The 54,449-nt window shown below is 66.8% G+C and carries 65 protein-coding genes (1 of these 65 running past the window's edge); 32 read left to right on the plus strand and 33 right to left on the minus strand.

The genetic code is table 11. The annotated features are described in order from the left end of the window. The first annotated feature begins 193 nt into the window (after window positions 1–193). The 5 genes from EPN51_RS07660 (at window position 194) to EPN51_RS28980 (ending at window position 2,653) form a co-directional block, all read left to right on the plus strand. Window positions 194–1,396 (plus strand): hypothetical protein, encoded by a 1,203-nt coding sequence (locus EPN51_RS07660; protein WP_293039842.1) that lies wholly within the window; start codon window positions 194–196, stop codon window positions 1,394–1,396. 115 nt (window positions 1,397–1,511) lie between these two features. Further along, window positions 1,512–1,850 (plus strand): hypothetical protein, encoded by a 339-nt coding sequence (locus EPN51_RS07665; RefSeq protein WP_293039845.1) that lies wholly within the window; start codon window positions 1,512–1,514, stop codon window positions 1,848–1,850. Then, window positions 1,847–2,083 (plus strand): hypothetical protein, encoded by a 237-nt coding sequence (locus EPN51_RS07670; RefSeq protein ID WP_293039848.1) that lies wholly within the window; start codon window positions 1,847–1,849, stop codon window positions 2,081–2,083. Before EPN51_RS07665 ends, EPN51_RS07670 begins: the two co-directional genes overlap by 4 nt. Beyond that, a complete protein-coding gene (locus tag EPN51_RS07675) occupies window positions 2,076–2,237 on the plus strand; it encodes a hypothetical protein (protein WP_293039851.1) in 162 nt (53 codons plus the stop codon). Before EPN51_RS07670 ends, EPN51_RS07675 begins: the two co-directional genes overlap by 8 nt. A gap of 101 nt (window positions 2,238–2,338) precedes the next feature. Next, on the plus strand, window positions 2,339–2,653 hold the full coding sequence (locus EPN51_RS28980) for a hypothetical protein (RefSeq protein ID WP_366509404.1): 315 nt from the start codon (window positions 2,339–2,341) through the stop codon (window positions 2,651–2,653). Between the two features lie 66 nt (window positions 2,654–2,719). Here EPN51_RS28980 and EPN51_RS07685 read toward each other — a convergent pair whose 3' ends face one another. The 5 genes from EPN51_RS07685 to EPN51_RS07705 form a co-directional block, all read right to left on the minus strand. Next, complete coding sequence (locus tag EPN51_RS07685) at window positions 2,720–2,863, minus strand: hypothetical protein (RefSeq protein WP_293039857.1); 144 nt, start codon at window positions 2,861–2,863, stop codon at window positions 2,720–2,722. Between the two features lie 236 nt (window positions 2,864–3,099). Further along, window positions 3,100–4,368 carry an amidohydrolase family protein gene (locus EPN51_RS07690; protein ID WP_293039860.1) on the minus strand — a complete coding sequence of 423 codons (1,269 nt, stop codon included), beginning with the start codon at window positions 4,366–4,368 and terminating at the stop codon, window positions 3,100–3,102. Between the two features lie 13 nt (window positions 4,369–4,381). Next, complete coding sequence (locus EPN51_RS07695; protein WP_293039862.1) at window positions 4,382–5,596, minus strand: amidohydrolase family protein; 1,215 nt, start codon at window positions 5,594–5,596, stop codon at window positions 4,382–4,384. Between the two features lie 3 nt (window positions 5,597–5,599). Continuing rightward, window positions 5,600–6,403: an acetoacetate decarboxylase family protein gene (locus EPN51_RS07700; RefSeq protein WP_293039865.1), complete on the minus strand. Its 804-nt coding sequence runs from the start codon at window positions 6,401–6,403 to the stop codon at window positions 5,600–5,602. Then, on the minus strand, window positions 6,400–7,338 hold the full coding sequence (locus EPN51_RS07705; RefSeq protein WP_293040106.1) for an SDR family NAD(P)-dependent oxidoreductase: 939 nt from the start codon (window positions 7,336–7,338) through the stop codon (window positions 6,400–6,402). Before EPN51_RS07705 ends, EPN51_RS07700 begins: the two co-directional genes overlap by 4 nt. Before the next feature lie 65 nt (window positions 7,339–7,403). Here EPN51_RS07705 and EPN51_RS07710 point away from each other — a divergent pair, with 65 nt between their 5' ends. After that, window positions 7,404–8,291: a helix-turn-helix domain-containing protein gene (locus tag EPN51_RS07710; RefSeq protein WP_293039868.1), complete on the plus strand. Its 888-nt coding sequence runs from the start codon at window positions 7,404–7,406 to the stop codon at window positions 8,289–8,291. On the opposite strand, the gene EPN51_RS07715 is transcribed toward EPN51_RS07710, so the two are convergent. From EPN51_RS07715 to EPN51_RS07750, 8 genes are all read right to left on the minus strand, one after another. Continuing rightward, on the minus strand, window positions 8,288–9,562 hold the full coding sequence (locus EPN51_RS07715; RefSeq protein ID WP_293039871.1) for an amidohydrolase family protein: 1,275 nt from the start codon (window positions 9,560–9,562) through the stop codon (window positions 8,288–8,290). The two genes, EPN51_RS07710 and EPN51_RS07715, sit on opposite strands and share 4 nt — an antisense overlap. Before the next feature lie 130 nt (window positions 9,563–9,692). Beyond that, on the minus strand, window positions 9,693–10,556 hold the full coding sequence (locus tag EPN51_RS07720; RefSeq protein WP_293039873.1) for an SDR family NAD(P)-dependent oxidoreductase: 864 nt from the start codon (window positions 10,554–10,556) through the stop codon (window positions 9,693–9,695). 34 nt (window positions 10,557–10,590) lie between these two features. Beyond that, the gene (locus tag EPN51_RS07725) at window positions 10,591–11,952 is read right to left on the minus strand and encodes a cytochrome P450 (RefSeq protein ID WP_293039876.1); all 1,362 of its coding nucleotides are present in this window, start codon (window positions 11,950–11,952) and stop codon (window positions 10,591–10,593) included. Then, window positions 11,952–12,185 carry a ferredoxin gene (locus EPN51_RS07730; RefSeq protein ID WP_293039879.1) on the minus strand — a complete coding sequence of 78 codons (234 nt, stop codon included), beginning with the start codon at window positions 12,183–12,185 and terminating at the stop codon, window positions 11,952–11,954. The genes EPN51_RS07725 and EPN51_RS07730 overlap by 1 nt, the downstream gene beginning before the upstream one ends. A gap of 51 nt (window positions 12,186–12,236) precedes the next feature. Next, a complete protein-coding gene (locus EPN51_RS07735) occupies window positions 12,237–12,989 on the minus strand; it encodes an SDR family NAD(P)-dependent oxidoreductase (RefSeq protein WP_293039882.1) in 753 nt (250 codons plus the stop codon). Window positions 12,990–13,077: 88 nt separating this feature from the next. After that, a complete protein-coding gene (locus EPN51_RS07740) occupies window positions 13,078–13,914 on the minus strand; it encodes a TauD/TfdA family dioxygenase (RefSeq protein ID WP_293039885.1) in 837 nt (278 codons plus the stop codon). A gap of 94 nt (window positions 13,915–14,008) precedes the next feature. Further along, complete coding sequence (locus EPN51_RS07745; protein ID WP_293039888.1) at window positions 14,009–14,599, minus strand: TetR family transcriptional regulator; 591 nt, start codon at window positions 14,597–14,599, stop codon at window positions 14,009–14,011. Window positions 14,600–14,602: 3 nt separating this feature from the next. Next, complete coding sequence (locus EPN51_RS07750) at window positions 14,603–15,238, minus strand: TetR/AcrR family transcriptional regulator (protein WP_293039891.1); 636 nt, start codon at window positions 15,236–15,238, stop codon at window positions 14,603–14,605. Window positions 15,239–15,357: 119 nt separating this feature from the next. Here EPN51_RS07750 and EPN51_RS07755 point away from each other — a divergent pair, with 119 nt between their 5' ends. Next, the gene (locus EPN51_RS07755) at window positions 15,358–15,921 is read left to right on the plus strand and encodes a nuclear transport factor 2 family protein (RefSeq protein WP_293040108.1); all 564 of its coding nucleotides are present in this window, start codon (window positions 15,358–15,360) and stop codon (window positions 15,919–15,921) included. Window positions 15,922–15,947: 26 nt separating this feature from the next. Here the strand turns inward: EPN51_RS07755 and EPN51_RS07760 are convergent, their stop codons facing one another. After that, entirely contained in the window at window positions 15,948–16,724 is a 777-nt protein-coding gene (locus EPN51_RS07760) for an SDR family oxidoreductase (protein ID WP_293039894.1), read from the minus strand. A gap of 78 nt (window positions 16,725–16,802) precedes the next feature. On the opposite strand from EPN51_RS07760, the gene EPN51_RS07765 reads away from it, so the two are divergent. From EPN51_RS07765 to EPN51_RS07780, 4 genes are all read left to right on the plus strand, one after another. Then, window positions 16,803–17,996, plus strand: a complete 1,194-nt coding sequence (locus EPN51_RS07765; protein ID WP_293039897.1) for a cytochrome P450 — start codon at window positions 16,803–16,805, stop codon at window positions 17,994–17,996. Between the two features lie 37 nt (window positions 17,997–18,033). Continuing rightward, the gene (locus tag EPN51_RS07770) at window positions 18,034–18,252 is read left to right on the plus strand and encodes a hypothetical protein (RefSeq protein ID WP_293039900.1); all 219 of its coding nucleotides are present in this window, start codon (window positions 18,034–18,036) and stop codon (window positions 18,250–18,252) included. A gap of 83 nt (window positions 18,253–18,335) precedes the next feature. Next, window positions 18,336–18,710 carry a DUF4189 domain-containing protein gene (locus tag EPN51_RS07775; RefSeq protein WP_293039902.1) on the plus strand — a complete coding sequence of 125 codons (375 nt, stop codon included), beginning with the start codon at window positions 18,336–18,338 and terminating at the stop codon, window positions 18,708–18,710. Window positions 18,711–18,812: 102 nt separating this feature from the next. Next, window positions 18,813–19,187, plus strand: coding sequence for a DUF732 domain-containing protein (locus EPN51_RS07780; RefSeq protein ID WP_293040110.1), 375 nt, complete (start codon window positions 18,813–18,815; stop codon window positions 19,185–19,187). 16 nt (window positions 19,188–19,203) lie between these two features. Here EPN51_RS07780 and EPN51_RS07785 read toward each other — a convergent pair whose 3' ends face one another. Next, the gene (locus tag EPN51_RS07785; RefSeq protein WP_293040112.1) at window positions 19,204–19,797 is read right to left on the minus strand and encodes a TetR family transcriptional regulator; all 594 of its coding nucleotides are present in this window, start codon (window positions 19,795–19,797) and stop codon (window positions 19,204–19,206) included. A 121-nt stretch (window positions 19,798–19,918) separates the two neighbouring features. Here EPN51_RS07785 and EPN51_RS07790 point away from each other — a divergent pair, with 121 nt between their 5' ends. From EPN51_RS07790 to EPN51_RS07810, 5 genes are all read left to right on the plus strand, one after another. Next, window positions 19,919–20,749, plus strand: a complete 831-nt coding sequence (locus tag EPN51_RS07790) for a mycofactocin-coupled SDR family oxidoreductase (RefSeq protein ID WP_293039905.1) — start codon at window positions 19,919–19,921, stop codon at window positions 20,747–20,749. A 7-nt stretch (window positions 20,750–20,756) separates the two neighbouring features. Beyond that, window positions 20,757–21,578 carry a mycofactocin-coupled SDR family oxidoreductase gene (locus EPN51_RS07795; RefSeq protein WP_293039908.1) on the plus strand — a complete coding sequence of 274 codons (822 nt, stop codon included), beginning with the start codon at window positions 20,757–20,759 and terminating at the stop codon, window positions 21,576–21,578. Continuing rightward, window positions 21,562–22,392, plus strand: coding sequence for a carboxymuconolactone decarboxylase family protein (locus EPN51_RS07800; RefSeq protein WP_293039911.1), 831 nt, complete (start codon window positions 21,562–21,564; stop codon window positions 22,390–22,392). Before EPN51_RS07795 ends, EPN51_RS07800 begins: the two co-directional genes overlap by 17 nt. A gap of 23 nt (window positions 22,393–22,415) precedes the next feature. After that, complete coding sequence (locus EPN51_RS07805) at window positions 22,416–23,879, plus strand: aldehyde dehydrogenase family protein (protein ID WP_293039914.1); 1,464 nt, start codon at window positions 22,416–22,418, stop codon at window positions 23,877–23,879. Window positions 23,880–23,966: 87 nt separating this feature from the next. Then, on the plus strand, window positions 23,967–24,179 hold the full coding sequence (locus tag EPN51_RS07810; RefSeq protein WP_293039917.1) for a hypothetical protein: 213 nt from the start codon (window positions 23,967–23,969) through the stop codon (window positions 24,177–24,179). Window positions 24,180–24,243: 64 nt separating this feature from the next. On the opposite strand, the gene EPN51_RS07815 is transcribed toward EPN51_RS07810, so the two are convergent. Genes EPN51_RS07815 through EPN51_RS07825 form a run of 3 tightly spaced genes read right to left on the minus strand, consistent with a single transcriptional unit; the run spans window position 24,244 to window position 25,941 of the window. Further along, window positions 24,244–25,197, minus strand: a complete 954-nt coding sequence (locus EPN51_RS07815) for a cytochrome c oxidase assembly protein (protein WP_293039920.1) — start codon at window positions 25,195–25,197, stop codon at window positions 24,244–24,246. A gap of 31 nt (window positions 25,198–25,228) precedes the next feature. Continuing rightward, window positions 25,229–25,573: a DUF732 domain-containing protein gene (locus EPN51_RS07820; protein ID WP_293039923.1), complete on the minus strand. Its 345-nt coding sequence runs from the start codon at window positions 25,571–25,573 to the stop codon at window positions 25,229–25,231. Window positions 25,574–25,623: 50 nt separating this feature from the next. Further along, a complete protein-coding gene (locus EPN51_RS07825) occupies window positions 25,624–25,941 on the minus strand; it encodes a DUF732 domain-containing protein (RefSeq protein ID WP_293039926.1) in 318 nt (105 codons plus the stop codon). Between the two features lie 102 nt (window positions 25,942–26,043). Here EPN51_RS07825 and EPN51_RS07830 point away from each other — a divergent pair, with 102 nt between their 5' ends. The 3 genes from EPN51_RS07830 (at window position 26,044) to EPN51_RS07840 (ending at window position 27,928) form a co-directional block, all read left to right on the plus strand. Beyond that, window positions 26,044–26,814 carry a Clp protease N-terminal domain-containing protein gene (locus tag EPN51_RS07830; protein WP_293039929.1) on the plus strand — a complete coding sequence of 257 codons (771 nt, stop codon included), beginning with the start codon at window positions 26,044–26,046 and terminating at the stop codon, window positions 26,812–26,814. Window positions 26,815–26,906: 92 nt separating this feature from the next. Next, on the plus strand, window positions 26,907–27,425 hold the full coding sequence (locus tag EPN51_RS07835) for a hypothetical protein (RefSeq protein WP_293040114.1): 519 nt from the start codon (window positions 26,907–26,909) through the stop codon (window positions 27,423–27,425). Beyond that, entirely contained in the window at window positions 27,413–27,928 is a 516-nt protein-coding gene (locus EPN51_RS07840; RefSeq protein ID WP_293039933.1) for a GNAT family N-acetyltransferase, read from the plus strand. The genes EPN51_RS07835 and EPN51_RS07840 overlap by 13 nt, the downstream gene beginning before the upstream one ends. Here EPN51_RS07840 and zapE read toward each other — a convergent pair. After that, entirely contained in the window at window positions 27,906–29,039 is a 1,134-nt protein-coding gene (gene zapE / locus EPN51_RS07845) for a cell division protein ZapE (RefSeq protein WP_293039936.1), read from the minus strand. The genes EPN51_RS07840 and zapE overlap by 23 nt on opposite strands. Between zapE and EPN51_RS07850 the strand changes: the two genes are divergently transcribed. From EPN51_RS07850 to msrB, 4 genes are read left to right on the plus strand one after another with little or no spacing between them, the layout of a single operon-like run. Next, the gene (locus tag EPN51_RS07850) at window positions 29,038–29,793 is read left to right on the plus strand and encodes a pyrimidine reductase family protein (protein WP_293039939.1); all 756 of its coding nucleotides are present in this window, start codon (window positions 29,038–29,040) and stop codon (window positions 29,791–29,793) included. The two genes, zapE and EPN51_RS07850, sit on opposite strands and share 2 nt — an antisense overlap. 14 nt (window positions 29,794–29,807) lie before the next feature. Then, the gene (locus EPN51_RS07855; RefSeq protein WP_293039942.1) at window positions 29,808–31,367 is read left to right on the plus strand and encodes an alpha/beta hydrolase; all 1,560 of its coding nucleotides are present in this window, start codon (window positions 29,808–29,810) and stop codon (window positions 31,365–31,367) included. 39 nt (window positions 31,368–31,406) lie between these two features. Further along, window positions 31,407–32,717 carry an arabinofuranan 3-O-arabinosyltransferase gene (gene aftC, locus EPN51_RS07860; protein ID WP_293039945.1) on the plus strand — a complete coding sequence of 437 codons (1,311 nt, stop codon included), beginning with the start codon at window positions 31,407–31,409 and terminating at the stop codon, window positions 32,715–32,717. Beyond that, entirely contained in the window at window positions 32,714–33,121 is a 408-nt protein-coding gene (gene msrB / locus EPN51_RS07865; protein ID WP_293039948.1) for a peptide-methionine (R)-S-oxide reductase MsrB, read from the plus strand. Before aftC ends, msrB begins: the two co-directional genes overlap by 4 nt. A 74-nt stretch (window positions 33,122–33,195) precedes the next feature. Here the strand turns inward: msrB and EPN51_RS07870 are convergent, their stop codons facing one another. From EPN51_RS07870 to hemE, 4 genes are read right to left on the minus strand one after another with little or no spacing between them, the layout of a single operon-like run. Continuing rightward, window positions 33,196–33,948 carry a class I SAM-dependent methyltransferase gene (locus tag EPN51_RS07870; protein WP_293039951.1) on the minus strand — a complete coding sequence of 251 codons (753 nt, stop codon included), beginning with the start codon at window positions 33,946–33,948 and terminating at the stop codon, window positions 33,196–33,198. Next, window positions 33,945–34,640, minus strand: a complete 696-nt coding sequence (gene hemQ, locus EPN51_RS07875; protein WP_293039954.1) for a hydrogen peroxide-dependent heme synthase — start codon at window positions 34,638–34,640, stop codon at window positions 33,945–33,947. The genes EPN51_RS07870 and hemQ overlap by 4 nt, the downstream gene beginning before the upstream one ends. Window positions 34,641–34,666: 26 nt before the next feature. Beyond that, window positions 34,667–36,022 carry a protoporphyrinogen oxidase gene (locus tag EPN51_RS07880; protein WP_293039957.1) on the minus strand — a complete coding sequence of 452 codons (1,356 nt, stop codon included), beginning with the start codon at window positions 36,020–36,022 and terminating at the stop codon, window positions 34,667–34,669. Further along, window positions 36,019–37,092 carry a uroporphyrinogen decarboxylase gene (gene hemE, locus EPN51_RS07885; protein WP_293039960.1) on the minus strand — a complete coding sequence of 358 codons (1,074 nt, stop codon included), beginning with the start codon at window positions 37,090–37,092 and terminating at the stop codon, window positions 36,019–36,021. The genes EPN51_RS07880 and hemE overlap by 4 nt, the downstream gene beginning before the upstream one ends. Window positions 37,093–37,177: 85 nt before the next feature. Between hemE and EPN51_RS07890 the strand changes: the two genes are divergently transcribed. The 3 genes from EPN51_RS07890 to EPN51_RS07900 all read left to right on the plus strand — a co-directional run bounded on the left by EPN51_RS07890 (window position 37,178) and on the right by EPN51_RS07900 (window position 40,034). Then, window positions 37,178–37,987 (plus strand): enoyl-CoA hydratase/isomerase family protein, encoded by an 810-nt coding sequence (locus EPN51_RS07890; protein WP_293039963.1) that lies wholly within the window; start codon window positions 37,178–37,180, stop codon window positions 37,985–37,987. A gap of 120 nt (window positions 37,988–38,107) precedes the next feature. Continuing rightward, window positions 38,108–38,743 (plus strand): DUF3000 domain-containing protein, encoded by a 636-nt coding sequence (locus EPN51_RS07895; protein ID WP_293039966.1) that lies wholly within the window; start codon window positions 38,108–38,110, stop codon window positions 38,741–38,743. 1 nt (window position 38,744) lies between these two features. Further along, a complete protein-coding gene (locus EPN51_RS07900) occupies window positions 38,745–40,034 on the plus strand; it encodes a ribonuclease D (protein WP_293039969.1) in 1,290 nt (429 codons plus the stop codon). 120 nt (window positions 40,035–40,154) lie between these two features. On the opposite strand, the gene dxs is transcribed toward EPN51_RS07900, so the two are convergent. Further along, window positions 40,155–42,080, minus strand: coding sequence for a 1-deoxy-D-xylulose-5-phosphate synthase (gene dxs, locus EPN51_RS07905; protein ID WP_293039972.1), 1,926 nt, complete (start codon window positions 42,078–42,080; stop codon window positions 40,155–40,157). Window positions 42,081–42,234: 154 nt separating this feature from the next. On the opposite strand from dxs, the gene EPN51_RS07910 reads away from it, so the two are divergent. Next, a complete protein-coding gene (locus EPN51_RS07910; protein WP_293039975.1) occupies window positions 42,235–42,678 on the plus strand; it encodes a CBS domain-containing protein in 444 nt (147 codons plus the stop codon). A 17-nt stretch (window positions 42,679–42,695) separates the two neighbouring features. Then, window positions 42,696–43,985, plus strand: coding sequence for an ArsB/NhaD family transporter (locus EPN51_RS07915; protein ID WP_293039978.1), 1,290 nt, complete (start codon window positions 42,696–42,698; stop codon window positions 43,983–43,985). Between the two features lie 5 nt (window positions 43,986–43,990). Here EPN51_RS07915 and EPN51_RS07920 read toward each other — a convergent pair whose 3' ends face one another. Genes EPN51_RS07920 through EPN51_RS07930 form a run of 3 tightly spaced genes read right to left on the minus strand, consistent with a single transcriptional unit; the run spans window position 43,991 to window position 46,340 of the window. Beyond that, on the minus strand, window positions 43,991–44,728 hold the full coding sequence (locus EPN51_RS07920; RefSeq protein WP_293039981.1) for an ABC transporter permease: 738 nt from the start codon (window positions 44,726–44,728) through the stop codon (window positions 43,991–43,993). Continuing rightward, window positions 44,728–45,438 (minus strand): ABC transporter permease, encoded by a 711-nt coding sequence (locus EPN51_RS07925; RefSeq protein WP_293039985.1) that lies wholly within the window; start codon window positions 45,436–45,438, stop codon window positions 44,728–44,730. The genes EPN51_RS07920 and EPN51_RS07925 overlap by 1 nt, the downstream gene beginning before the upstream one ends. Beyond that, window positions 45,435–46,340, minus strand: coding sequence for an ABC transporter ATP-binding protein (locus EPN51_RS07930; protein ID WP_293039988.1), 906 nt, complete (start codon window positions 46,338–46,340; stop codon window positions 45,435–45,437). The genes EPN51_RS07925 and EPN51_RS07930 overlap by 4 nt, the downstream gene beginning before the upstream one ends. A gap of 122 nt (window positions 46,341–46,462) precedes the next feature. Here EPN51_RS07930 and EPN51_RS07935 point away from each other — a divergent pair, with 122 nt between their 5' ends. After that, window positions 46,463–46,924: a MarR family transcriptional regulator gene (locus EPN51_RS07935; RefSeq protein ID WP_293039991.1), complete on the plus strand. Its 462-nt coding sequence runs from the start codon at window positions 46,463–46,465 to the stop codon at window positions 46,922–46,924. Here the strand turns inward: EPN51_RS07935 and EPN51_RS07940 are convergent. Together EPN51_RS07940 and EPN51_RS07945 are read right to left on the minus strand one after the other, a co-directional pair. Further along, on the minus strand, window positions 46,921–48,096 hold the full coding sequence (locus EPN51_RS07940; protein WP_293040116.1) for a TRAM domain-containing protein: 1,176 nt from the start codon (window positions 48,094–48,096) through the stop codon (window positions 46,921–46,923). The genes EPN51_RS07935 and EPN51_RS07940 overlap by 4 nt on opposite strands. Window positions 48,097–48,146: 50 nt before the next feature. Continuing rightward, entirely contained in the window at window positions 48,147–50,141 is a 1,995-nt protein-coding gene (locus EPN51_RS07945; RefSeq protein ID WP_293039994.1) for an APC family permease, read from the minus strand. Window positions 50,142–50,268: 127 nt separating this feature from the next. On the opposite strand from EPN51_RS07945, the gene EPN51_RS07950 reads away from it, so the two are divergent. Together EPN51_RS07950 and EPN51_RS07955 are read left to right on the plus strand one after the other, a co-directional pair. Continuing rightward, the gene (locus EPN51_RS07950; protein WP_293039997.1) at window positions 50,269–50,934 is read left to right on the plus strand and encodes a TrkA family potassium uptake protein; all 666 of its coding nucleotides are present in this window, start codon (window positions 50,269–50,271) and stop codon (window positions 50,932–50,934) included. Between the two features lie 37 nt (window positions 50,935–50,971). Beyond that, on the plus strand, window positions 50,972–51,628 hold the full coding sequence (locus tag EPN51_RS07955) for a TrkA family potassium uptake protein (protein ID WP_293040000.1): 657 nt from the start codon (window positions 50,972–50,974) through the stop codon (window positions 51,626–51,628). A 52-nt stretch (window positions 51,629–51,680) separates the two neighbouring features. On the opposite strand, the gene EPN51_RS07960 is transcribed toward EPN51_RS07955, so the two are convergent. Continuing rightward, window positions 51,681–52,376: a DUF3159 domain-containing protein gene (locus EPN51_RS07960; protein WP_293040118.1), complete on the minus strand. Its 696-nt coding sequence runs from the start codon at window positions 52,374–52,376 to the stop codon at window positions 51,681–51,683. A 14-nt stretch (window positions 52,377–52,390) separates the two neighbouring features. Then, window positions 52,391–52,759 carry an OB-fold nucleic acid binding domain-containing protein gene (locus EPN51_RS07965; RefSeq protein ID WP_293040002.1) on the minus strand — a complete coding sequence of 123 codons (369 nt, stop codon included), beginning with the start codon at window positions 52,757–52,759 and terminating at the stop codon, window positions 52,391–52,393. Between the two features lie 137 nt (window positions 52,760–52,896). Between EPN51_RS07965 and EPN51_RS07970 the strand changes: the two genes are divergently transcribed. Continuing rightward, window positions 52,897–53,598, plus strand: coding sequence for an alpha/beta hydrolase (locus tag EPN51_RS07970; RefSeq protein ID WP_293040005.1), 702 nt, complete (start codon window positions 52,897–52,899; stop codon window positions 53,596–53,598). A 16-nt stretch (window positions 53,599–53,614) separates the two neighbouring features. Here EPN51_RS07970 and EPN51_RS07975 read toward each other — a convergent pair whose 3' ends face one another. Both EPN51_RS07975 and dut read right to left on the minus strand, forming a co-directional pair. Continuing rightward, complete coding sequence (locus EPN51_RS07975) at window positions 53,615–54,379, minus strand: DUF3710 domain-containing protein (RefSeq protein WP_293040008.1); 765 nt, start codon at window positions 54,377–54,379, stop codon at window positions 53,615–53,617. 47 nt (window positions 54,380–54,426) lie between these two features. Then, a protein-coding gene (gene dut / locus EPN51_RS07980; protein WP_293040011.1) for a dUTP diphosphatase crosses the window boundary here: on the minus strand, window positions 54,427–54,449 show its end. 442 nt of this gene lie beyond the right edge of the window; only the last 23 of its 465 coding nucleotides appear in the window; the start codon falls outside the window, past its right edge — the gene reads right to left on this strand; the stop codon is at window positions 54,427–54,429.

Consider the following 54,449-nt stretch of genomic DNA (forward strand, 5'->3'; position numbering starts at 1 on the left):
TCTCCGACCGATACAGCCGACGAATCTCCGCCCAATCCTCCACAGTGATCACTCTCCAATCAGAAGGGTGCTCACTTTTCGACCGGAACTACCTGCTCACTTTTCAACCGGAGCCGACACAGCCGCCTACGGCAGTCAGGAGGTTATCTCGGCCGGCGAAATGGCTGACGTGACAAGGGTGACCGTGGTGTAGATGGCCGCCACCCTTTCACAAATCCGAGCGTGGAGCACCGAGCACCTGACCGATGCGGCCAGTCATTGGAATAGGACCGCCGACCAGTGGGAGGACGCGTTCCTTCAGATGCGCAACCAATCCCACGCCATCGCGTGGAAAGGCGCTGGCGGGGATGCGTTGCGGCAACGCGTCGCCGCCGATCTATCCACCGTCAGCGGTAAAGCCGCACAATTACGCCGAGCAGCCGGGATAGCACGCGATGGCGCCAGTGACATCAGCGCAGCCCAGCGACGAGTCCTGAATGCCGTCGCGGACGCCCAGAATGCGGGATTCGATGTCGGAGAAGACCTGTCGGTCTCTTACACCGAAAATGGCGGTACCGCCGCAGAGCAGGCCGCTCGCCAAGCACAAGCAGAAACAATGGCCAGTGAAATCTGGTCTCGCGCCGGACAACTCGACGGAACAGAAGTCAAGGTCGCGGGCCAGCTCACCGCCGTGACGACCGGTCTGGGCAACGCCACCTTTGCACACAACGGCAAAGGCAGTGGTGTCCAACTCGTGGACAACACCCAAGGTGGCGACAACTCGAACGATGGAATTCCGCAACTGCCGCGTCACGATCCGCCGATCGGCAGATGGGACGGACCGCCGCCACCCGACTGGCACGCCGGCACCGGCTACTGGGCGCTGGACCCAGACCATCCGTCAGACAGTCCTAACGGGTTGCCAGACCCGTCGCTGTACCAATCAGACCCACCCTGCGTGCGACCCGATCTGCTGACCGGCCCATCGACCGGCGTGACTTCAATCGGCGGCGGATCTGACAATCCTCAAAAAGCGAGGGCCTGGGGAATAGATCTACAAGGCACCTCGCGGGTGCGGATTAGCGGTACTGAATTCAACGGCATAACTAAAGCAGTACAGGTCAACGGCCGCTGGTATCAGGCGCAATGGCAGGAGTACCAATACCAGCTCAACACCATTCCGGTCTGGCAAACCAATGGGCCCATCAATTTGACACTTCCAGACATGAGCCAAGCCCACACGTGGCAACCGGTTACGCTCGGGCAACTCATGCAAACGTCTACGGTTTATCCAGAAGCCACCATCCACCTACCCGATCTCAATGGCGGCAGCATCGACATCAAAGGCGGCTGGTGGGCCGGGGGGCCATCGTCGACGGGTATCCCCGCACCTCCGGTGATGACTCGTGGCCACTAGGCGCACGGTGGCCGCCGCGGCCGCCGCTGCGGCAGTGGTCCTAGTCGCTATCGGCGTGTCGGCGTGGTTGTACTTCAGGCCATCCTCACGGTCAGATTGCGCGATCGTCAACGACATGATCAAGTACTCAAAATCCGAGAATGAGCGAATGCGCGATCTCATCCCGGCCAGCATCGATGACCCCCAGAAGCTCGTGGATGCGTACCAAACTCGCGAAACCCGCCTGCGGCAGTACGCTGACCAGATCCGGGACACGGGTTTGCGTGAAAAGGCCGACGCTGTAGTCGATCTCGATGACAAGATGCTCGACGCGTGGCGCCAGACGATCCCGGGTCAGCCGCAGCACGGGTCGAACGGCAGTCCAGCGAGTCAGGATTTCCAGCGTGCCTACACCGACTACGCCGCACAGAGCCAGAAAGCCGGCCAGGCACTGCAAGCGGCGTGCCCAGCATGATGACCGCGATTCTGGGATTGGCCGCGATGGTGGCTTTGATGGCTCTTTTCACCATCTTCTTTTACTTGTATTGCCGCTGGATCCGAGACGGCCGAATCAACCTGTACACGGACCCAGAATGGACTTCGATCACCGGACCGGCGTCACCGCACTCCTTGGTTGATCCCAACGCCAGCGTGGGGAACCACCCCGAATACGACGACGACCACGTCCACCACCGGCCGGATGAGTGAACGCGCATTTAGCACAGTCATTCACCGGCCGGGCGCGGGCATGGGCATGGGCGGCATGCCCATCCCTGGCGGTATCTTCATGTCCTTCATCATGGACGCACAACAATCCATCAATTGGGCCGCCGGCATCCGCGAACTCCTCTCCAAGCGGTAGCCGATTTCCTCCGATCCCCCAAGGTTCCTCGCGCGCTTTCAAACCGCCACTCGGTGTCAGGCGCTGGGGTTACGATCTGCGCACGGAGCTACAGATTCGAGCTGGCCATGCATCGCACCCGAGGTCTCGTCACCGCATTCATCGCGGCCATCGCGCCGATGATCGTCGTCGCCACAGTCGCCACAGTCGCCGCGTCGCCCCCTGCATCGGCCGACCCGATATGCGGAACGCCGGGAACGCCGCCCTGCGCGGGGCCCAGCCCGTTGTCCCCTGAGCAGCAGTGCGCGTTCATCGCGTGGCGATCGATGATGCCGTGCAATTGGCTCGGTATGCAGGTCCCGGCCGGCACGCCGGGGAGTTGGGACAACCCGCCGGCGCCGCCACCGGAGCCAGCGGCACCACCGCCGCCGCCATAAGCCGGCTCCCGCCGACCGGCGTCTCGACTTCGCCAAATCCGCACGCGGCGTAGGCTTCCCGTCGGCCTACCAACCCCAGTCGTCATCAGCCAGGACATCCACGGTGAGATCGTTGTCGGCGGGGGCTTTGGTCCCGTAGGTAAAGGTGAGCAGGGTGCGGTCGTCGGCGAGGGATTCCGTCGCTACGACGGTGGCGTGCCCGACCTTCATGCGAATCCTGTCTCCGGGCATCAATTCGTCAACGCGTTTCAGGGGCACACTCAACCCATCAGCAAGATAATCCTGCGGATACGACGGTCATCACCGCCATTCTTTCACGGCCCGTACGGAATCGAGGGGCCTTGAAAGCGCATTCGCGGAGGTAATTATCGTGGGCGATTAGATAGCGTGCCGCAATCGATTACGACTAGAAGAGCGGAAACCTTCTGGGGCCAACGGGATTCGATTCAGCTCTCCACGAGGTCGGGGATGGGCTCCGCGTCGGTCAGCCAGTGCCGCCCGACTTGACGGGCCGCCTCCCACTTGGGGATGCTCACCGCATCGTCTTGGCCCAGGTCCTCGGGGGACGGGCCGATGCGCTCGGCCAGCGGGGCGAGCGCACCCAGATCGAAGTTGTACAGCTCGGCCGCCGCCAGGCCCAGCATCCGCCGGGTCTCCTCGACGGGAATGTCCCAGAAGGAGCGGCGCAGCCAATCGCGGGTGTGCGGCCAGGTCCCCTCCGGATGGGGGAAGTCATTGCCCCACAAGAGGTTCGATACGCCGATCTCGTAGCGCCGCGCCAGCTCCCGGCGCTCCGTGGTGGTGGCCCCGATGAAGCAATTCCGGTCGAAGTAGGCCGAGGGCGGCATCGTCAGATCGCCCTCCATCAGATGGCTCATCTTTTTGGCGGAGTGCTCACGCAGATACCGCGTGTCCATCAGCCAGAGCAGATCGTTGGCCCAAAACGCCCCGCACTCGGTGACCCCCCAGCGCAGGCCCGGGAAGCGCTCGAACACGCCCGACCACAACGCGAACCACAGGGGCCGGGCGCCCCACCAGCGCACCTCGGTCACATAGATGCCCAGGTGCCCTCCGTACTCCTCCTGCGGGGCGGGACCGGAGTGGGTGTGGACCGGCATCTGCAGGTCCTGGCAGGCGGCCCAGACCTTGTCGTAGCGGCGGTCGTGGTAGGGCGGGTAGCCGACCCAGCGCGCCGGGATCAGGATCCCGCCCCGCAGTCCGGACTCCGCCGCGCGGGTGATTTCGGCTACCGCCGCGTCGACGTCCGCCAGTATCGGCACGACCGCGACCCCGGCCCGCCGCTCTGGGCTGTGGCCGCACAGTTCGGCCAGCCAGCGGTTGTGGGCCCGCGCCCCGGCCATGGCGCGCCCCGGGTCCAGGTCGCCCGACTGGCCCAGGCCGGCCCCGAACGGTGCCCCGGCGACCCCGGTCACGGCGTCGGCGTCGGGGAAGATGACCTCGCCGACCACCCCGTCGCCGTCGAGTTCCTTGTCCCGCAGGGCGACATCCCATCCCCCGGCGATGCCCTCTCCGTGCTCGGAGAACCACTCCTGCGCGAACTCCTCGTCGATGAATCCGCCGGCCTGCGCCGCGGCGGTCTTCTCGGCCAGGTAGGCCTCGAAGTCCTCCCGGTATTCGGGGTCGACGTATTCGCGGTACCGCTCGGTCGGCAGTTCGGCGTGGGTGTCCGCGGAGATGATGATGTAGGGGTTCACGGTGATCCTTTCGCTACCAGGCGCGGATGGGGTCGGGCTCAAAGACGGTGCTGCGCGCGTCGGCGGGCACGGCGGCCAGCGGCTCGGCGACCTCGGCCACGGTCGGGCCGATTCGTTCGGTCAACGGCGCGAGGGCCTCGAGGTCGAAGCCGTAGACGGCCGCGGCATTGCGGCCCACCATGGCCGCCACCTCGTCGGTCGGGACGCAGGAGAAGGTGTGGCGCAGCGCCTCCCGGGTGTAGGGGGCGGTCCCCTCGTAGTGCGGGTAGTCGCTTCCCCACATGATTCGGTCGACGCCGATCCCGTGCCGCTCGGCGCACTCGACGGGACGCATGAAACTCGCGCCGACGTAACACTGACGGGACCAGTACTCGCTGGGCCGCAGCCTCAGCGAGCCGGCGGTGGGCCCGGCGAACCGGGCGATCGCCGAGTTCGCCCGCCCGTAACGGGCCGCCGCGACGTCGAGCGAATCCAGCGTCGCCGGTATCCACCCGGCGCCCTGCTCGGTGAAGACCACGGTGAGGTCCGGATGCCGGTCCAGCGCGCCACTGAAGATCAAGTGCCACAACGCCCGATGCGCCCACCAGTGGGTCTCGTACACCCACACCGCGAACGAGCTGCCCCACCCGTCCGTCGGGCTCGGTCCGGCGTTGCCGCCGTGGTGGTTGACCACCAGGCCCGCCTCCGCGCACGCCGCCCAGAGCGGCTCCCAATGCTCGGCGTAGAGCGCGGGAATGCCGGTGCCGGGGGCGATCCCGGGCAGCAGCACACCGCCGCGCAGCCCCAGCTTGGCGATCTGCGTCACCTCGGCGATGGCTTCGTCGAGGTCCGGAAGCAGGATCTGGCCCACCCCGGCGCGCCGCTCTGGCGACAAGGAGCAGAAGTCGGCCAGCCAGCGATTGTGCGCGCGCAGGCCGGCCCAGCGCAGCTCAAGCTCCCGGGCGGTCTCCGGCGGAGGGGCGGCCAGGCTCGCCTGAGGAAAGAACGGCGGCACGGTATTCGGGAAGATGACCTCCCCCGCGATGCCTTCGGAATCCAGATCACGATTGCGCCGATCGCTGTTCCAGTTGCGCTCAGCCTCGGGCTCGGTGAGATCACCGAACGGGTTGACGTATGTCTTTGCCCAGCCGTCGAATTCGTCCCGATACCGCGAATCGAGGTACTCACGGTAGCCGAGCAGGTCGGCGCCCGCGTGGCAGTCGGCCGAAATGACGGTGTAGCGGTCCATGTGTTATGTCCGGGCCGGCTCGGGCCTGGGGGCCGCGAGCAGGGCCACGTCGTCGTAGCGCTGGTGCACGTACGGCAGCAGCCATTCCTGCGGCACCCGCGCCGCGATCCGCCCCACCTGAATGGTGCGCCGGCGACACCAGGTGATCGACCTGATCTGGCGAATGACGATGTCGGCCACCGGATCCAACGGTGACTCCCCCAACTCGAGGGTGCCGTCGATGTCTTCCAGCAGTTCGTAGTGCCGGTGGTATTCGCCGTAAACCAAGTGGGGGTCGGTGATGCCGCTGCCGTCGGGGGCGCGCAGAAACTTGAAGTAGAACTCGGTGTTCACCTGGTCGGGCGGCAACTCCGCCGGGCCGGTGATCTGGCCGTTGACTCTGATGAGCGGATAGCCCAGCCGGTCGACGGCCGCGGTGACACGATCGCCATCGCGCTCCACCTCGATCTGGGCCAGTTTCTTTGGCTCACCGAAGGTTTCGCGCCCGCCCGTGACCGACTGCTCGGTGGACTGGGGCATGAAGAGCGGGTAGTCGCCCTCGAGGTCGCCGTGGCGGGCGGTCACCGAAAACACCGCCGACCCGAAGGGCGCCATGGCCTCGATCCGGACCCGCTGCAGCTGGACGCGCACCAGCGGTTCGGCCGCCGGCTCGAGCGGCCTGGGCAGCACGGCCGTGACGATCTCCGGATCGGTCAGGTAGGTGACGGTCACCGCCTCGGTGGCGATGGGCGCCTTGGTGGCATCGATCTCGTGGTCGACCTGCGCCTCGGGTGGGCGAGGGCCATAGCGAATTACGTTGGTGCTCAACGTTTTCCTCCTTCGGTTTCCGAGTCGCTCTCGGCATGCCGGCCCAGGACGTCCACGAGATAGTCGGGAGCCCCACGATTCAGGATCGACGCCGCCTTGCTGCTCACCACCTGATCGGCCGGGGTGGGCGGGCCCATCATCCAGAAGCGGTCCGCGGCAATCCCGTCCACCACCTGGTCGGCGACCGTCTCGAGCGGGGTGAACTCGACATGCGCGCCGGCGGCCTCGAAGCGGGCCACGACCTTTGCCAGTGTCGGCTCGGGGGTGCGACGTTCCTGGGTTGCCGCGTAGCGCTGCGGGCGGTTGCGCCACGATTCCCAGATGCCGGTGTTCAAAAAGCCGCCGGGGAAAAGCACATGCGCCCGTACCCGCGTCCCGGTCATCTCCAGGTGCGTGTAGAGGCTCTCGGTCAGGCAGAGCACCGCCGCCTTGGTCATCGGGTAGACCGCCGTCGCCGGTCCGCCCATGGCCCCCCGGGCGATCGGCGCGAACCCGCCGTTGCCCGAGCAGGTGTTGACCACGTGTCCCTCGCCCTGCTCGAGCAGGATCGGCACGAAAGCCTTGATGCCATGGATGACACCGAGCACGTTGACGTCGATCCCCCAGCGCCAGTCGGCCAGGTCGTGCTCCCACATGTATCCCTCGGAGACCCCGCCGGTGCCGGCGTTGTTGCACACCACGTGCACCGCGCCGAAGCGGGAGAGCACCTCCTTGGCGAGCGACTCGACCGAGGAATAGTCGGTGACGTCGGTGAGGACCCCGGCGGCCTCGATGCCCTCGTCCGCCAGTGCCCGGGTCGCCTCGTCCAGCGGTTCGGCGAGGACATCGGCCAGCACCACCTTCATGCCCGCTTGGCCAAAACGTCTGCCGATGGCCTGGCCGATGCCCCCGGCTCCGCCGGTTACGACCGCCACCTTGCCGCGAAGGTCCTTCATTGTGGTCATCGTCACATGGTCGCGTATATCACCGCAAGAAGTCGCACTATGCGACTATTACGCCCATGGCGCCGCGTCCCTCCCCGCAGACCGAACGGGTGGTGAACCTGTTCGAGCAGCTGGCGGGCGACGGGAGCGGCGGGATGACGCTGGCCGAGGTGTCGCGCCACCTGAGCGTTCACAAGGCCAGCTGCCACTCGATGCTGTCCGAATTGCTCCGCGCCGGCTGGCTGCTGCGCGATCCGGTTCGCAAGACCTACCACCTCGGTCCCGCTCTGGTCCGTCTCGGCCGCGAGGCGGCCGGCCGCTACCCGGCCCTGGTGCTGGCCCGCTCCGCGATGGTCGAGCTGTCGGCCGCGACGGGCGCGCACTGCGTTGCCTTCTCGGTGAGCGAGGACTACTCCACCGTCGTCGATCAGGTCCGAAGCCGGCACGGCGGCGGTCACCCGATGCCCATCGGCACCCAGTTCCCCCGCCGCCCGCCGTATGGGGCGTCGACCGTTGCCTGGGCCGGGGCGGAGGCCTGCGAGCGCTGGCTGGCCGCCCTCCCGGAAGACGTGCGCGATCGCTACCGCGAGGCCATCACCACCGCCCGGCAGCGTGGCTACGCGGTCGGTCTGCACCTCCTGCCCGATCTGCGCCTGCAGGAACTGGCCCTGATCGTGCGCAGCGCCGAGGTGCGTTCCACCCGGCTGAGCCAGCTGGCGCTGGCGTTGACCGACGAACTGATCCACCAGGAAGAGTGGTTCCCCATCACTCTGGCCCCCGACCGCACCTACGAGGTGAGCCACATCGACTCCCCGATACTGGGACCGGGTTCCCGCATCGCCCTGATGCTCAGCCTGGTCCCCAGCGCCGAGCCGATGAGCGGCGCGGCGGTCACCCGGCTGGGGGCGCAACTCTCTTCTGCCACAAGGCGACTGAGCGCAGCCTTAACCGACGAATCCGGTTAGCGTCGTTGCGGAGCCAGCCGCTTGAGGGCCAAACCCCCCTCGAACGGCCGGTAGCCGAATGCGGCCGGTGAGCGATAGCCCGTGTCCTCCAAGGGAGTACGCACCTCGGCGACCGTCGGCCCGATCTTGGTCGCCACCGGCACCAACGCGTCGAGGTCGAAACGGTATAGGCGACCGGCGTTGCCGCCCAGGATCTTTCGGCACGCGTCCGGTGGCCTGTCGTGCAGCGCCCAACGAATCGCCAACTTGGAGTGGGGCGCGAAGCCCTCCTCGTGGGGATAGTCACTGCCCCACATGATGTGCTCGGGCCCCATGAAGTCGATCATCGCGCCGTCGTAGGGCATCAGCTCGGTGGCGAAATAGCAGTTCCGCTGGACGTATTCGCTCGGCGTCAGGGTGAGCTCGTCGACCGACGATCCGCCGAACATTCCGTAGGTTCTGTTGCCGGCGTCGGACTTCATGGTGGGCACCATGGCGTCGAGGACGCCGAGTTGCCCGGGCACCCAGAGCGTGCCCTGCTCGGTCGGCACGAATCGCAGCGTCGGGTAGCGCTCGAACACCCCGGCCAGGATCAGATGGCCGAGGGTCCGCTGGGCCCAGAGCGCCATTTCGGTGATCAACACCGCGTTCGAGGCCGGTTGGTCCATCGGCATCTCGGGGCTGCCGGCACCCGCATGCTGCACCACCGTGAGGTCCAGTTCTGTGCAGAGCGCCCAGAGCGGTTCATAGCGGGTGTGAAAAAGCGGGGCCACCTGCGAGTCGCCGGGCGAGACCGGGGGAATGAGCACGCCGCCAAAGCAGTCCTGCTCCACACCCCAGCGGATTTCTTCCAGCGCCAGCTCGACGTCGTTGGGAAAGACCTGAATCAGCCCGCGCCGTCGGGCCGGCGCCAGCGAACAGAAATCAACCTGCCACCGGTTGTGGGCCTGCACACCGGCCCAACGCTTCTCGAATTCCGCACGGGTGCGGGGCAAGCTGATGGTGATGTTCGGGGTGGTAGGGAAGAACGGCGGGACAGTGTTGGGCAGCAGCACCTCGGCCGCCACCCCGTCGGCGTCCATCTCGGTGATCCGAAGCTCGTGGTCCCAATTCCGGTTGGCGGTCGCGATGATCAGATCGTCGAATGGGCTGGCGTAGGCCTTGGCCCAGGCATCGAACTCATCGTGAAGGCGTGCCGGCAGATACGGTTTGTAGTCGTAAAGATCCGCCCCGGCGTGGGTGTCCGTCGAAATGACGACATAGCGATCCAGCGTGTCCCAGGTTGAAGCCATCGCGCCCTCCTTGAGTAGGTCGAGTATAGGAGAAACGGATCGGCTCGCGAAGGGCGAATATGCTCACCGGGGCGGTCCAGAACCAGCCGGCACGCAGGTTGCGTATCGGCCGATCCACCATGATCAGCAGTTAGCCCATGACGTACGGAAACTGAGGTCGCGGGTAAACGCCATGCAGATCGCGGTACGACGGCGGCTGGCGTCCTCCCTCGTCCTTGATCCCGTATTTGACTGCCAACTCCGCACCGATGAGCGTTTGGCCGTTGAGCTCTTCCAAATCCGGGTCTTCGTAAAGCCCCGAAATGACATGGCCGGTCAGCTCGGGAGTCTCGGCGGTGTCGAGGATATGGCCGAACTTTTCGGGATTCCGCGCGACGATGTCCCGCACCCGCTGAGTCAACAACGAGCCCATCCAGATCGAAACCGCCGCAAGACCAGTATCTTTGAAGTCCACACCCATGTCGGCAGCCATCTTGTCGACGCCGGCCTTGGGGACGCCGTAAGCCGGACCGAACGCATAGTGCGCCGCCCCCGACGACGACGTGAATACCACGAGACCTTTGCGCTGCGGCAACATCAGCGGCACCGCGAATACCGTGGCCACATAGCTGCTGCGTAGTCCGACGGCCAGCGTGTCCATGACGCTCACGGGTTCTGCCCAGAACTTGGTACGCCCCATCATCTCATCACGGATGATCGCTGCATTGTTGACCAGCACGTCGATCCTGCCGGCTCCGCGGCCGACCTGCTCGAATAAGTCCTTGACCTGCTCGTCGTCGCCATGGTCGACGCGTACGGCTATCCCCTTGCCGCCCAGAGCATTTACGTGCTCTGCCGTCTCCTCGATGGTACCCAGACCGGAGGAGTCACCGACCTTTTGCGTGCGACCGGTGACGTACACGGTGTACCCGCGGCTTCCCAGGGCGCGGGCGATACCCGCTCCTGCCCCTCGACTCGCGCCGGTCACCACGGCAATCCGGTCTTGCTCCGGCATCAGATGTTCTCCTTGCTTCGGACCATGTCGATTCTCAATCGGTGATGACGGCGGCGTTTTTGCACTCAGTGATGGGCCGCGCCAGCTGTTGCTCGTCACATATCCTCTGCAGCTTGTCGACCGTCTCGTCAAGGCCGGCTCCGAGCCTGCTGCCCGGTGTGAAGGCGGCGGCAAGGTGCCGCATGCCCTGGATGACGCCGATGGTGTCGTAGTGCTGGGTGGAGGAAGGGTCGCATCGGTAGTCCGGCATCCGGTCCAGGACCGCCGTCACCATGGATTTGAAGACCGTACGCGCGACGTTGGACCCGATACAGCGGTGTATTCCAAGCCCGAAGCTAAAGTGCCGATTAGCTTTTCGGTCAAGGGCGACTCGATCTGGATCGTCGAAGATGGATGGATCCCGATTGGCCATGGCCCACGATAGCCACAGCCGTTCGCCTTCCCGCAGCGTCGTGCCGCCAACGTTCATCTCCGCCGAAACTGTGCGCGCGTCGCCGGGCGCGGGTGTGAAGTAGCGCAGGAACTCCTCGGTCGCGGGGTTGAGCAGTGTCGCGCGCTCGCGGCTAAGCGTTTCGCGCTGGTCGGGATGTTCGGCGAGCCATTCGAGCGCATGGGCCGTAAGAGCTGTGGTCGTGTCAAATCCGCCGCCGATCAAGAGGTTCAGCATGCCGATCAACTCGATGTCGGGTGGCGGCCGGCCTTCGATACGCAGTTTGGCGAGCGCGTCGATGATGCCGGGGCGTGGATGCTCGCGAATCTCGCTCAGGTTGGCGAACAGATCCATTCCCATCGCCATGTACAGCTCGCGCACCCGAAAGGCATCCGGGGAATCCGGCGGTGTGTACACCGAGGCGTGCGCGGGTTCGTTGTACATCTGCCACTTCGACAGCGGGACACCAAGCATCGCCAATGTCAGCACCGCCGGAACGACATTGGCCAGGTGGTCGACGAAATCGATGGTGCCGGTTTCGATGCGCTCGTCCAAGCAGGCTCGTACTATCTCGTCGACGAACGGCTCCCAGCGCTTGACGGCAGCGGGGGACAGGTAGGGATTCAGCGCGGAGCGGTAGTAGCGGTGTTCGGGGTCGTCCATCTCGAGCATTCCACCGCGGAAATCCGAAGCTTCGATCATCGTGGGAATCGAAATCCCCTTGTAGCCGCGGCGTTCACCGCGCACATCGTGATCGTTCGACACGTGGGGGCACCGAGCCAGTTCGAACACCTCGCGGCTACCTGCCGCCACCCAATGCCCGTCGTACGTGTCCGTCCAAACGATCGGGCACTTGTGTTGCAGTTCGTGGGTGATGGTCAGAAATTGGTCGCGATACTCCGCGGTGTGCCGATCGAAATGGTAGACGGGGCGAGCGCCCGCAGCATCGTCTGATTGCGCACTCATCAATCATCCTCGGCGGCCGGGACGTTCCCGTCGAACATGTCGGCCAGCATCGTGATGGCTTGCTCAGGGCACGTGCGGACGGCTTCACGCACCTTGTCCTGAAGTTCCTCGGGCACATCTTCGTCCGGCGCGGAGGCATGACCGTCGACATCGTCGAGGGTGAACCATCCCGGTGCGATCATCGAGCACAACGTATGCCCTTGGCACCGATCGGGTTCGACGCGTACTCGCATCGGATCTCCTTTCGCGAATCAGTGTGCGACCATGGCGATCTCATCGCCCGGCTACAGAACAGCACCGCCGTTGACGCCGATGACTTGGCCGGTAACGTAGCCCGACGCGTCAGAGCAGAGGAACGCACACAGCGCGGCGACATCGTCACCGGTTCCGATTCGTCCTGCTGGAATGGCCTTGGCGAGGACCTCCGCCGGTGGGAGTTTCTTGGCGCGTTGCTGCTCCCGCAGCATGGGCGAATCGATGACAAACGGCGGAATCGTATTGATGGCGATCCCCCGTGACGCATACTCCTGCGCCACCGCCTTGGTGAGCGCGATAACGCCACCTTTGGAAGCCGAGTAGTGTCCTTGTCCGACCGCGCCTTTTTGGCCCGCGGCCGAGGAAATGGTCACGATTCGACCCCATTTCGATGCAGCCATGTCGGGCAAGGCCGCCTGCAAGCAGAGGAACGTGCCGGTCAGGTTGACCGCAAGGTAGCGGTTCCACTCCTCGAAGCTGATCTGGTCGAAGCGGGTAAAGCCCGCAACGGCGGCACTCGTCACAAGAATCTCTATCGGGCCCAAGGTGTCTCGTACCGCGGTGAAGGCGCGGGTCACGGCATCGGGATCGGACACGTCGGCCTGGATGCCGAGCGCGTTGGCACCGTCGGCCCGCAACTGGCTTGTCACTTTGTCTGCGGCGTCAGCATTGAGATCGATCACGGCGACCTGACGCCCGTCCCGGGCCAGGTGGACTGCGATCGCCTGTCCGAGACCGGATCCGCCGCCGGTCACCACTGCTACTCGATCGGAGCTATCCACGGACCCTCCTGCTATACGTTCGTACTACACTGAGTCTGTACGACTGTATAGCACACGGCATGGCGCGGCCGGCCTTTCACCACACCACTCAGGCCACCGGCTCGTCGCCGGCCAGTGTGGTGCGGTGTAGCAGCCGCACCGATGACGGCTCGAAATGCAATGCTCGGTGCAACATTCCGGTGTTATCCCAGATCACCAGGTCTCCCCTGCGCCACTGCTGTCGCAACGTGAACCGGGGTTGGGTGGACCATGCCAGGAGTTTGTCCAGCAGTGACCGCCCCTCGCCGATCGGCCGGCCCACGATCTGTTGGGCGGTGGCGCCGAGAAGCAGTGATTGGCGACCAGATCGACGTGTCCACACAAGCGGGTGGACACGCGACGGCACCCGCTCCCACGATTGGCGCTCGGATTCAGTCGCATCGGGGTTGGCCAGCGATTGGGCGTGAGCGAAGCTGTGCACCACCTGCAACCCGTCGAGCTCTCGACGTTCGCCATCGCTGAGCGCGTCGAATGCCGCATAGGTGCTGGCGAATTCCGTATCGCCGCCCGCAGGGTCTACTTCGCGCGCGGTCAGCAGCGTGGCTTTCTGAGGGATGACTTCGGTCGCACCGTCGATGTGCCAGTGGAAGTTCCCCTGTCGATACGACGCGAGCAGCGCGTTGGTCTTATTGGGATCCATTGTGATGGTTTGTATTTCGGGATGCTCATGCTCACCCGTCGGCTGGATTACTGCGGTGCCGAGCAAACGGCTGATGGCCAGCAGGTGCTCGTCGCCGACGTGCAGTTCCCGGTAGATGACGACACCGTGGCGGTCCAGCAGCTTACGAGTTTCCGCTGTCCCGTCGGAGGTAAGTAGCTCTGCGGGACGGCACCCGACGACTTCTACGCCGACGGTTTCGGTAAGGGGATGAGCGGTGCCGACCATGTTGCCTCCGAATTTGCGACTTTGGTGATTTGTACAAAGTTGACTATACATCCGTACAGCAACAATTGGTCAAGGCGATGACCGGTACGAGAGATTACGGCTCTAGTGGCTCGACGTCGTCGAGGAAACGTTCAACCAGCCCGATCGTCTCGGGGTGGCCGGTGAGTGTCCCCAGAGCCTCCTCGAGGAACACCATGCGTGGAATCCACGCCAGAAGGAACAGTGCGGCGGCCGCCGGCACCCCGTCGTGATCACGACCGTCAGCCTCCCACCGTGCCGTCACCGCCTCCAAGAGCGCCCGCCGAACCCGTTCTCCGCCTTCGCCAAGGATGCCCCGCACCTGGGGGCGGTGGTTGGCGAGAGCGAGAAACTCCATGAGCAGGGCCGAGCCCCGACGATCACTTGCGTAGGCCCATACGGCCCGCAGTGGGCGCTCGGACCGGGCGGCAGCGGCGAGTTCGGCGATCAGGCGATCGGTGGAATGACGAAGTACGGCACCGAACAAATCATCGACCGCCGGGAAGTAGTACTGCACCAGGCCGGGTGCGACGTCAGCCGCCGTAGCCACACTGCGAAAGGTCACCGCAGCGTAGCCCTCTTCCAACATCAATCGCTCCGTGGCATCCAGGATCGCCTGAAGCTTTTGGGTGCGGCGAGACCCGGCACCGCCCGGGGGAGAATCCACCGGTTACCGGTGCGGCCGCGATGGCCGCCGCTTGCGGCGCTTGGACCGAGTCTCAATCGAGTCGAGATACTTCTCGATCGCCTTGATCACTTCGTCATGGGCAGCGTTGACTCCCACGCCTTCTTCGAGATTGAGAAACTTTGGAATACCGGTAATCAGCAGCGCAACGGCACCCAACGACAGATCACCGTCAAGGCGCGCGCCCTTGCCGAACTTGCGTGCCAACGCCTCCACCTCTATCCGCCGCACCTGGTTCGTAACGTCGGCGATGGCGGACTGAATCGACTTGCGATGGTTGCCCAGCGCCATGAACTCGGTAATCAAGGCGCCGGTCGCCTCATCCCAGCTGAAGTCCCACAGCGCATGCAATGGGTCGTCAGAACGGGCGTCAAGCGCCTCGGCCAATACTGCGAGGTTGCGTTCGGAGTAGCGCTGGATCGCTGCGAGGAAGATGTTGTCCAGAGACGGAAAGTAATACTGGACAAGGCTTGGCGTCACGCCCGCCTTGGCCGCCAGCGCCCGGTAAGTCACGCTGGCATAGCCCTCCTCGAGCATCATCTTCTCGACGCAATCAAGGAGCGCATCGCGGGTCTTGGACGTTTCCGTACCGACGCGGCGGGACGCTGCTACCACGTTCACCTCACTGGGTCTGGTTGCCACCATTCTCGCACTCGCCAATCTGCTATACATTCGTATAGTCTCATAGCCGTGCGCCACTGCCCGGATGTGCCGCGGCGCGCCCAACGATCGGGAGACCAATAACTGTGGATATCGACCTCAGCCTCATGCGACGTGAGTTGCAGTATTTACTGGATCGCACCGCGATTCTGGACTGCATCGCCCGGCACGCCCGCGGTTGTGATCGCCACGACGTCGACCTCATCAGCGCCGCGTACCACGACGACGGAGTCGACGAACACGGCTTCGCCACCAATGCGGGACCTGACTACGGAAGCTGGGCCAATGAGACCCACGCCCAGACCTCGCGCGTGCACACCCACAACATCACCACGCACTCGTGTGACATCCAAGGCGACACCGCGCACGCTGAAAGCTACGTCATCGTGGTACTGATCGGTCCCGATTGCGCAAACGCGCAATTCATCACGGGACGTTACTTGGACCGCCTGGAGCGCCGAGACGGCCAGTGGCGCATAGCTGTTCGCCGATCGACGGTGGAGGGGATGTTCCTGGCCGATGCCCGCGTGCTGCAGTCGAAGTTCTTCGAAGAGAAGGGCTACCTAGTCGGCACCCGTGACCGCAGGGACTTGTCTTACGAACGGCCGCTGACGGTGGAGATGCCGGCGCCGGCCCGCTGGTAGTAGCCGATAACGCGAACCTCGAATTTTCAGACTCCCGCTGGTCCCGGCGCGCCGTGCATATAGAGTGTCTGACCTGAGCAGAAGCTTGATGCATCAGAGGCGAAAAATAAGACCCCGTAGCCGATTTCATCGGGCTCACCGAGCCGTCCTAACCCATTCGTCATGGCGATTGCCTCGGGATCAAGCCCGTAGCGGGCGGCGTCATCGGTCAGGGTGGCCGCGCGGACGGCTCCCACGGCGATCGCATTGACGCGAATCCCCTTGCGCGCCCACGCTGCGGCCATCGAGCCCGTCAAGTTGTTGACCGCCGCCTTGGCGGCGCCGTAGGGCGCTGCTTGGGGCATGGCCAGCAAGCTCGCTCCAGAGGAGATATTCACGATGGCCCCCTTGCCTTGCTCCATCATGGGCTTGGCCGCCGCGCGCGAAAGATGCCAGACGGCAACGAAGTTGAGTGCGAGCGTGCGCTCGAAGTCATCCGCCGGCCATTTCAAGATGGATTTGGTCTCCGCCCCGCCCGCACAGTTGACCAGGATGTCGATGCGGCCGAATTTTTGCAGAGTTGCGTCGATGAGCCGCTGGCAGGCCTCGGCGGTGGTCACGTCTGTGGACACCGCGAGCGCCTGCCGACCCAAGGCTCGCACCTCTTCGGCCGTCGATTGAAGAGGATCGGAACGCCGACCTGCGAGCGCGACGTCCGCGCCAAACCCAGCGAGCACCAAGGCGGAGGCTCGGCCAATTCCCGTGCCGCCACCCGTTATTACCGCAACTCGCCCATCGAGGCAGAACCGATCGTTGTCGTGCACCATTCCTCCTGCCGGCTTTGACTGTACGATCGTACAGCAGATGCGATATGGTCGTACAGTCACCGACGAGGAGGCACGTTGAGCGAGGATCTCTACTATGACCCGTGGGATGTTGAGATCGATCTCGATCCGTACCCGGTCTATCGGCGGCTGCGCGATGAGGCCCCGCTCTACCACAACGAGCGCCACGACTTCTGGGGAGTGAGCCGGTACGCTGACGTCGAGGCGGCGCTGAAAGATCCGCTCCGGCTGAGTTCGGCCAAGGGCGACATCCTGGAAGTGGTGAAAACCGATCCCGTCATGCCGCCGGGAGTCTTCATCAATGAGGACCCTCCCCTACACACCATCCATCGTGCATTGGTGTCGCGAGCCTTCACGCCGAAGAAGATGCGGGCGGTCGAGGACAAAATACGTGCCTTCTGCGCGGCGTGCCTCGATCCGGTGGTCGGGCAGGGCAGCTTCGACTTCGTGCTCGATCTCGGTCGCGAGCTACCGATGCGCACTATCGGCATGCTCGCGGGCATTCCGGACGCCGCTCAGCCGTCGGTGCGCGCCAAAGCGCATCGCGTCCTGCGAAATGAGCCTGGCAAACCGTTACCGGTGAACAAGGACCACTACTTCGACGGCGACATGTTCGCCGAATATGTCACGTGGCGCGAAAAGAACCCGTCAGACGATCTGATTACCGAGCTATTGACGGTGGAGTTCGAGGACGAGGGAGGCGCCACGCGTCGGCTGACCAAGCGCGAACTGTTGATCTTCCTGGCAGTTGTCGCCGGAGCGGGCGTGGAAACCACGGGACGACTATTCGGATGGATGGGCAAGGTGCTTTCAGAGCACCCCGACCAGCGCAGAGAACTCGTCGACGATCATTCGCTGATCCCGGCAGCCATCGAAGAGCTCCTGCGTTTCGAGCCACCGGGCCCCCATGTGGCGCGCTACGTCGCAGCAGAGGATGTCCGGTTCCAGGGTCAGACAGTTCCAGCCGGCAGCGCGCTGCTTGTCATGCTTGCCTGCGCCAATCGCGACGAGCGCCATTTCGACGATCCCGATCGGTTTGACATCCACCGGAAACCCGGTGGCCACTTGACCTTTGGCCGTGGAACTCACTTCTGTTTGGGTGCTCCCCTGGCCCGATTGGAGGGCCGAGTGGCGCTGGAAGAGGTCCTCAAGCGGTTCCCGGAGTGGCAGGTCGACATGGACCGGGCCCGTCGGTCCCGCACCTCTACCGTCCGCGGATGGGACTCCATGCCTGCCAGCGTGACCTACTGATTTCGTGCGGCGCCACGGCCGTAGCAAGATGTCAGGCGTGAGTTGGACGAGGTACGAGGGTAGGGCGCTCGCGGATGCGACCCTGGACGGCGATGCGTTGCACGCCGAGCTCGAAGACCATATCCGCGTTGACAATCCGCATCTGACGGACGTTCGGTTGGAAAAGGCAACGGCGACCGAGACGTACGACGACGCGCCGGGGCGGCGGTGGTACGACGTCACCTACTTAGCGGAAGATCCGGAGGACAATTCGTAGCTCCGGACTTGGGGCCGATTTCCCCGCGCGGACGCCGACCTCGGCGCTAGATTCCTGTCCTGAAGATTGCAAAGGAGCGGCCGGTGCGATCAATCATTGCCGTCATCGTTGCGGTCGGTTGCGCGATCGTCGCGCTGCCGGCACCTGCGGCGTCGGCCGACGATGACTTCGTTGCCCTGGCGGTGTCCGTCGGAAGCGGACGGGCCGCCGGCTGGGGCACCGCCGGCAGTCAGGACCAGGCAAACCAAGTCGCGCTCGCCCACTGCACCGCCGAGGCCGGCGATGTCTGCGAAGTCGTGGCCGGCATGCACAACGGCTGCGCATCCGTGGCGTTCGACCGCCTCTCCGGCCGATTCCAGGGCGGCTCCGGCCCGGACGCCACGGCATCCGATGCGGACGCCCTGGCCAAGTTGGGTGCACCCAATGGGCGAATCAAAGCCTCACATTGCTCGTCCTGAAACCAGGGCGCCGATGGCCCGATGGCCACCGCGATTTCGGCTATCGTTTATTTAAATCGTCCTTGGTTCGTCGTCGATCGGCCCGCGCATAGAGGGGAGGCCATGGCCCACCTGAAGGCCGGTTTTGCGAAGCGCCCGGCCACCTGCGCGATTGTCCTGTTGTTCACCGGCGCGCTGGCCTGGGCAGCACCGGCAGCGGCGGACAACGCCGATGACGCGTTCCTCGCGGGCCTTGACAAGGGCGGGATCACGATGCTCGACGACGACGATGCGATTGCGATGGCCCACAACGTGTGCACCGGCATCCAAGCGAACCCCAACGTGTCGATGTTGGCAATCAGGTTGACGAAGCAAACGCCGTTGTCGCCGAAGCAATCCGGCTACTTCATCGGTGTTTCGGTGGCCAGCTATTGCCCCGAATACCGCGGCGACGTCGACCCGTCGCTTGGCTGGCTGATACCGCCCCCGATTCTGTGATTGCGCGGAGACGCGCTCAGCCCTGCGCGACGCCGGCAGAGCCGTTCTCATAGGCCGTGGTCAGCCAGAACACCGTGCGTTCAATCCCGGGCACAATCTCGGTGACGTCGATCTCCCCTTGGGCGAACCGGGTGAGAAGCCCGAAGACGACGCTGGTGAGGATCAGTTCGATGTCTTTACTGAACCCCGGATCAGATTGCGCCAGAACGGCTTTGGCGAGGGGGACGACGGCGTCGACGCCGCGCTGGATGAGGCGCTTTCCGCCGGGCCCCGAACGCGCCTGGAAGTAGGAGCGCAGCATCAGCGGGTGCCGTTCCCACGGCTCGAAGATGGTCCTCATCACGTGCATCAGGTCGACATACATCGAATCTCCGGGCAAATCGTCGATCAGCGACGGCAATCGCGCGTAGCGGTTGGTGTCCATCCACCCGTCAAGGGCCGCGACGATCAGCTCGTCCCGCGTCGGATACCGCTTGTAGATGGTCGCCAGGGAAACGCGGGCTCGTCGTGCCACCTCACGTAGCTGAACGGCCTCGTAGCCCTCGCGATCAAGCATCTCGACCACGATGTCCAGGATCGGGTCGGCCTGCCGCCCGGCAGCGCCTTCCACGGCCATCGCATCGGGTCCGGCCCCTTTTGCCCTCACAGTAACCATGTTACTGTGCGCAGGTGAGTAACGGCGTTACTCTGCCCTGATCTGGGCTGATGAACAAGAAACGAGGTAAGGCGCCGTGGGTTCCTTGGATGGCAAAGTCGCCTTCATCACCGGGGTGGCGCGTGGCCAGGGCCGCAGCCACGCGGCACGGCTCGCGCGCGAGGGCGCCAACATCATCGGCATCGACATCTGCGCCGACATCCCGGCCAACGGCTATCCGATGGCCTCCCGCGAGGAACTGGACGAGACCGTCGCCCTGGTCGAGCAGGCCGGCGGCAAGATGCTGGGCACGGTGGCCGATGTGCGCGACTTCGAACAAGTCAAGGCAGCGATGGATGCCGGCGTCGAGCACTTCGGCCGCCTCGACATCGTGTTGGCCAACGCCGGCATCGCGCCATTGGCGTTCCGCGAGTTGAGCATCGAGGAGGAGCTGGCGCAGTGGCGGGCGGTCACCGGGGTCAACCTCGACGGTGCCTATCACACGGCATGGGCGGCCGTTCCGCATCTGCTGTCCGGTAACCGCGGCGGGGTCATCATCTTCACCAGTTCGACCGCCGGCATCAAAGGCTTCGGCGGACTGCAGGGCGGGGGCCTCGGCTACGCGGCATCCAAACACGGCATCGTCGGACTGATGCGCACCCTGGCCAATGCGCTTGCAGCACTGAATATTCGGGTGAACACGGTGCACCCGACCGCGGTCAACACCATGATGGCGACCAACGACGACATGACCGAATTCCTGGAGAAGAATCCCGGCGCCGGTCCCCATCTGCAAAATCCGATGCCCGTCGGCATGCTGGAACCCGAAGACATCAGCGCGGCCATCGCCTACCTGGTCTCCGATGAGGCGAAGTACGTCACCGGCGTGACATTCCCCGTCGACGCGGGCTTCTGCAACAAGATTTGATATCCGGATGACCACGAACAACGCAACGGGCCGGGTCGCCGGCAAACGGGTCTTGATCACCGGAGCGGCGCGCGGCATGGGACGCTCGCACGCGGTGCGGCTGGCCGAAGAAGGCGCCGACTGCATCCTTCTCGATATCTGCTCCACCCCGGAGGGGTTGGAATACCCGCTGGCCACCGAGGACGACCTGAACGAGACCGCGAAACTGGTCGAGAAACACGGCCGGCGGGCGATCACCGAAGTCGTCGACGTGCGTGACGAGGCAGCCGTGAAGGCGGCGGTCGACGCGGCCGTCGACGAACTGGGCGGGCTCGACGGCGCCGTCGCCAACGCCGGCGTGCTCACCGTCGGCACCTGGGACACCACCACCGCCGCGCAGTGGCGACTGGTCCTCGATGTCAACCTCATCGGAGCCTGGAACACCTGCGCGGCCGCACTCCCCCACCTCGTCGAACGGGGCGGCGGAAGCCTGGTCAACATCAGTTCCTCGGCCGGCATCAAGGGAACCCCGCTGCACGTGCCCTACACGGCGTCCAAGCACGGCATCGTGGGCATGACGCTCGCGCTCGCCAACGAGCTTGCCGCACAGAATATTCGAGTCAACACCGTGCACCCCACCGGGGTGGCCACCGGCATGGCGCCACCGACGATGCACACCTTGATCGCCGAGCAGCGGCCCGACCTGGTGCCCATCTTCCTTAACGCGCTGCCCGCGCCGCTGATCGAAGCGTCCGACGTAAGCAATGCGGTGCTGTACCTCATATCCGATGAATCCCGTTATGTCACAGGGCTTGAGCTGAAGGTGGACGCCGGTGTCACAATCAGATGAGGCCTCCATTGCCGACGGTGCGCGACACGAGCGAGGGGTGCGAACCTTTGCCGAGGTGATGACGTTCGACCCGCCGGGCGGCCAGAGCCCTTTCAGCACAGGGTTGATCGACTTCGTCTTCGGTGAGGTGTGGTCACGGCCGGGGCTCAGCCGCCGCGATCGACGGTTCGTGACGTTGGCCTGTGTCGCGGCCGCCGACGCGCAGGCCCCGCTCGAACAGCACGTCCACGCGGCGTTGAACAGCGGCGACGTCACCATCGGCGAAATGCGGGAAGCCGTCCTGCATTTCGCCGTCTACGCCGGCTGGCCGAAGGCGTCGCGGTTCAACATCGCGGTGGACCAGGAGTGGGCCAAGCTCACCGAGGCACGCGGAGGGCCTCCGCCTCCCCCGGAGCCGTTGCTGCCGCTGGGCACCGCCAGCGACCCCGAGCAGCGGCTACAGGGGGGCGAAAGCTCGTTCAAAGAGATCAACTGCCTGCCGTTCGCGCCGATGCGCGACAACCCGTACTCGGGTGCGGGCATTTTGAACTTCGTCTTCGGCGAGATGTGGCTGCGGCCCGGATTGGGAATGAAGGAACGCCGGCTCATCACGGTGGCCTGCGTCGCCTTCCAGGACGCCGAAATCCCGATCATGTCCCACGTTTACGCGGCGCTGAAGAGTGGCGACGTCTCGTTCGAGGAGATGGACGAATTGGCGCTGCAGTTCGCGGCCTACTACGGCTGCGCCAAGGCGGACTACCTCAACCAGGTGATCGTGGAGCAGAAGCAGCGGGTGACGGCCGAAAACCAGGCCGACCAGACACCCGTCGGCTGACACAACGACGGAGGAAACTCAGCATGACGGCAACGGCGTCGTCGCCGGCGCTCTCGGGTGCGTTACTCATTGGCGGAGAACGCATTACCACGGCGTCGGGTGGAACCTATCGCCACGTCTATCCGGGCACCGGCCGGCCCAACGCGGCCATACCCATGGCCGGCCGAAGTGAGATCGACAGAGCCGTCGACAGCGCATGGGAAGCGCACCGGGAATGGATTTCCTACCCCGTCGATCGGCGACGCGATCTGTTGTTCGCGTTGGCCGATGCGGTGCGCGATCACTTCGCCGAGCTGACCGAGCTCAACGTGCACGACTACGGGGTCCCGATCTCGGTTGCCGGTAACTCCGTACTGACCGAGCGGTTCCTGCGCTACTACGCCGGTTACGCCGACAAGACGCATGGGGCAAGCACTCCCGTCGCCGGTGCGTTCGACGTCAACATCGTCGAGCGCGAGCCCTACGGCGTCGTCGCCGTCATCGCCCCGTGGAACGGGCCGCTGGTCGTCGCCGGCGCGGCCGTGGCGCCCGCGCTGGCGGCGGGAAACGCCGTCATCCTCAAACCCTCGGAGCTTGCGTCATTGGCGCCCGTGCGCTTTGGCGAACTCTGCCTCGAGGCGGGGCTGCCGCCGGGATTGGTGAACGTGCTGCCGGCCGGTCCGGAGGGCGGCGACGCGTTGGTCCGTCACCCTCGGGTCGGCAAGGTCCACTTCACCGGCGGTCAAGCGACCGCGCAGAAAGTACTCCAGGCCGCATCGCACAACATCACACCGGTGACGGCCGAATTGGGCGGCAAGTCAGCCTATCTCGTGTTCGCCGACGCCGACCTCGACATGGCCGCCGTCATCGCGGCCCACCAGGGACCCATCACCCAGGCGGGCCAGAGTTGCGCCTGCGCCTCGCGGATCCTCGTCGAAGCATCCGTGTACGTCGGCTTCGTGGAGAAACTCGTGACAACCGTGCAGTCCGCCAAGATCGGTGATCCGCTGCAGCCCGACGTCATGTTCGGACCCGTCATCACCGAGAACGCCGCCGAGCGCATTCTCGGCGTCATCGACCGAGCCGTCAGCGAGAAGGCCGGTGACCTGGTCACCGGCGGACGCCGGGTGGGCGGTGATCTCGCGTCCGGCTATTTCATCGAGCCGACGATCTTCACCAACGTCGACAACCGCTCGGCACTGGCGCAGATCGAGACCTTCGGGCCGGTGGCGTCCGTCATGCCGTTCGGTGACGAGGCCGAGGCGGTCAGGATCGCCAACGATTCCCGCTATGGTCTCAATGCGTTCGTGGCCACCTCCAACCTGGAACGCGCACACCGGGTCGCGCGCCGGCTGGAGGCGGGTTCGGTGTGGGTGAACCGGCACAGCGACATCGAGCCCCAAGGCCCCTACGGCGGATACAAACAAAGTGGGTTCGGCCGCACCGGCGGCATCGAAGGCCTCTACGAGTTCCTGCAGGTGAAGAACATTCGCATCGGCATGAGCTGACGAACAGAAATCAGCCGTACCGATGCGGAGCTGCTGCGAAACATCGTGCACATCAGGTATTTCCGCCGGAGGGGTACAGTCGCGTTCATGAATTTGGTCGAGTGGCTGCGGACCCCCCGCTACTTGCGGACCCGCCTCATGATGGAAACGCGGCCGCTGAACCGTCTCGAGATGGAGATCGTGTTCCTGGAGGTCGCCGCCCGCGACGCGTTGGTGCGCCTCCCTGTGGCATTCATGATTCTGCCCAAAACTACCCGCCCGTGGCGTGATCAACCGTCCAACCCGGAGCAGGACAAGTAGGGAATGCGTTGGTACCCGGGTCATTACGGGTGGCCGGGGTTGGGGCCATTCCGGCGGGCTGAGGTCAGCCGCGGCGGAATCGCTCCCGCAGCTGTGGGTCATTCTCCCACCACAGCCCCGACGGCGCGGCGCCTGCGCTCTCGGCACCGTTGACGCCGGCCGACTCGGCCTCGTCCAACTCGGCATCGACCGCGACCGCGTGCGCCTTCTCGTCGCGGGACAGCGCGCGCATCAGCAGCAGCACGAACGGCCATCCGACCAGATCCCCGAGGATCCACAGCACGCCGGCACCGATCGTCTGATCAAGGCGCGGATCGGGGCCCCAGGACCGTTGCAGCCCCGCGTAATACGTCGCGCCGATCAGCGGGCCCTGCCAGATGACCAATCCCAGGACACCGTCGCCGAGCGCCTCGACGACGGTGACCAGCAGCGAGATCGACTGCGGATACCTGCGGGGCACGGGATCGTCTTGCAGCCGGGCGTAGAAGTAGCCGAAGCCGAACGCCACCAACAGGATTCGCGTTGACGCACCGATCCACTCGTCCTGCAGCGCCGCGGAGTACCAGGGCGTCAGGTACAGCAGCCATGGGGTGGCGAGCATCGCCAGCGATGTTGTCGCCGGATGCACCAGCCAGCGGGCCAACCGGGTCGCCAACAGGCGATCGATGCGGTCGCGGCCGGCCGGCCCGGCGGCGTCGCGCAGGATGGTGACCGGCTTGGCCTGGGCGAGAAAGAACGGCACGACATAGAGCAGCAGTAACACCTGCAGCGCACGCACCCAGAACAGGATGTAGGCGTAGGCGCCGATCGCGCTGATCGTGGCCAGCACCCACACCAGCATGCCCACGGCGAAGCAGGCGGCGTGCGCCGCGCGGACCGGGTGTTCGGCGTCGCGGCCGCGCCGGTAGCACCACGCGTATCCGGCCGTGAGCGCGGCAATGACGGCCGCGGAGACGAGGTCGAGATGCCAGGTCTGAACCGCCGCGTCCCACATCAGCGGACCGGGATCGACGCGCACGAGCACCAGCGTATTGCTGACCCGACTCGGCTCAGCTGCCGACGGCGCCTTCGGACTTCGGGCCGCGGTCCTCGCCGGTGATGTACTTCGGGCAGTAGTGGGCGGCCGAGAGGTAGGTGAACTTGGCCGCGCTGGCGCCCTGGAAGGCCGGGTTCTGGTTGCGCAGGTCCGTCACGATCTTCGCGTCCGACTGCCCGTCGTCGAGCAGCGCACACACCGACTTGCCGATGGTGATCGCGTTGCCGGCGTCCTGGTAGGTGATGCCGGCGTCGCGCAGGTCCTTGAGGAAATCCTGATCGTTGTCGATGTCCGCCTGGGCCGGTGCGGCCAGGCCGATCATGGCGGCGACGCCACAGAGCCCCAGGAAAATTCGCATAACGGCCATGATCCTCCCAAACCTGGCGGCAATTGGCATTTCGACGCCCGCTAGGGGGCGCTCGTGGTGGCCGTGATCGCGCTCGGGCAGTACGTCTTGGCGGCGATGGCCGCGAATTGGTTGGCCTTGTCCTCGCTCAGCGCGGAGTTCTTGGACATCAGCGTCTTGACCGCGTCGGGCATCTGCGCGCCCTGGCCGACCGTGTCACACACCCATTTGCCCGCTCCCACCGCCTTGTCCTGGTCGGAAAAGGTGATGCCGGCCGCGTGCAATGACGCGATGAACGAGTCGTCGGTGCCGTCGGCGTACGCGGGCGCGGCCAGGCCGATCGCGACGGCGAGGACGGACAAGGCGAGGAGGACCTTCATGACTCAGCGATTCTCCCAGAAGCGTTGCCCGCGCGCATCTGCTGGCACCCGGCCGTCAACCTTCGGTTGACAGCCGTCATGCGTCAACCTACCGTTGACGGCATGCCCGAGCCCATCCGCATCGCCTATCCGATTCGCCTCGACGAGCTGATCAGCACCATCAAGACGACACACCCCGACGTCCTGGATCAGCTGACCGATGCCGTGCTGGCCGCCGAACACCTGGACGAGATCGCCGACCATCTGATCGGCCACTTCGTGGACCAGGCCCGCCGCTCCGGAGCTTCCTGGACCGACATCGGCAAAAGCATGGGCGTCACCAAACAAGCCGCCCAGAAGCGATTCGTCCCGCGCGCCGAGGCCGCGACCCTGGACCCCGAGCAAGGTTTCGCGCGGTTCACCCCGCGGGCGCGCGGCGCGGTGGTGGCGGCCCAGAACGCCGCGCACGAAGCGGGCAACAGCGAGATCACCCCGGACCACCTACTGGTCGGGGTGCTCGCCGACGCGGCCGCCCTGGCGACGGTGTTGCTGCGCCTGCAAAAGGTCGACACCGAGGCGCTGCGCGACGCCGCGACCGCGTCGATCGCCGCGTTGCGCTCGGAAGATCAACCGCCCGAACTCATCCCGTTCAGCGGGCCGGCGCGCAAGGCGCTCGAATTGACCGTGCGCGAGGCACTTCGGCTCGGCCACAACTACGTCGGCACCGAGCACCAGCTACTGGCGCTGCTCGAGCTGGAGGCCGGCTCCTCCATCCCGGGACCGCTGCACCGATGCGGCGTCGACAAGAGCCGGCTGGAGGCGGATCTGATCGCGGCACTGGAATCGCTCGGCGCCGGCAAGAACGTCGCTGCCGGCGCCGACGGAGCCGGTTGACCGGTGCCGCCGACCCCTCCCTTCGGCAGCACCGCGTGTGCGATCATGCGAGGGTCCCCGCGACGGTGCCAAGGAGGCAAGACATGGCGAAAATGCGCCGCTGGCTGGTATCGGTGTCCGCCTTTGTGGTTGCCGCTGCGAGCATCACCGCCGCGGCGCCGGTCCCCCGCGCGTGGGCCGGTGACGCGCCGATCGGCCACATCGGGGACACGCTGCGGGTGGACGCCGGCACGTTCATCGCGGACGTGACCGTGAGCGGCGTGGCGCCCTGCGACCCGCCGCCGGGGTTCGGCTACACGCGCGAAGGCACCTATAAGGGCTTCCCGGGCAGCTCCGTCGAGCGCGCCGATGTGACCATTCGCGCGATCCGGGTGCCCAATCCGTACGTCATGGCGACCATCTTCAGCTTCAACGGAGTGACCCCGAACGCCGACGCTTACAAGCCGCGGGCCTCCGATGCACCCGACGCGCTGGACAACGTGCTCGTCAACGCGCCGAACGGGGCGATCGTGCGCGGCGGCGTGTATTGGGATGCCTACCGCGATCCCGTCTCCACCGTCGTCCTGCTGGACAAGAAGACGGGCTATCACCTCGCCCAGTGGAATCTTTGACCCGAACAGTCCACGTCGCCCGGGCTGATTCCGGCGACGCCGTAGAGCTGGCCAGCCTTGCGGCACAAACCTTTCCGTTGGCATGCCCACCCACCGCGACTCCGGAGAACATCGCGTCGTTCGTTGCGGCCAACCTGTCGGCCGAGCGCTTCGCGGAGTACCTCGCCGATCCGGACCGGGTGATCCTCACCGCGACGCTGGGCGGCCGAATCATCGGTTACGCCATGCTCGTTCGCCACGCCACCGACGACGCCGCCGAGCTGTCCAAGATCTACGTGCTGCCCGCGTATCACGGCGGTGGGGTGTCGACCGCCCTGATGGACGGCACGCTGGCCACCGCCGAAGAGCGGGGCGCGCACCGCGTGTGGCTGGGGGTCAATCAGGCGAACGAACGCGCGCAACGCTTTTACGCCAAGAGCGGCTTCAGGATCAGCGGCACCAGGACGTTTCAACTCGGCGACGGCCTCGAGCACGACTATGTCATGGTTCGCGAGCTCGGCTAGCCGCCGCGGTCAACGCCAGGAGCCGGGAAGTCGCCCGTAGGTACTTTTTTCGGTATCCGCCGGCCAGCATCTCCTCGCTGAAGATGGTGTCCAGCTTGGCACCCGATGCCACCACGGGAATGCCGGCGTCATAAAGCCGGTCGGTCAGCGACACCAGCCTCAGCGCCACATTCTGGTCGTCGATGCCGTGCACGCCGGTCAGAAACACCGCGCTCACACCCTCGATCAACGTCAGATACCGCGACGGGTGCATGGTGGCCAGGTGCGCGCACAGCGCGTCGAAGTCATCGAGCGTCGCCCCGTCGACCTGCGCGGCGCGCGCCGCCACCTGTTCGTCGGACAGCGGCCGCGGGGCCGGCGGCAGTCCGCGGTGCCGGTAGTCGGGTCCCTCGATCCGCACGGTGGTGAAAATGCTTGCTAGCGTGTTGATCTCGCGCAGGAAGTCCTGTGCCGCGAAGCGCCCCTCGCCGAGCTGTTCGGGCAACGTGTTGGAGGTGGCGGCCACCGACACCCCGCGCTCGACCAGCGACGAGAGCAGCCGCGCGATCAGCGTGGTGTTACCCGGGTCGTCGAGTTCGAACTCGTCGATACAGACCGCCGTGTAGGTGGCCAGCAGGTCGACGCATTCGACGAAGCCGAACACCCCGGCGAGCTGGGTGAGCTCCGCGAAGGTCGCAAACGCCTTGGGAGCCGGCCCATCCGGTGCCCCACCCGGTGCCCCACCCGGTCCCTGGCCGGGCAGCTCGTAGTAGGCCGACGCCAGCAGGTGTGTCTTGCCCACCCCGAACCCGCCGTCCAGGTACAGCCCGACGCCGGGCAGAACCTCCCGCCGCCCCAACAGTTTTCGCCGGCCCGCACGGCGCTGCGCGGCCTGCCGGCAGAAGTCTCGACACGCCGCGACCGCGGCGGTCTGCGTCGGCTCGACCGGATCAGGCTGGTACGTCGCAAAGCTCACGTCGGCGAACGTCGGGGGCGGTCTCAATTGGGCGATCAACCGCTCCGGCGACGCCCTCGGATGCCGATCCACCAGGTGGGCCACGCCGCCCGAAGTGCCCGCGGAGGTGGACCCGTGCATGCAGGAACTGTAGCGGCGTGCTGCAATCAGACACATGCCCGAGACGCCGCTGTCGCTGCTCGGCTCCGTGCGCGAACTCGACGACGGCGAACTCCCCCGGATCTACGGCTATCCCGAACAACAGGGCACCTGGGTGCGGGCGAACTTCATCACCAGCGTCGACGGCGGAGCCACCTCGGGTGGCAGCAGCGGCGCCATGGGTGGCCCGGGCGACCGCTTCGTCTTCAACCTGCTGCGTGAACTCGCCGACGTCATCGTGGTGGGCGCGGGCACCGTGCGGATCGAGGGCTACTCGGGCGCGCAGCTGAGCGCCGCCCAGCGTCAGCACCGGCAGGCCCGCGGACAAAGCGAAGTCCCGCCACTGGCGATCGTGACCAAATCGGGTCACCTGAACCGGGACATGGCCGTGTTCACCCGCACCGAGGTGCCGCCACTGGTGCTCACCTGCACCGCGGCGGCCGCTCAGACGCGGCGGCTGCTCAGCGGCCTGTGCGAGGTTCTCGACTGCTCCGGCAGTGACCCCGAGAAGGTCGACGAGGACACCCTGCTGGCCACCCTCGGCGCGCGCGGGCTGCGCCGCGTTCTCACCGAGGGCGGGCCCACGCTGCTGGGCTCGCTGATCGAGCGCGACATGCTCGACGAGCTGTGCCTGACGATCGCGCCCTACATCGTCGGCGGCCAGGCGCGACGCATCGCGACCGGCCCGGGCCAGCTGCTCACCCGGATGCGTTGTGCCCATGTCCTGACCGACGCTGCCGGCTACCTTTACACCCGCTACGTCAGGGCCTAGCTACTGTGGTCCGCATGACTCGGCCGTACACGCGCGCCACGATCCTGGTTGCGGTGACCGCGTTGCTGGCCGGCTGCGTCCCGGGCCTGGCCGCGAATCCGCGCTTCGCCACCAATTCCGGTGCGCGGCCGCAGGGGGCGCCCACCTCGAAGCCGTCGCCCGGCGGACCGCCCCCGGTCTCCGCACCCAAGAACGACCTGGCCTGGCACGACTGCACCTCGCGGGTTTTCGCCGACGCGGCGGTTCCCGCCGCCGCGGGCGTCCAGCTGGATTGCGCGAATTACGACGCCGACCTGGACCCGGTCAACGGCGGGGGCGGCAGCCTGAGCATCGGCGTGGTGCGCGCCCGCTCGAATCAGACGCCCCGCGATGCCGGGCCGCTGGTCTTCACCACCGGCTCGGATCTGCCGTCCTCGGCGCAATTACCGGTCTGGCTGTCCCGGGCCGGCGCCGACGTGCTCGCCGCCCACCCCATCGTCGCCGTCGACCGTCGCGGCATCGGCATGTCCAGCCCCATCGACTGCCGGGACAAGCTCGACCGTCAAGAGATGCACGACCAGTCACAATTCCAGACCGGCGACGATCCCGTGGCCAACCTGTCCGCGGTCGCCAACACGGCCACCACCAACTGCACCGACGCCATCGCCCCGGGCGCCACCGCGTACGACGACGCGCACGCCGCCTCCGACATCGAGCGGTTGCGCAGCACGTGGGACGTGCCCGCCCTGGCGCTGATCGGAATCGGCAACGGCGCGCAGGTGGCGCTGGCCTACGCCGGATCGCGGCCGGACAAGGTGGCCCGCCTGATCCTCGACTCACCGGTTGCGTTGGGCACCAACGCCGAAGCCGCCGCCGAGCAACGGGTCAAGGGACAGCAGGGGGCGCTCGACGCCTTCGCCGCCCAGTGCGTCGCCGTGAACTGCGCGCTGGGCCCCGACCCCAAAGGCGCCGTCAGCGCTCTGCTGGCCGACGCCCGCGCCGGTAAGGGTCCCGGTGGCGCGTCGGTGTCACAGCTCGCCAACGCCATCACCGTCGCGCTGGGCCTTCCCTCCGGCGGCCGCGTCAACGCCACCACCAATCTGGCCAACGCGCTGGCGGCCGCCCGCTCCGGCGACGCCAATGGGCTGAACAACCTGATCAACCACGCCAACGCCACGCAGGACTCCGACGGTCAGTTCGTCAACGTCTGCAGCGACGCGGTCAACCGCCCCACGCCGGACCGGGTGCGTGAGCTGGTCGTCGCCTGGGGCAAGCTCTACCCCCAATTCGGCACCGTCGCCGCGCTCAACATGGTCAAGTGCGTGCACTGGCCCACCGGTTCGCCGCCGGCCACACCGAAGACCCTGAAGGTCGACGTGCTGCTGCTCGGTGTGCAGAACGACCCGATCGTGGGAACCGACGGGGTCGCGGCGACCGCGGCCAGCATCATCAACGCCAACGCGGCCAGCAAGCGGGTGATGTGGCAGGGCATCGGCCACGGCGCCAGCATCTATTCGGGCTGCGCGGTTCCGCCGCTGATCGGCTACCTCAACAGCGGCAAATTGCCCACCACCGACACCTACTGCCCGGCCTGATGCTGCATTGATGCTGCGTTCGGCGAGCCGGCTGCGCCGGTGTACGGTGCGCTGGTGACGGCAGCTGAATCGACCCGAACCGGCTCGCGTGATTGGCTCCTGGCCGCCTTTCGACCCCGCACCGGCGCACCGAGCGTGGCGAGCATTTTGCGGTCCGCGTTGTGGCCGATCGCCATCCTCTCGGTGCTGCACCGCAGCATCGTCATCACCACCAACGGCAACATCACCGACGACTTCAAGCCCGTCTACCGGGCGGTGGTGAACTTCCGGCGCGGCTGGGACATCTACAACGAGCACTTCGACTACGTCGATCCGCACTACCTGTACCCGCCGGGCGGCACGCTGCTGATGGCCCCGTTCGGATACCTGCCCGAGTATCCGTCGCGCTACCTGTTCATCCTGATCAACACCGTGGCGATCCTGCTCGCCTGGTACCTGCTGCTGCGGATGTTCAACTACACGCTGTCCTCGGTGGCCGCGCCCGCCCTGCTGCTGGCGATGTTCTGCACCGAGACGGTGACCAACACGCTGGTGTTCACCAACATCAACGGCTGCGTGCTGCTCGCCGAGATGCTGTTTTTGCGCTGGCTGCTGGACGGCAGGATCAGCCGCCAGTGGTGGGCCGGCGTCGCGATCGGTTTGACGCTGACGCTCAAGCCGGTGCTCTTGCCCCTGCTGTTGTTGCCGGTACTGAACCGCCAGTGGCGGACGCTGGTGCCCGCCTTCGTGATTCCCGTCGTCGTCAACGCGGCCGCGTGGCCTTTGGTCAGCGATCCGATGGACTTCGTCACCCGAACGGTGCCCTACTTCCTGGGCACCCGCGACTACTTCAACAGCTCGATCGAGGGCAACGGCGTGTACTTCGGCCTGCCCACCTGGCTGATCGTGTTCCTGCGCATCCTGTTCACGCTGCTCGCGATCGGGGCCCTGTGGCTGCTGTATCGCCACTACCGCACCCGGGACCCGCGGTTCTGGTTGACCAATTCGGCGGGGGTGCTGCTGCTGTGGTCGTTCCTGGTGTCGTCGCTGGCCCAGGGCTACTACTCGATGATGCTGTTCCCGTTCCTGATGACGGTCGTGCTGCCCAACTCGCTGATCCGCAACTGGCCGGCGTGGCTGGGGATCTACGGCTTCATGACCCTTGACCGCTGGCTCCTGTTCAACTGGATGCGATGGGGCCGCGCGCTGGAGTACCTCAAGATCACCTACGGCTGGTCGCTGGTGCTGATCGTCACGTTCACCGTGCTGTACTTCCGCTTCCTGGACGCCAAGGCCGAGAACCGGCTGGATGACGGCATCGATCCGGCGTGGCTGACGGCCCGGCCGTCGCGCGCTAGCGTGGATGTATGACCCGTCCCAAAGTGGAGCTGACCGACGACGAGTGGCGCCAGAAGCTCACGCCGGAAGAGTTCCAGGTGCTGCGCCAAGCCGGTACCGAGCGGCCCTTCACCGGTGAATACACCGACACCAAGACCGAAGGCGTGTACCAGTGCCGCGCCTGCGGTGCTGAATTGTTCCGCAGCACAGAGAAATTCGAATCGCACTGCGGCTGGCCGTCGTTCTTCGACCCGGCGCAATCCGACGCGGTGATCCTGCGGCCCGACCACTCCCTGGGAGCCACGCGCACCGAGGTACTGTGCGCGAACTGCCACAGCCACCTGGGTCACGTGTTCGCCGGTGAGGGGTATCCGACGCCGACGGATCAGCGGTACTGCATCAACTCGGTCTGCTTGCGGCTGGTGCCGAGCGAATAACGTCGCGAGACTGCAACTGCTGACGGCGCCACCCGCTCAATAGGTCGCCGGTTACGGTCTCGCGGGGAAAGTCGTCAGTCCACCCGGTTGGCGTGCACTTCCCAGAACGGCGCCAGCACCCGGCCACCCTCGAGCCAGGGCTCCATCGCGCGGAACCGTTCCAGCAACTCACCCACCTGATCGGCCATGTCGGGATTGCGCGCGGCCATCATTTGGATGGACTCGGCGCTGATGTTGACCTGGTAGGTGGTAGGGCCCATATAGGCGATCTCCCAACCGGCGGCCGGAAGCACATCGCGAAACTCGTTCTCGGACAACGACCGCAGCATTTTGAAACCGTTGACGTTGTGCTCGCCGAACTCGAACATGTACAGTCGCGCGCCCGGCTTGGTGGCTCGTCGCAGTGCCTCCAGGTAGGAGGTTCGCAGCTCGGGCTCGGTGCTGAAGGTGTGGTAGAAGGCGCAGTCGACCACCGTGTCGAACCGGCCGTCGAACCCGTCCAGCTTGGTGGCGTCGGCCAGCTCGAAATTCACCGATACTCCGGCCTTTTGGGCGTTCTCCCGGGCGCGCTCGATGGCGCCCACCGAGCCGTCGATGCCGGTCGCCGAATAGCCCTTCGAGGCGTAGTAGATGGCGTGGTGGCCCGGTCCGGTACCCGGGTCGAGCACCTCACCCTTGATCGCACCCACCGCCACGAGCTGCTGGACCACCGGCTGCGGGCCGCCGATGTCCCAGGGCGTGGCCGCGGGCAGTCCATGCGACGTCCGGTCGTCGCGGTACATCTGCTCGAAACGGGTGGGATCGGTGGCGTCGAACGGGGTTGTCATGGCAGGGCTTTCACCAACTGCTCGACAGACACCCGGGGGCCGGTGAAGAACGGCGTCTCTTCGCGGGTGTGCCGGCGGGCGTCGGTGGCGCGCAGCTCACGCATCAAATCGACGATGCGGTGCAGTTCGGGAGCCTCGAACGCGAGGATCCACTCGTAGTCGCCGAGCGCGAACGCCGGCACCGTGTTGGCGCGGACGTCCTTGTATGCGCGGGCCGCCATGCCGTGCTCGGAGAGCATGCGGCGGCGCTCCTCGTCGGGCAGCAGATACCACTCATAGGAGCGCACAAAGGGATACACACAGATGTAGGCGCCGGCCTCCTCGCCGGCCAAAAACGCCGGGATGTGGCTCTTGTTGAACTCGGCCGGACGATGCAGGGCGACACTGCTCCACAGCGGCGAGCTGGCCCGCCCCAGCGCGGTGGTGCGACGGAAATCGGCGTAGGTGGCTTGCAGGGATTCGACGCGTTCGGCGTGGGTCCAGATCATGAAGTCGGCGTCGGCCCGCAGGCCCGCCACGTCGTAGAGGCCGCGCACCACGACGCCGCGTTCCTCCTGCTGTTTGAAAAACCTCGAGGCTTCATCGATGACGCCGTCACGTTGTTCTCCGAGCTCACCCGGCTCCACGGAGAACACCGAGAACATCAGGTAGCGGATCATGGAGTTGAGGGAGTCATAGTCAAGCTTGGCCATGAAACCTATCGTGCCACTTGTCGATCTCAGTCTTCGATGGCCTTGGTCACACGTTCGGCCGCGCGTCCGGCCGCGCCGACGCAGGCCGGCACGCCGATGCCGTCGAGGTAGCTGCCCGCCACCGCGAGCGTGGGCGGCAGGCCCGCCCGCACCTCGGCGACCAGATCGGCATGGCCGGGGCCGTATTGCGGCATGGCGTCGATCCAGCGCTGCACCCGGACGTCGATGGGCTCGACGGTCAACCCGAATACGGTGGCCAGGTCGCTCAACGCCCAGGTCAGCAGCTCGTCGTCGGAGGTGCTGGCCGCCACGTGATCACCAAAGCGCCCGAACGACAGCCGCAGCAGCTGCTCGTCCGCGCGGGTACCCCACTTGCGAGACGACAGCGTGATGGCCTTGGCCCGCAACCGCTCACCGGTGGCCACCAGCACGCCCGAACACCCGGGGAACGCGGTGTCAGCCGGCACCGCCAGCGCCAGCACCGCCGACGATGCGCTGGTGATGCGCCCGGCGGCGGCGACACTCCGCGGGGCGATGTCGGCGAGCAGGCGGCACGACTCGTGCGCGCGAACGGCCAGGATCACCGCATCGGCGGGCCAGCGGGCGCCGGTGTCGTCGAACACCGCCCAGCCCGCGGCGGCGCGCTCGAGCCGCGACGCGGCGGCGCGCACCCAGCGCGGCCGGGCGCGCGCGACGAGTTCGTCGACCAGCACCCGGTACCCGCCCTCGAGCGCCCCGAACACCGGAGCGCCGGTGGCCGGCGGCAACGCGTGGCCGATGGCGGCGGTCAGGCTGGTGGCGCCGCGGTCCAGGGCCGCGGCCACGGTCGGGGCGGCCGCGCGCAGGCCGATGGTGGCCGCCGAACCCGCGTAGACACCGCTCAGTAACGGATCCACCGAGCGCGACACCACCTGGTCGCCGAACCGGTCGCCCACCAGGTCGGCCACCGCGGGGTCGCTGCCGGCGTGCCACTCCAACGGGCGGGACGGTTCGGCGTCGATGCGGGCGACGGTCGCCTCGTCGACCAATCCCGCCACCGACGCCGCCGACGACGGGATCCCCACGACCGTGCCCGTGGGCAGCGGGCACAATTGTTGCCGGCTGTAGATCAGCGGGCGCGCACCGGTCGAAACCAGCTGGAGCCCAGTCAAATTCAGTTCATCCAGCAGCGCCGGCAGCTCGGGCCGGCGCAGCACGAAAGCCTCGGCACCCAGATCCATCGGCACTCCGCCGACCAACTCGGTACGCAAGATGCCGCCGAGCCTCTCCCCCGGGTCGAACAGCGTGATGGCCGCGTCGTCACCGAGGGCCATGCGCAGCCGGTAGGCCGCCGTCAGCCCGGAAATCCCGCCTCCGATAACACAATACGAACGGGACGTCATAGCGAGTGGACCAGCGACACCAGGTCGGTCAACACTGCGGGGTCGGTTTCGGGCAGCACGCCGTGGCCCAGGTTGAAGACGTGACCGGCCGCGCCGGCGTCGACCGCGCGCCGCCCGTCGTCGACGACGGCGCGCGCCGCGCGTTCGGTCACCGGCCAGCCCGCCAGCAGGACCACCGGATCGAGGTTGCCCTGCAACGCCGTGCCGGGTTCCACGCGGGCCGCCGCGTCGGTGAGCGAGGTTCGCCAATCCACGCCCACCACGGACGATCCGACCGCCGACATCGCGCCCAACAGTTCGGCGGTGCCGACCCCGAAATGCGTCATCGGCACGCCGTAGTCGGCCAGGGCAGCGAAAATCCGGGCGCTGTGCGGCTGCACATAGCTGCGGTAATTCGCCAGTGACAGGGTCCCGGCCCACGAGTCGAACACCTGAATCGCGTCCACCCCGGCGTCCAGCTGCACCCGCAAGAAGCCCACGGTGATGTCGGTCAGCTTCTCCATCAACGCGTGCCAGCTGTCGGGCTCGGCCAGCATCATCGCCTTGGTGCGCGCATGGTGGCGACTGGGACCGCCCTCGATCAGATAGGACGCCAGCGTGAACGGCGCACCCGCGAAGCCGATCAACGGAACGTCGCCGAGCGCGGACAGCAGCAACGTCACCGCATCGGAAATCGGCTGAACCCGTTGCCGCTCAAGCGGTTTGATTGCACCCACATCGGCGGCGGTACGCACCGGCGACTCGATCACCGGCCCGACCCCCGCGACGATGTCCAGGTCGATGCCGGCGCCGAGCAACGGCACCACGATGTCGGAGAACAATATCGCCGCGTCGACGTCGTGGCGGCGCACCGGCTGCAGGGTGATCTCGCAGACCAGCTCGGCGTCGAAACAGGCCGACAGCATGTCGTGCTGGGCCCGCAGCGCCCGGTATTCGGGCAGCGACCGACCGGCCTGCCGCATGAACCACACCGGAACCCGGTGGGGTTTGCGACCGCCGGCGGCGGCCAGATACGGCGACGCGGGAAGGTCGCGGCGGGTAGGCGCACTGCTGTTCGTCGGCCTGTTCATCGGCCTCAATGCTGCCATGACCGGAGAACGCCGAACGCCGCTGCGTACTATCGCGACCGCAACCGTTCGAACGTCAGGAGCCCGGATGCCCGTCAGCCAGCCCCCAGTGAATTACGACCAGTTCGAAAGCCTGCGCTGCGAGCTCGGTGAGAACGGCGTGCTGACGCTGGTTCTCGACTCCCCGGGGCTGAATTCGGTCGGCCCGCAGATGCACCGCGACCTCGCCGACATCTGGCCGGAAATCGATCGCGACCCCGCCGTGCGGGCCGTCCTGGTCCGCGGCGAGGGCAAGGCCTTCTCCTCCGGTGGCAGCTTCGACCTGATCGCCGAGACCATCGGCGAGTACGAGGGCCGGATCCGCATCATGCGGGAAGCCCGCGACCTGGTGCACAACATGATCAACTGCGATACGCCCGTCGTGTCGGCGATCCGGGGACCCGCGGTCGGCGCGGGCCTGGTGGTGGCCCTGCTCGCCGACATCTCGGTGGCGGGCCGGACGGCCAAGCTCATCGACGGGCACACCAAGCTCGGCGTGGCGGCGGGCGACCACGCCGCGATCTGCTGGCCGCTGCTGGTCGGCATGGCCAAGGCCAAGTACTACCTGCTGACCTGCGAAACCCTGCTCGGTGAGGAAGCCGAGCGGATCGGCCTGGTGTCCACCTGCGTCGACGACGACGACGTACTGTCCACGGCCACCCGCATCGCCGAGAACCTGGCGCAGGGCGCGCAGAACGCGATCCAGTGGACAAAGCGCAGCCTCAACCACTGGTACCGCATGATGGGCCCCACCTTCGAGGCGTCTGTGGGCCTGGAATTTCTCAGCTTCAGCGGCCCTGACGTGCAGGAAGGCCTGGCCGCGCACCGCGAGAAGCGCCCCGCGCGTTTCACCCGCTGAACTGCCACTGAGCTGCGTATATATGTTTGATGGAGGGCTGGTAACGGCTTGGTCGCGGCGGGTTTGAAACGCGGCGCGCCTGTCACAGCGTGTCAGCCGGAAGGTCTACCGTCGATCCCTGTGACCCCTGCCGTGACGATACAGAGCGGTCGGGATGAAGAGGAGCGGCGCCAAGTGACCTCATCCGAACCGGCCCCATTCCGCGAGGCGGTAGCGGCGATGAACGCCGTCGTCGTGCGGCCGGAGATCGAGCTGGGTCCGATCCGGCCGCCGCAACGCTTGGCGCCCCACAGCTACGCCCTGGGCGTCGAGGTCAAACATCCTGACCGCGAGATCATCCCCGAACGGTCCGAGGGCGACGCCTTCGGCCGGCTGATCCTGCTGTATGACCCCGAAGGGGCCGATGCGTGGGACGGCACCATCCGCATGGTCGCCTACATCCAGGCCGACCTCGACCCCAGCGAGGCGGTCGACCCGCTGTTGCCCGAAGTAGCGTGGAGCTGGCTGGTCGAGGCACTGGAGTCACGCATGGAGCAAGTCGTCGCGCTGGGCGGCACCGTCACCGCCACCACCTCGGTGCGCTACGGCGACATCTCGGGGCCGCCGCGCGCCCACCAGCTCGAGCTGCGGGCGTCATGGACCGCGACGTCGCCCGCGGTCGGCGCGCATGTCGAGGCGTTCTGCGAGGTGCTTGAGCACGCGGCGGGCCTGCCGCCGGCCGGAGTCACCGACCTGAGCTCGCGGTCACGCGCCTAGCATGGGCGAGCCGTCGCCCGACGGGCCAGGCAGCAGCGCGCCCGGCAGCACCGACCCCGCGCCCACCCCGCTTCCGCAGCCGTCGGAAGGCGTCCCACCCGTCTCGATAAGCGTCCGCGAGATCGAGGCCGCGGCGCAGCGGTTGGACCGTGGGCGCGGGCCGTTCGCGGTGGACGCCGAGCGCGCATCGGGGTTCCGCTACTCCAACCGGGCCTACCTGATCCAGATCCGCCGGGCCGGCTCCGGCACCGTACTGATCGACCCGGTGAGCCACGGCGGCGACCCGCTTGAGGCCCTGCGGCCGGTGGCCGAGGTGCTGAGCCACGACGAATGGATCCTGCACTCCGCCGATCAGGACCTGCCTTGTCTGGCCGAAGTGGGCATGCGACCGCCCGCGCTCTATGACACCGAGCTCGCCGGGCGCCTCGCCGGGTTCGAACGAGTCAACCTGGCCACCATGGTCGAGCGGCTGCTGGGTTTCGGGCTGGCCAAGGGCCACGGGGCGGCCGACTGGTCCAAGCGGCCCCTGCCCGCCGAATGGCTCAACTACGCCGCCCTGGATGTGGAATTGCTCATCGAGCTGCGCACGGCGATCGCGGACATCCTCGCCGGGCAAGGCAAAACCGATTGGGCCGCACAGGAATTCGACCATCTGCGGGACACGGGTTCGAAAGACCCGGGTGCGGCCGCGCGACGCGACCGGTGGCGACGAACGTCGGGGATCCATCGGGTGCGGGATCAGCGCGGCTTGGCCGCGGTGCGTGAATTGTGGTTGACCCGCGACAGGATCGCGCAGCGCCGCGACATCGCGCCGCGCCGCATCCTTCCCGACTCGGCCATCATCGACGCGGCGCTGGCCAGCCCGACGACCGTCGAGGAACTGGTCGCGTTGCCCGTGTTCGGTGGGCGCAATCAACGTCGCAGCGCGGCGACGTGGCTGGCGGCGCTGGACGCGGCGCGGCAGAACAAGAATCCGCCGGCGGACGCCGAACCGCCGAACGGTCCGCCGCCGCCGGCGCGGTGGAGCAGGCGCAAACCGGAGGCCGCCGCACGGCTGGAGGCCGCGCGCGCGGCGCTGTCGGAGGTGTCGGAACAGGTGCACATCCCCACCGAGAACCTGGTCTCACCGGACCTGGTGCGACGGCTGTGCTGGGACTGGGAGGCCGCGCCCGACCCCTTCGAGGCCGTCGAAACGTTCCTGCGCGCCGGGCAGGCCCGGCCGTGGCAGCGCGAATTGGTGGATCCCGTTCTGGCCCACGCGCTGCAGGCGTCGGAGGATCGCCCCGATTGACTTCACGCCAGACGCCGAACGTGCAACCACTGCGAAAAATCGCTGAATTCAAGCGCCTTGGAATCGCACTGAGTGCACGCTCGGCGAAGGGCCCGAGAGTGAAGGCGCCGAAACCGACGATCAGTCGAGGTGCTCGCGGATCTCCGCTTCGGCGTCGCTGCTGCTCAGCGCGGCGACCCAACCGGTGATGCGGCGGGCGACGTCCTGATCGGTCAGCCCCAGATCCGATAGCAGCTCGCCCCGGGAGGCGTGCTCGTAGAACCGCTGCGGCAAGCCGACGTCGCGGCACGGGACGTCGATCTCGGCGCGGCGCAGGGCGCCGGACACCGCCGAGCCCACCCCGCCGTTGACGCCGTTGTCCTCGCAGGTGACGACCAATTTGTGCTGAGACGCCAGGTCGAGGAGGGTGTCCGATACCGGCAGCACCCAGCGCGGGTCGATGACCGTGACGCCGATCCCCTGGTTGTGCAGCCGCTTGGCGGCCGCCAGCGCCATCCGCGCGAACGCGCCAACGCCCACCAGCAGCACGTCGTCGTTGCATCCACTGCCAGGGACGGCGAGCACGTCAACGCCCGAAATGCCCGACCCGATGCGCTCGATCGCCGGGATGTCCTCGCCCACATCGCCTTTGGGGAAGCGCAGCGCCGTCGGTCCGTCATCCACGTCGAGCGCCTCACCGAGTTCCTCACGCAACCGGATGGCGTCCCGGGGCGCTGCCACCCGCATGCCGGGCACGATGCCCAGCATCGACAGGTCCCACATCCCGTTGTGACTGGCGCCGTCCGAGCCGGTGATCCCGGCCCGGTCGAGCACCATGGTGACGGGCAGCCGGTGCAGCGCCACGTCCATCATGATCTGGTCGAAGGCGCGGTTGAGGAACGTCGAATAGATGGCCACCACCGGGTGCATCCCGCCCATGGCCAGGCCGGCCGCCGACGTCATCGCGTGCTGCTCGGCGATGCCGACGTCGAACAAGCGGTCCGGAAACTGCTGCCCGAACGGCGTCAGCCCGGTAGGGCCGGGCATGGCCGCGGTGATGGCGACGATGTCGCGGCGCTTGCGTGCGTAGCCGATGAGCGCATCGGAGAAGGTCGCCGTCCAGCCGGGGCCGGCGACGTTGGTCGCCTGGCCGGTAAGAGGGTCGATCACGCCGCAGGAATGCATCTGCTCGGCTTCGTCGTCTTCGGCGGGCGCGTAGCCCATCCCCTTGCGGGTGACCACGTGCACGATCACCGGCCGGCCGAAGCCACGAGCGTGGCGCAGCGCCGCCTCCACCGCGCGTTCGTCGTGACCGTCGACGGGGCCCATGTACTTCAGCCCCAGGTCGGTGAACAGCAGCTGGGGGGACAACGAGTCCTTGATGCCGGCCTTGACGCTGTGCATGACGCGGTAGGCGAGCCTGCCGACCAGCGGCAGCGCGCGCACCGCGTCGCGGCCTCTCTCCAGGGCCTGCTCGTACACCGGTTGCAGCCGCAGGGTGGCGAGATGGTCGGCGACACCGCCGATCGTCGGGGCATAGCTGCGGCCGTTGTCGTTGACCACGATGACCACCGGGCGGCCGGAAGCGGCGATGTTGTTCAGGGCCTCCCAGCACATGCCGCCGGTCAGCGCGCCGTCGCCGACCACCGCGACCACGTGCCGGTTGCGGTGCCCGCTCAGCTCGAACGCTTTGGCCAGGCCGTCGGCGTAGGACAACGCGGCGCTGGCGTGGCTGGACTCGACCCAGTCGTGTTCGCTCTCGGCGCGCGACGGATACCCGGACAGCCCACCCTTTTTGCGCAGGCTCTCGAACTCGTGGGAACGCCCCGTCAGCATCTTGTGGACGTAGGCCTGATGGCCGGTGTCGAAGATGATCGGATCGTGGGGCGAGTCGAAAACCCGGTGCAGGGCGAGCGTCAGCTCGACCACGCCGAGATTGGGCCCCAGGTGTCCCCCGGTGGCAGCGACCTTATGAATCAGGAACTCGCGAATCTCGGCGGCCAATTCGCGGAGCTGATGTCCAGAAAGGTGCTGCAGATCAGCGGGCCCGCGGATCTGTTCCAGCATCCCGTCAGTGTACGCAGCCGGCGCCGCGGGTTTGGTAGCGTCAATGCGCGGTGAGCCGGGAAGCCTGGTCGGCACGTCTTCGTCCGACCCAGGAGTACGCCATGAGCATTCACATCGCCGCACCACCCACTCCTCGCCGACGTATCGTCGCACTGTGCGCGCCGAGCAGATCGCCGAGGACTTCCCCGTCGTCAGCATCGATGCGGACGCGCTGGACGCCGCCCGAATGCTGGCCGAGCACCGGCTGCCCGGGCTGTTGGTCACCGACGGCTCGGGGCGCCCCTATGCGGTGCTGCCCGCCTCCCAGGTCGTCCGCTTCATCGTGCCTCGCTACGTGCAGGACGATCCGTCTCTGGCCGGCGTGCTCAACGAATCGACGGCCGACCGCTGCGCGGAAAGGTTGAGCGGCAAGAAGGTGCGCGACGTGTTGCCCGACCACCTGGTCGACGTGCCTCCAGCCCATGCCGACGACACCATCATCGAAGTGGCCGCGCTCATGGCGCGACTGCGCAGCCCGCTCGTCGCGGTCGTCAAAGAGGGCCGGCTGGTCGGGGTGATCACGGCGTCGCGCGTGCTCGCGGCGGCCCTGAAACCTTGACGCCACAGGGTAAATAGATGAGCCTCATCGCGATCCTGGTGTTCGTGGTCGCCTATGTCCTGATCGCCAGCGATCGCGTCAACAAGACGTTCGTGGCCCTGGCCGGCGCCGCGATCGTGGTCACCTTGCCGATCATCGGATCTGACGACATCTTCTACTCGCGCGGAACCGGAATCGATTGGGACGTCATCTTCTTGCTGCTGGGCATGATGATCATCGTCAGCGTGTTGCGGCAGACCGGCGTGTTCGAGTACGTGGCGATCTGGTCGGCCAAACACGCCCGCGGCTCCCCGTTGCGCGTCATGATCCTGCTGGCCCTGGTGACCGCGATCGCGTCGGCCCTGCTCGACAACGTCACCACGGTGTTGCTCGTCGCCCCGGTGACGCTGTTGGTGTGTGAGCGCCTGGCGCTCAACGCGGCGCCCTTTCTGATGGCCGAAGTATTCGCATCGAACATCGGTGGCGCTGCGACCCTGGTGGGTGACCCGCCCAACATCATCATCGCCAGCAAGGCCGGCCTGACCTTCAACGACTTCCTCATTCATATGGCCCCGATCGTGGTCATCGTCATCGCCGTCCTGATCGCCTTGTTGCCGCGCCTTTTTCCCGGCGCCTTCACCGTCGATCCCGAGCGGGTCGCCGACGTGATGTCGCTCGAGGAAAAGGAGGCCATCCACGACCCGCGGCTGCTCATCACGTGCGGAATCGTCTTGTTGGCGGTATTCACCGCGTTCATCGCCCACTCGCCGCTGCACATGGATCCCTCGGTGGTGGCGCTGTTGGGCGCCGGCATCCTGATCGTGGCGTCCAGGCTCAAGCCGGCCGACTACCTGTCCGGCGTGGAATGGGAAACGCTGCTGTTCTTCGCCGGCCTGTTCGTCATGGTCGGTGCCCTGGTGAAGACGGGCGTCATCAAACATCTTGCCCGCGTGGTGATCACCGCCACCGGCGGAAACACCCTGACAGCGACGATGATCATCCTCGTGGTGTCGGTGGTCATCAGCGGGCTCGTCGACAACGTGCCCTACGCCGCGACAATGGCGCCGGTGGTGGCAGACCTGGTGCCCGCCCTGACCGATCACACCAACCCCGGCGTCTTGTGGTGGGCTCTCGCGCTGGGTACGGACTTCGGCGGCAACCTGACCGCGATCGGCGCCAGCGCCAACATCGTCCTGCTCGGAATCGCCCGGCGCGCCGACACTCCCATCTCCTTCTGGGAATTCACCCGCAAGGGGGCGGTCGTGACCGTCGTCTCGATCGCGGTGTCCGCGCTGTACCTGTGGCTGCGGTATTTCGTGATGGCCTGACGGGCTTAGTATTTGACGCGGAAGCGGCCGAACAACAGCCAGGCGACCACCGTGTTGTAGACGACGCCGACCGCCAGGTACGGCCACCAGGTGCCGTCGTCGCTTGCGACCCAGAACGCTTTGACCGCCCAATACGGGGGCAACACGCCGAACGCGAGGTTCCACGTGGAGTGGACGAACCACGGCAGGCACGGCAGGCCGGCGATCAGCATGCCCAAAGCGCGGACCACGGCCAAGCCCTGAATCTTGTTGCCGGCCACCACGATGATCACAAGCAGGGTCACCACCGCCGAGAGCCCGGCCAACAGCCCGATCGGAATCAGCGCGGGGACCAGGCCCGGCCTCAGCAGGCCGCTGAACGAGATCGTCGTGACCACGTAAACCGTCGTCACGACGAGCACCGTGGCCGCCCGGTAGGCGAAGAAGGTCCATAGCGGCACCGGCGTGACGCGCAACGCCGTGAGGGTGCCGGCATCCACCTCGTCCAGCACCAAGAACCCCGCGAGCGCACCCGCGATGATGATGCTGGTCAGCAACAGAAAGGCGGTCAAGATCAGCGGATAGTAGGGCATAAGATCAAAGCCGTTGCGGCGCATCAGCATCGCGGTCACACGCGGAGTCAGCACAGCGACGCCCGTGGTCCAGATGATCGGCGCGACCACGACCATGACGAGCAGTGGATCCCGGTAGGTGCCGCGAACGTCGTTGCGCGCGAACGCGGCGATTGCCCGTGCGGTCGCCATCAGATCCCGCCGGACCTGGCGACCACGTAACGGCCGAACAACAGCTTTGTCGCCCAGCACAATCCGGCCACGGACAACAGCGGATAGACGACGGCATAACCGATTTGCCAGGGCGCCAGACTCACCTGGCCGAAGGCGCTCCCCAACAACAACAGCGGCCCCTGCGTGGGCACGAGGTACAGGACCGGGTTCGGCCACACCCCGGACAGGTAGGCCATGGGTAGGCTCATCACGGCCAGCGGGATCGTGGTCGCCAAAAACCAATCACTGATCGAGGCGAATGGCAGCGAGGTGGCGAATCCCACCAGCAGCATCAGCAGCGTTCCGAGTATCACCCCGAGGAGCATCGGGGCCGGGCGGTAGGCGGTCCCGTGCGCGACGGTGACCACGACCACCGCGACGGACAGCGAGACCGCAAGCAGCACAGCGAGTTTCGCGCTCAGGTATTCGGTGAACCGCAGCGGGGTGGCGATGATGGCGCCCAGCGTACGTTCCTGCCTCTCGAAAAACACCGTTCCCGCGACGAAGAAGAACCCGATGATGGTGGTGTCGCCCGCCAAGACGTAGGGCTCGGCCACCGTGCGCAAACCGGTAGGCATCGGCAGCAGCACCGCCAGCCACATCAGCCCGGAGAAAATCGCCGCATGTAAAAACCGTTGCCGGACTTGAAGAACAAGCTCAATCCGCACGGCACTCACCAGCCGCGTCACGAAAGCCTCCGGCCGGTGATCTCGACGAAGACGTCATCGAGGCTGGCCTCCCTGCTATGGATGGTCTCGACGCGCCGGCCACGCAGCAGCGTGTGGAATTCCGAGTCGTCGGCCAATGAATCCATGGAGAATTCAGCGGCCTCGAGACCGCCACGCTCGCCGCGATATTCGACCCGGACGAGGCGCCTGCTGCGAGCGATCTTCAGCTCGGCCGGCGTATCGAGGGCGACGATTTTTCCGTCGACGACGAAAGCGACCCGGTCGCACAGCTCGTCGGCGGTCGCCATGTCATGGGTGGTCAGAAACACCGTGCGCCCGCGCGCCTTCAGCTCCAAAATCATGTCCTTGACCGTGCGGGCATTCACCGGGTCCAGGCCGGACGTGGGCTCGTCGAGGAAGAGCAGCTCGGGGTCGTTGATCAGGGCCCGGGCGAAGGTCAGCCGCATCTGCATGCCTTTGGAATACTCGCCGACCCGGGTGTGAGCGTCGTCGGCCAGGCCCAGCGCCGCCAGCAGCCGCATCGGGTCGACCGTCGCGCCTCCGTAGAGCGACGCGAAGAAGCGCAGGTTCTCATACCCGGACAGTTTCTGGTAGTGGTTGGGCAGCTCGAACGACACCCCGATGCGCTCGTAGTAGCCGTGCCCCCAGTCGGCTGGGTCGCGGCCCCACACCGCGGCCCGGCCACCCTGGCCGCGGAGCAAACCGATCAGCAGCTTCTGCGTGGTCGACTTTCCGGCGCCGCTGGGCCCGAGAAACCCGAAGATCTCGCCGCGGCCGACGGTGAAATCCATGCCGCGCAGCGCGGGTTCGGCGGCCCTCGGGTACACGAAGGTGAGCCCGCGGACCGCGATCACGTCGTTGTCGACCTCCGGGGATGTGACTGCCTGCGCGAGTTCGTGCATCGATCCCCTCCTGGCTGGGCCGTCAAGCGACGCACCCAGCCTAGCCAGATTTCAGAAATTCTTGAATATTCGGAATTTATCGCGATCTTCTGATAGTCTTCGAGGGCGACAGGGAGGTGCGAGTGACCCAAGGCGCGGATCAACGCGACGCGGCCGAACAGCTCGCACTCGTACTCGTCAACCACGGGCTGCAACGCATGACCGCCCGGGTGCTGGCCACCCTGCTGTTCACCGAGCAGCCCAGCATGACGATGGGTGAGCTGGCCGAGCGGCTGCAGGCCAGCTCGGGTGCGATCTCGGGCGCGCTCAAGATGCTCACCTCCGTGGGGCTGGCCGAGCGGGTGCCCGCCCCCGGCAGCCGACGCGATCACTACCGGCTGCGCGACGACGCGTGGGCGACCCTTTTCACCAACCAGAACGTCGTGATATCGGCCATGCAGAGCGCGGCCGAGGCCGGGATCACCGCGACCGGATCGAACAGCCTTGCCGGACAACGGCTCACGCGGATGCGCGATTTCTACGCCTTCATGCTCGACGAGATCCCGGCGATGCTCGAACGCTGGCAGCGGCAATCACCCGGCTAGGAGCGCCGGGTCAGCAGCGCGACGCATTCGGTGTGATGGGTCAGCGGGAACGCATCGAACACCTTGATCTTCTCGACGGTATAACCCCGACCGAGGTAGATCCCGATGTCGCGCGCGAAAGACGCTGCCTCACAACCGATGTGCACCACACGCGGAACATCGGCGGCACTCAGCAGATCGACGATCTCACGCCCGGCGCCCGCCCGCGGCGGGTCCAGCACCGCCACATCGGCGCGTCCCCGCTGCGCCGCCAGCGCACGCCGCACCGAGTCGGTGACGATCTGCACCTGGGTCAGATCGGCCAGGGCGGCCCGAGCGGCCCGCGTCGACGCCCGCGAGGTATCCACGCTCAGCACCCGTCCGGAGGGCCCCACGGCCGCGCCGAGCACCGCGGCGAAAACGCCTGCGCCACCGTAGAGATCCCAGGCGCTCATGCCGGCGCCGGCGGCCGCCCAGTCGGCGACCAGATCGCTGTAGGTGGCCGCGGCGTCGCGGTGCGCCTGCCAGAAGGCCGTCACCGGCACCTGCCAGCTGCGCCCCGCCACTCGCTGCACCGCCTCGTAGCGACCCTCCATCACCTTGGTCGCAGTCCGCCTGCCCTGCCGCAGGGTGCGCACCACATGGCGCGCGCCGTCATCGTCGACCGCCACGTGCAGCTGGGCGGCCGTGGGCCACTCGGTCCCGGCGATGCCGTCGAGCATGCCGGCCGGCAGCTGCGCACAGCGCAGGTCGGTCACCAAATCGTCGCTGTGGTAGCGGTGAAAGCCCGGGCGACGGTCGGCGCCCACGTCGAGGCGAACGCGGGTGCGCCAGCCCGTCGGTCCGGAACCCGACAGCGGTTCGGCCTCGCCGCTCCAGCGATGCCCACCGAGGCGCTCCAGCTGATTGGACACGACTTCGGCCTTGAGCGTGCGGGCCACCTCGGGGAGGGCGAACGCCAAGTCGCAGCAGCCGGCACCATCCACCCCGGCGATCGGGCACAGCGACGCGGTACGGCCGTCCGCCGGCTCGATGACCTCGATAACCTCTGCGTGCCAATACGATCCGCGATCCGCGGTGACCCGGACACGCACCCGCTCACCGGGTAGCGCGTACCGGACGAACACCACCCGGCCTTCGTGGTGCGCCACGCAGCTGCCGCCGTTGGCCGGGGCACCCGTGGTCAAGGTCAGCTCCCCCGCCGGGGGCGAAGCCCCGCGCGGTGCGCGGGTCGATTCGCGGTTCAATCGAAGATTCCCCGACGAGCGTCGCCCGGCGCCACGTACGGCTGCAGCGTCTTGCGCCGTTCCGACGAACTCAATTGCCACGGAACCGAAGTCACCATGACGCCGGGCATGAACAGCAGCCGGCCCTTGAGCCGAAGCGCGCTCTGGTTGTGCAGCGCCTGCTCCCACCAGTGGCCCACCACATACTCCGGGATGAACACCGTGACCACGGTGCGCGGCGACTCTTCCCTGGCCCGCTTGACGTATTCCAGTACGGGACGGGTGATTTCGCGATACGGCGAGGCAATGACCTTGAGCGGAACGCTGATATCGCTTTCCTCCCACCTGTGCAACAGCTCGCGGGTTTCCGCGTCGTCGACGCTGACCGTCACGGCCTCGAGAACGTCGGGCCGGGTGGCCCTGGCGTAGGCCAGTGCGCGCAGCGTCGGCAGGTGCAACTTCGACACCAGCACCACGGCGTGATTGCGGCTGGGCAACGCCACGTCCTCCTCGTCCGCGGCCTGTCTCGCCAATTCGCGGTTCACGGTGTTGTAGTGCCGGTGAATCATCTTCATCATTCCGAACAGCAGGCTCATCGCGAACAGGGCGATCCACGCCCCGGCGACGAACTTGGTGACCAGAACCACCAGCAAAACCGCACCGGTGGAAAGCAATCCGACCGTATTGACCACCCGTGAGCGCATCATCTTGCGGCGCACCACCGGATCTGTCTCGGTGCGCAGCAACCGGGTCCAGTGCCGCACCATGCCGATCTGGCTCAGCGTGAACGAAATGAACACGCCGACGATGTACAGCTGGATCAACGCGGTGACCTCGCCGCGGAACGCGACGATCGCGAGCACGGCGACCCCGGACAGGAACAGGATTCCGTTGGAGAACGCCAACCGGTCTCCGCGGGTGTGCAATTGGCGCGGGAGGTAGCTGTGCTGCGCCAGGATCGAACCGAGCACCGGGAACCCGTTGAACGCGGTGTTGGCCGCCAGCACCAGGATGAGTGCGGTCGCCGTGGCGATCAGCAGGAACCCGAGGTGGAAGCTGCCGAACACCGCTTGCGCCAGTTGAGCGACCAAGGTCTTTTGGTAGTAGCCCTGCGGTGCCCCGCTCAGTTGCGTCGCGGGATCCTCGACGAGCTGGACCCCGATCTTCTCGGCCAGCACGATGATGCCCATCAGCAGGGTGACCGCGATCGCGCCCAGCATCAGCAGGGTCGTCGCCGCGTTGCGCGACTTGGGTTTCTGAAACGCCGGCACCCCGTTGCTGATCGCCTCGACACCCGTGAGCGCCGCGCACCCCGAGGAGAACGACCGCGCCACCAAGAACGCCAGGGCGAAACCGACGACCTGGCCGTGCGCGGCGTGCATCTGGAAACCCGCGGACTCCGCCCGCAACGGATCACCCAGCACGAAGATCCGGAACAGACCCCAGCCGATCATGACGAGGACTCCGACGATGAACGCATAGGTCGGGATGGCGAACGCCACCCCGGATTCACGCACCCCACGCAGATTCAACGACATCACCAGCAGAATGGAGGCCACGCAGAAGAACACCTTGTGTTCGGCCACGATCGGGATGGCCGAGCCGATGTTCGCCATCGCCGACGCCGTCGAAACCGCCACGGTCAGAACGTAATCCACCATCAGGGCGCTGGCCACGACGAGGCCCGCCGTCTCGCCGAGGTTGGTGGTGACCACCTCGTAGTCGCCGCCGCCAGACGGGTAGGCGTGAACGTTCTGCCGGTAGCTGGCCACCACCACCAGCATCACCGCGGCCACCGCGAGCCCGATCCACGGTGTCAGCGCGTACGCCGACACCCCGGCCACCGAGAGCATGAGGAAGACCTCCTCGGGTGCATAGGCCACCGAGGACAACGCGTCGGAGGCGAACACCGGCAAGGCGATCCGCTTGGGCAGCAGAGTGTGGCTCAGTCGGTCGCTGCGAAACGGCCGGCCGATCAGCAACCGACGAGTGGCGGTTGAAAGTTTGGACACGAGAGCCAAGACTAAGCCCCGACGGGTTTGACGGTAGCGTTCGTGGACGAGAATGTTGGCCGACCGAAACGGCTTGCCGACGTGCGTTGCCCACGAAGGGTGCGGGACGCGGCCGAGAGGACCTCCAGTGCGAGTAGTAGTGATGGGCTGCGGCCGCGTCGGCTCCTCGGTCGCCGACGGCCTATCCCGCATCGGTCACGACGTGGCGGTCATCGACCGCGACAGTACCGCGTTCAATCGGCTCAGCCCGGAATACGCCGGCGAGCGGGTCCTGGGGCAGGGATTCGACCGAGATGTACTGCTGAGAGCCGGTATCGAAGAGGCGGACGCGTTCGCCGCGGTGTCATCCGGCGACAACTCCAACATCATCTCCGCGCGACTGGCGCGGGAAACGTTCGGCGTCAAGCGCGTCGTGGCCCGCATTTACGACGCCAAGCGCGCCGAGGTCTACGAGCGCCTGGGCATCCCCACCATCGCGACCGTGCCCTGGACCACCGACCGCCTGCTCAACGCGCTGCTGCGGGAGACCGAGACGGCCAAGTGGCGCGATCCCACCGGCACGGTCGCCGTCGCGGAGGTCGTCCTGCACGAGGACTGGATCGGCCACCGGGTCACCGATCTCGAGCAGGCCACCGGCGCCCGGGTCGCCTTCCTGATCCGATTCGGGGCCGGCGTGTTGCCCGAGCCGAAATCGGTGATCCAGGCCGGCGACCAGGTCTATGTCGCGGCGATATCCGGCCGCGCCGCCGAGGCGGTGGCCATCGCCGCGCTGCCACCGAGCGAAGACCTGTGATGCATTCGAGCGACTGGCGATTTGAGGAGCGGCGCGAATGAAGGTAGCGGTTGCCGGCGCCGGTGCGGTCGGTCGCTCGGTCACTCGGGAACTCATCGGCAACGGCCACGACGTGACGCTGATCGAGCGCAACCCCGACCACGTCGACGTCGACGCGATCCCGGCCGCGCACTGGCGCCTGGGTGACGCCTGCGAGTTGAGCCTGCTGGAATCGGTGCGGTTGCAGGAGTTCGACGTGGTGGTCGCGGCCACCGGCGATGACAAGGCCAACGTCGTACTGAGCCTTTTGGCCAAAACCGAATTCGCGGTGCCCCGGGTGGTGGCCCGGGTCAACGACCCGCGCAACGAATGGCTGTTCACCGACGCCTGGGGCGTCGACGTGGCCGTCTCGACACCACGCATGCTGGCGTCGCTCATCGAAGAGGCCGTCGCCGTCGGCGACCTGGTGCGACTCATGGAATTCCGCAAGGGGCAGGCCAACCTCGTCGAGATCACCCTGCCCGATGACACCCCGTGGGGCGGCAAGCCGGTGCGCAAGCTACAGCTGCCGCGGGACACCTCGCTGGTGACGATCCTGCGCGGCCCGCGGGTCATCGTGCCCGAGGGGGACGAGCCGCTGGAAGGCGGCGACGAGCTGCTGTTCGTCGCGGTCGCCGAGGCGGAAGAGGACCTGCAGAAGCTGCTGCTGGGTTAGTGGCGATCGCAAGCACGGCGTAGCCGGGCGCAGCGGGTCGCCACCATTCGCGCTAGTCGGCGACGGTACGGGATCCCAGCTCGACCCCGGCCACCGCCGCCATGGCCCGTTGCGCCGACTTGATCGCCGCGTAGGTTGCCAGGGCGGCCAGCACGGTCAGCGGCCAACCCATCCCGATCCGCGCCGCCGCCAGCCACCCGGTCCGATCGGCGTCGTAGAGCAGCCCCTGGACCACGAAGCGCGCGGCGAACACCAGCACCCAGCCCAGCGAGGCGACGTCGAACGCACGGACGGCCCGGGGCACGCTGCGCCAGCCGTCTCCCCGCCCGGTGGCCCAGCTCCACGCGTAGCCGACCAGCGGCCGGCGGATCACGACCGACGCCGCGACCACCACCGCCCACACCAACGACATCCAGATGCCCAGCAGGAAGTAGCCCTTGGACTCCCCCAGCACGTAGGCGACCAGCGCGCACAGCGCGACGCCGAAAAACCCGGAGAACGCCGGCTGCGGGGAATCCCGCCGGACCAGCCGCCACAGCAAGACCAGTGCGGCCACCCCCAACGCGGCCGCGATTGCCGGAACCAGCCCCGACACGCTCGAGGCGACCACGAAGACGACTACCGGAACCGACGAGTAGATGACACCACTGACCCCGCCCGCCTGCGCGAGCAGGCGGGCGGGGCTGATGCGACTAGTGACTTGTTCCGATGAGCCCGGCTCCCGGGGGGACGGGGCTGCCCCAGCCAAGTCTTCCGGGACCGTCACCGCTGAATTTCGTAGTGCGGGTTGTAAATCGCCTTGGTTCCGTTCTCGAGCTTGCCCAGGCGACCACGCACCCGCAGGGTGCGGCCCGAGTCGATGCCCGGGATGCGGCGCTGGCCCAGCCACACGAGCGTGACGGTGTCGCTGCCGTCGAACAATTCGGCGCGCACCCCGCCGGGGCAGGCCCTGCCGTTGCATTCCACGCTGCGCAGCGTGCCGACCATCGTGACCTCCTGGCCACGCTCGCAATCGATAGCCCGTTGCGCGCCGGTGCTTGCGACTTCGTCGGACAGTTCCTCAGAGTCGCGTTGTTCCGGATCCTCCGTCAACCGGCGGGTGAGCCGGCGCAGATACCCTTGGGCCCTCATGGCCACTCCTGACAATGCTGATAAGCCTCGACGCTTCCCTTTATGCCAACGGACACCGTAGACCTCTTGGTTCCCCAGCGCCAACCGACTCAAACGCCGATGTTGGAGGGTAGGTGAACGCCGGGCAGTATCGAGGGGTGGCGGTCGATCTGAGTGGTGTCACGACGGTGTTGTTGCCCGGAACCGGCTCCGACGACGACTACGTTCACCGGGTGTTTTCCGGCCCGATCGGCGAGGTCGGCGCGGTGCTGGTGACCCCGCCGCCGCGGCCCGACCGATTGATCGAGGGCTATGTCGCGGCGCTGGATGCCGCGGCGCGCGAAGGGCCGATCGCGGTCGGCGGCGTGTCGATCGGCGCGGCGGTGGCGGCGGCCTGGGCGCTGACCCATCCGGACCGCACGGTCGCGGTGCTGGCCGCCCTGCCGGCCTGGGCCGGGGCCCCCGGCGCGGCGCCGGCGGCCCTCGCGGCGCGGTATTCGGCCTCACAGTTGCGTGCCGACGGCTTGGCGGCGACGACCACCCTGATGCGGGCGTCCAGCCCGCCGTGGCTGGCCGACGAGCTGACCCGCTCGTGGGGTGCCCAGTGGCCACACTTGCCGGACGCCATGGAAGAAGCGGCCGCCTACATCGCGCCGAGCTGCGACCAGCTGGGCGGGCTGGCCGCGCCGCTGGCGGTGGTGGCCGCCCTCGACGACCCGATTCATCCCCTGCAGGCCGGTGTCGACTGGGTCGCCGCAGCGCCGCGCGCGGCGCTGCGGACGGTGACGCTGGATCAGATCGGGGCGGATCCCGCCGCCCTGGGCGCGGCCTGCCTACAGGCCCTGGCCGAGCTGAGCTAGCCGGCCCGCCCGGGTGTCAGCCGCCGGTGGTGGTGCGCAGCTGTTGCATGGCCGACCCGTCGGCGCTGCGCCGCGCGGCGGGCTCGTTGGAGGGCGCCTGTTGCTCCTCGGCCTGCTGCGCATCGGCTTGTTGCGCCGCGGCGGCTTCGCGCAGCTGCTGTGCCATCGGCTCGGGCAGCTGCACGGCCAGCGGAGTGCGGACCGGAAGGGGCGTATCACCGCGCCGAACCACGGTGTCCGCCAACGCCGCTCGCGCTTCCAGCTCCAGCGCCTCCATCGTCTCGTGGGCGCCGTTGATCACGCAGCGGATCATCCAGCGGTATCCGTCGACGCCGATGAACCGCACCACGCCGGTGGCGGTGCCGACCACTTCCCGCCCCCACGGCCCGTCCTTGATGCTGACCTGGGCCGAGTCGTTGCGCAGCGATTCGGCGAGTTCGCCGGCCACTTCGCGCCACAGGCCGCCGGTCTTGGGTGCCGCATAGGCCGCGATGGTGAAACGACCGCTGGGCGTGACGACCCAGACCGCGCTCGGGACACCGGTCTCGGTCAGCTCGACCTGCAGCTGACCGGCCTCGGGCATGGGAATCAGTACCGAGCCCAGGTCGAGCCGGGCCAGCTCCGCGACGGCGGGGTCGTCGAAGTCCTCGATGTCGAACGGGCCCTCGAGTTCTTCGGGAGCCTGGTCGTCGGCGCCGGGGACCGCGACCTCGTCGGCCGCCGGGGTGCCGGCGGCGGAGGCGTCGTCGTCTTTGGGTGTGCGCTTACCGAATGCAGCCATCGGCGCCGCTCCTCCTCATCGCTTTGCTCCGCATCGTCGCCGGCGCATCACAGACTCGCATGTCCGCCGG

The sequence above is a fragment of the Mycobacterium sp. genome (assembly GCF_004298145.1).
In the GTDB taxonomy this organism is placed as follows: domain Bacteria; phylum Actinomycetota; class Actinomycetes; order Mycobacteriales; family Mycobacteriaceae; genus Mycobacterium.

What these genes read in the sequence shown, in the direction of transcription:
- EPN51_RS07660 (WP_293039842.1), top strand. Translation starts at nt 194, where the DNA reads ATGGCCGCCACCCTTTCACAAATCCGAGCGTGGAGCACCGAGCACCTG.
- EPN51_RS07665 (WP_293039845.1), top strand. Translation starts at nt 1,512, where the DNA reads ATGATCAAGTACTCAAAATCCGAGAATGAGCGAATGCGCGATCTCATC.
- EPN51_RS07670 (WP_293039848.1), top strand. Translation starts at nt 1,847, where the DNA reads ATGATGACCGCGATTCTGGGATTGGCCGCGATGGTGGCTTTGATGGCT.
- EPN51_RS07675 (WP_293039851.1), top strand. Translation starts at nt 2,076, where the DNA reads ATGAGTGAACGCGCATTTAGCACAGTCATTCACCGGCCGGGCGCGGGC.
- EPN51_RS07685 (WP_293039857.1), bottom strand. Translation starts at nt 2,863, where the DNA reads ATGAAGGTCGGGCACGCCACCGTCGTAGCGACGGAATCCCTCGCCGAC.
- EPN51_RS07695 (WP_293039862.1), bottom strand. Translation starts at nt 5,596, where the DNA reads ATGGACCGCTACACCGTCATTTCGGCCGACTGCCACGCGGGCGCCGAC.
- EPN51_RS07705 (WP_293040106.1), bottom strand. Translation starts at nt 7,338, where the DNA reads ATGAAGGACCTTCGCGGCAAGGTGGCGGTCGTAACCGGCGGAGCCGGG.
- EPN51_RS07710 (WP_293039868.1), top strand. Translation starts at nt 7,404, where the DNA reads ATGGCGCCGCGTCCCTCCCCGCAGACCGAACGGGTGGTGAACCTGTTC.
- EPN51_RS07715 (WP_293039871.1), bottom strand. Translation starts at nt 9,562, where the DNA reads ATGGCTTCAACCTGGGACACGCTGGATCGCTATGTCGTCATTTCGACG.
- EPN51_RS07720 (WP_293039873.1), bottom strand. Translation starts at nt 10,556, where the DNA reads ATGCCGGAGCAAGACCGGATTGCCGTGGTGACCGGCGCGAGTCGAGGG.
- EPN51_RS07725 (WP_293039876.1), bottom strand. Translation starts at nt 11,952, where the DNA reads ATGAGTGCGCAATCAGACGATGCTGCGGGCGCTCGCCCCGTCTACCAT.
- EPN51_RS07730 (WP_293039879.1), bottom strand. Translation starts at nt 12,185, where the DNA reads ATGCGAGTACGCGTCGAACCCGATCGGTGCCAAGGGCATACGTTGTGC.
- EPN51_RS07740 (WP_293039885.1), bottom strand. Translation starts at nt 13,914, where the DNA reads ATGGTCGGCACCGCTCATCCCCTTACCGAAACCGTCGGCGTAGAAGTC.
- EPN51_RS07780 (WP_293040110.1), top strand. Translation starts at nt 18,813, where the DNA reads ATGGCCCACCTGAAGGCCGGTTTTGCGAAGCGCCCGGCCACCTGCGCG.
- EPN51_RS07795 (WP_293039908.1), top strand. Translation starts at nt 20,757, where the DNA reads ATGACCACGAACAACGCAACGGGCCGGGTCGCCGGCAAACGGGTCTTG.
- EPN51_RS07805 (WP_293039914.1), top strand. Translation starts at nt 22,416, where the DNA reads ATGACGGCAACGGCGTCGTCGCCGGCGCTCTCGGGTGCGTTACTCATT.
- EPN51_RS07810 (WP_293039917.1), top strand. Translation starts at nt 23,967, where the DNA reads ATGAATTTGGTCGAGTGGCTGCGGACCCCCCGCTACTTGCGGACCCGC.
- EPN51_RS07820 (WP_293039923.1), bottom strand. Translation starts at nt 25,573, where the DNA reads ATGCGAATTTTCCTGGGGCTCTGTGGCGTCGCCGCCATGATCGGCCTG.
- EPN51_RS07825 (WP_293039926.1), bottom strand. Translation starts at nt 25,941, where the DNA reads ATGAAGGTCCTCCTCGCCTTGTCCGTCCTCGCCGTCGCGATCGGCCTG.
- EPN51_RS07830 (WP_293039929.1), top strand. Translation starts at nt 26,044, where the DNA reads ATGCCCGAGCCCATCCGCATCGCCTATCCGATTCGCCTCGACGAGCTG.
- EPN51_RS07835 (WP_293040114.1), top strand. Translation starts at nt 26,907, where the DNA reads ATGCGCCGCTGGCTGGTATCGGTGTCCGCCTTTGTGGTTGCCGCTGCG.
- EPN51_RS07850 (WP_293039939.1), top strand. Translation starts at nt 29,038, where the DNA reads ATGCCCGAGACGCCGCTGTCGCTGCTCGGCTCCGTGCGCGAACTCGAC.
- zapE (WP_293039936.1), bottom strand. Translation starts at nt 29,039, where the DNA reads ATGTGTCTGATTGCAGCACGCCGCTACAGTTCCTGCATGCACGGGTCC.
- EPN51_RS07855 (WP_293039942.1), top strand. Translation starts at nt 29,808, where the DNA reads ATGACTCGGCCGTACACGCGCGCCACGATCCTGGTTGCGGTGACCGCG.
- msrB (WP_293039948.1), top strand. Translation starts at nt 32,714, where the DNA reads ATGACCCGTCCCAAAGTGGAGCTGACCGACGACGAGTGGCGCCAGAAG.
- EPN51_RS07870 (WP_293039951.1), bottom strand. Translation starts at nt 33,948, where the DNA reads ATGACAACCCCGTTCGACGCCACCGATCCCACCCGTTTCGAGCAGATG.
- hemQ (WP_293039954.1), bottom strand. Translation starts at nt 34,640, where the DNA reads ATGGCCAAGCTTGACTATGACTCCCTCAACTCCATGATCCGCTACCTG.
- EPN51_RS07880 (WP_293039957.1), bottom strand. Translation starts at nt 36,022, where the DNA reads ATGACGTCCCGTTCGTATTGTGTTATCGGAGGCGGGATTTCCGGGCTG.
- hemE (WP_293039960.1), bottom strand. Translation starts at nt 37,092, where the DNA reads ATGAACAGGCCGACGAACAGCAGTGCGCCTACCCGCCGCGACCTTCCC.
- EPN51_RS07890 (WP_293039963.1), top strand. Translation starts at nt 37,178, where the DNA reads ATGCCCGTCAGCCAGCCCCCAGTGAATTACGACCAGTTCGAAAGCCTG.
- EPN51_RS07900 (WP_293039969.1), top strand. Translation starts at nt 38,745, where the DNA reads ATGGGCGAGCCGTCGCCCGACGGGCCAGGCAGCAGCGCGCCCGGCAGC.
- dxs (WP_293039972.1), bottom strand. Translation starts at nt 42,080, where the DNA reads ATGCTGGAACAGATCCGCGGGCCCGCTGATCTGCAGCACCTTTCTGGA.
- EPN51_RS07915 (WP_293039978.1), top strand. Translation starts at nt 42,696, where the DNA reads ATGAGCCTCATCGCGATCCTGGTGTTCGTGGTCGCCTATGTCCTGATC.
- EPN51_RS07920 (WP_293039981.1), bottom strand. Translation starts at nt 44,728, where the DNA reads ATGGCGACCGCACGGGCAATCGCCGCGTTCGCGCGCAACGACGTTCGC.
- EPN51_RS07930 (WP_293039988.1), bottom strand. Translation starts at nt 46,340, where the DNA reads ATGCACGAACTCGCGCAGGCAGTCACATCCCCGGAGGTCGACAACGAC.
- EPN51_RS07955 (WP_293040000.1), top strand. Translation starts at nt 50,972, where the DNA reads ATGAAGGTAGCGGTTGCCGGCGCCGGTGCGGTCGGTCGCTCGGTCACT.
- EPN51_RS07965 (WP_293040002.1), bottom strand. Translation starts at nt 52,759, where the DNA reads ATGAGGGCCCAAGGGTATCTGCGCCGGCTCACCCGCCGGTTGACGGAG.
- EPN51_RS07975 (WP_293040008.1), bottom strand. Translation starts at nt 54,379, where the DNA reads ATGGCTGCATTCGGTAAGCGCACACCCAAAGACGACGACGCCTCCGCC.